The sequence below is a fragment of the Bacillus sp. RAR_M1_44 genome, from assembly GCF_020165935.1.
GTDB lineage: Bacteria > Bacillota > Bacilli > Bacillales > Bacillaceae > Bacillus > Bacillus altitudinis.
In genome coordinates, this window is record NZ_JAIUKX010000001.1 from 1,603,658 (window position 1) to 1,660,992 (window position 57,335).

Below are 57,335 nucleotides of genomic sequence, written 5' to 3' on the forward strand. Positions count from 1 at the left end.
TACATGCATCCCTGTTGCTTTTTCTGTGTAATGAAAAAAAGCACGCTGATTATCGGTTAAACGCGTCTCATCCGGCTTACTCTCAAGCTCTGATATTCTGCGTAATTTTTCTCGGTTATACATTCTCTTTGATTTAAACAAATGTCCTTTGACATAAAGCTGCCCCGAGAACAAATAAAACATATAGCCGATGATCGGGAAAAAAATCAGTACATACATCCATAACAGCGTGTGCTGTGATGTCCGGTTCTCTAGCATAAGCGAAATAATACTAAATAAAATGATGGCGATATAACTAGCTGCGTAAAGCTGAAAACCCCACGCTGGAACCGGCCACCAAAACACCACATATGCCCCAAATATCATGAAATATAAAAATAGAAATTCCAGTCTCCTCTTTTTCACATTCTCCGCCCTCATTCTGTCTTTTTCTTTTCCATACCCTTTGCACAGCTCGTCTGAAACGCACGGTTTGTTGCTTTCTTTTAGCTTTTACAGACTGGAGCGTTTTGATCCGATATAATGGAAAATATGTGAAGGAAGGGACGAATGATTGATGCGTACACCATCTGCTTTAAAAAAGGGAAGCCACATTCGGGTAATTGCTCCAAGCCGAAGTGCCAGCATTTTATCAGAAGAAGGAATGGCTCAGGCGAAAAAACGTTTAGAGGCATTAGGGTTCACTGTTTCTTTTGGACAACACGTGTTTGAATGTGATCTGCATTCCTCTTCTTCTATTGAACACCGTTTATCTGATCTACATGAGGCATTCTCAAATGATGAAGTCGACGGTATTTTGACAGCAATCGGCGGCTTTAACTGCAATGAGCTTTTGCCTTATATAGATTATGATTTGATCCGTCAGCACCCAAAAGTTCTTTGCGGCTACAGTGATATTACCGCACTTGCAAACGCCATTACCGCCAAATGTGACATGGTGACGTACTCAGGTCCTCATTTCTCCAGTTTCCAAATGGAACAAGGACAAGAGGAGCAGACAGCCATGTTTCAAGCGTGCGTGATGAGCAGCGAGCCATTTGATTTTACCCCTTCTACAAAGTGGAGTGATGATGCGTGGTACCTTGATCAAGCAAATAGGCAGTTTCATCCGACAACATGGGGAATTTATCAGGAAGGAACAGCTAAAGGCACCTTGTATGGCGGAAATCTTTGTACACTGAACCTATTGCAAGGGACATCCTTTATGCCTCACATCAAGGATGCCATCTTATTTGTGGAGGATGATGACTTGGTCTTTCCTGAAATGTTCGCCAGAGACCTTGCCTCGCTCTTGCAGCATGCCGACTCCATTAAAGGGTTAATCATCGGACGTTTTCAAAAGAAATCCAAGATGACAGAGGAACATTTGAGGTTCATTCTAGATAAGCACCCAATGCTTCAACACATTCCAGTGATTTACGATGTCGATATCGGACATACACAGCCAGTCTTCACCTTGCCGATTGGCGAGAGTGCCGAACTATCCTGCTACGGCGGACAAATCCAATGGCGTGTTCATCCATAAATAAAACCTAAAAAGCACCCTCATTTGTTGGTGCTTTTTCTATGCCATCATTTCTTTTTAAAATTTTTTTAGAAAAAGTGATCCAACCCTTCATCCCCTTCGTTAAGTAGATGTAAAAAGAAAAGAGAGGAGGCAAAAACATGTTCTCTGATGTACTTAGTCAATTATTCGATTCTATTTCTAACATTATCAATACACTTGGATAATCCCATTAACGCACACATACTACATGCTTGCCGAAGGGAGGATACAAACTATGTTCTCTGATGTACTTAGCCAATTATTCGATTCTATTTCTAACATCATTAACACACTTGGGTAATTCCTATGACACGCACATACTACATGCTTTCTGAAAGGAGGATACGCTCATGTTCTCTGATGTACTTAGTCAATTATTTGATTCTATTTCTAACATCATTAACACACTTGGGTAATTCCAATGACACGCACATACTACATGCTTTCTGAAAGGAGGATACGCTCATGTTCTCTGATGTACTTAGTCAATTATTCGATTCTATTTCTAACATTATTAATACGCTTGGTTAATTTTCAAAACCCGCTATCTCTCGAGAATAGCGGGTTTTTTATATAAAGAAGCCCCGCTCATAAAATAGAGCGGGGCTTTTTGCATTACATTTTTTCCGGAGCCGATACGCCAATGAGTTTTAATGCATTCGCAAGCGTAATTTGTGTCGCCTTCATCAGCGATAGACGTGCTGTTGTTTTTGTTTCATTTTCAACATCAATGACCTTTTCGGCGTTGTAGAAGCTGTGAAGGGCTGATGCTAGATCATAGATATAGTTTGTGACGCGGTGCGGAATACGTTTTTCTGCTGCTTCTGCTACAACCTCTGGGAAGCTGCCGATGATTTTCAGAAGATCGTATTCTTTATCGGACTGAATGTGAGAGAAATCTGCTTTTTCAAGGTTTGGCTCGTAGCCTTTTTCTTCCCCTTGACGGAGCATGCTGCAAATTCTCGCATGTGCATATTGCGCGTAGTACACAGGGTTTTCGTTAGACGTAGAAATCGCTAAGTCTAGGTCAAAGTCCATATGAGTTGCCGCACTTCTCATCGCAAAGAAATAACGAGTAGCATCTAAGCCCACTTCTTCAATCAAGTCACGCATTGTGACGGCTTTACCTGTACGTTTACTCATCTTCATTTTTTCACCGTTTTTGTAAAGGTGAACGAGCTGAATGATTTCGACTTCCAGTTTGTCCGCTGGATATCCGAGTGCTTGGATCGCCGCTTTCATTCGAGGAATGTAGCCGTGATGGTCCGCTCCCCAAATGTTAATGAGCTGGTCAAAGCCTCTGTCCAATTTGTCCTTGTGATATGCGATATCTGGAAGCAAGTACGTGAAGCTGCCGTCTTTTTTAATCAGGACACGGTCCTTGTCATCACCAAAATCAGTTGAACGTAACCATGTTGCGCCATCTTCTTCAAAGACATAGCCTTTAGCGCGAAGTGTTTCTAGCGCCGGTTCGATTTTTCCGTTTTCATATAAAGACGTTTCAGAATACCACACATCAAATGGAACACGGAAATTCTCTAGGTCGACACGTAGTTTTTCTAGTTCATATTTTAAACCGTACTCACGGAAGAATTTCATACGCTCTTCTTCTGATTCGTGCACGAAACGGTCACCAAATTCATCCGCAAGTTTCTGTCCGATGCCTTTGATGTCTTCTCCTCTGTACCCGTCCTCTGGCATTTCTTTTTCAAGACCGAGCGCCTCAAAGTAACGTACTTCTACAGATAGAGCAAGGTTATTGATCTGATTGCCTGCATCGTTGATATAGTATTCACGGCTCACGTCGAAGCCTGCTTTATCAAGGATGTTGCAAAGAGAATCTCCTACAGCTGCGCCGCGGGCATGTCCAAGGTGAAGGTCACCTGTTGGGTTGGCTGAGACGAATTCGACTTGCACTTTTTGACCGCCGCCTGTATTCGTTTCGCCATAAGCCTCTTTTGCTTCAAGAACTGCCGGAATCAGTTTCGTTAAATATTGATTGTTCATATAAAAGTTGATGAATCCTGGACCTGCAATATCCAGTTTTTCAATTGAAGCTTTGCCTTTGTCAAAAGCTTTCACAATGTCCTCGGCGATTTGACGAGGTGCTTTTTTCGCAATGCGAGCAAGCTGCATCGCCATATTGGTGGAATAATCACCGTAAGTTTTGTCTTTTGGCACTTCCAAAAGAACATCCGGCACCTGGCTTTCATCAGCAAGTCCTGCTTTGACGACTGCCGCAATGATTTCTTCTTTTAACGCATCTTTGACCTGTTCTGCGATATTCATGAACGTAAATCCTCCTTATATGAAATCGATAATGTATGTAAATGCTTTTGATCTTCACCTGTCAGCATATCGTACGTAATGTGCAGAAGCCCATTGTCTACATCAAGATCAATGCCATGTGTGTGCACATCGAGCTGAAGTGTGCCAAATGGCATCGTGTAATGTGTCACGGTCGTTTCTCCAGTGAGAAAGCGCTGCTTCATTTGAATCGCACCTGATCTCATGACAAAAATTTCTTTTTCACTTATTTTGACAACAGTTTTTACTTGACCCATTTCATGTTCTTCATGGTAAGTGAGATACGTTTTGTCATTCTTCTCTTGATACGTTCCAGTTGTTCGGAATTCGATCGTTTCAGCCGGTTCCGTCTCTGGTTTCATCACTGACTTTACATGAATTGAAATTTGGTTTTGTGTCATTTTGCACTTCCTTTGCTAAGACCCGTTTAACTAAAATAGTATACCATAATCCCGATTGCCTATCATCCCATCATTTCTCATCTTCGTGTGGATGAAACCCCATTTTTGATCTTCACCTGTCTCTTTAGAAAAAAAGAAAAATGAAGCTCACACCTATCACGAGCCCAGTCTTGAGCCCTGCGCTTTTTCGATTGATGAGATAAAACAGTGCTTGGATACCTGAACTTGCCAAAAATGCCTGAAAGAAATCAAATGGGAGAAGATGCCCTTGCTTATAAACAAACTGCATCAACAGCGCGATGCCAGTGAGATAGAAAAAGCCTCGATCCTGAAACAGATGAACCATCTCATCCTTTGCCTCTTTTTTCGAGGTGAACGTGGGCGGACTCGCTGCAAGCTCTCTTTTCAGCGTAAGAAAGCCTGCCGCTAACACACATAAAGCGAGTAATACCATCAATACAGAAGAAAACACGACCTGCCTCCTTTATCATGTCACCAATGTAAAAAAAAGAGCTTGTCCATATGAGATGACAAGCTCCTCTATCAAGATGTTATTTCACAAAACCAAGCAGCATTTCTCGTAAAAGTTTGCTTGCTGTATTCGCTGTTTGATCGGAATGATCGTATACAGGCGCTACTTCCACAAGGTCTGCACCGACGACATGCACATCAGAACCAGCAATAGCATGAATAGATGCCAGCAGTTCTTTTGACGTAATACCGCCAGCATCCACCGTTCCAGTACCAGGCGCATGTGCCGGGTCAAGTACATCAATGTCAATTGTCACATAAACTGGGCGGCCTTTCAGCTTTGGCAATACTTGCTTCAATGGCTCCAGCACTTCAAATTTAGAAATGTGCATACCTGCTTCTTTTGCCCATTCAAATTCTTCTTTCATCCCTGAACGGATGCCGAAAGAGTATACATTTTCAGGTCCAATAAGTCCTGCAACTTTACGAATCGGTGTCGAATGTGAAAGCGGCTCACCCTCATATTCCTCACGAAGATCGGTATGTGCGTCCATATGGATGATGGCCAAATCAGGGTATTTCTTATACATCGCACGGAAAACCGGCCAAGACACAAGATGCTCGCCGCCCATTCCTAATGGAAACTTCCCTTTTTCTAAAATGCTGTCAATATACTCTTCAATTAAATCTAAGCTTTTCTGTGCATTACCAAATGGAAGCGGGATGTCGCCAGCATCAAAGAATGGTACCTCGTGAAGTTCACGATCTAAATAAGGACTGTATTCCTCTAATCCAATGGATACTTCACGAATACGGTTCGGGCCAAAACGTGAGCCTGGACGGTAACTGACGGTCCAATCCATCGGCATCCCGTATAAAATGACTTTCGCATCTTCCCATGTCGGATGACTTCCAATAAACACTTTTCCTGAGTAAGCCTCGTCGAATCTCATGCAAGATTCCTCCTTTTACGCTTCAAAAAATGCGCAAACTGACATTTGCACATTTCCATTTCGCTTGATTTATTTGATTAAATCGCTCACAAATTTCGGCAGAACGAATGCCGCTTTGTGCAATTCTTTTGTGTAATATTTCGTATCAATATCAAAGAAACGGCTGTCTTCTACAGCAAGTGGATCATACTTCTTAGAACCAATGGTAAATGTCCAAAGACCACTTGGATATGTTGGGATATTCGCTGTATAAAGCTTCGTAATCGGGAAAATTTCTTTTACATCACGCTGTACATTTGTAATTAACTCAGGTGTGAACCAAGGGTTGTCCGTCTGTGCAACGAAAATACCGTCTTCTTTTAGTGCTTTTGAGATTCCTGCATAGAAACCTTTAGAGAACAAGTTCACAGCTGGTCCAACTGGCTCAGTTGAGTCAACCATGATCACGTCATATTCGTTGTCGGCTTCCGCAATGTGCATAAAGCCGTCTCCGACTTTTACATCTACACGAGGATCGTCTAGTTTCCCAGCAATTGAAGGAAGGAACTTCTTCGAGTATTCAATGACCTTGCCATCAATATCAACAAGTGTCGCTTTTTTCACACTTGGGTGCTTGAGGATCTCACGAATAACACCGCCGTCTCCTCCGCCTACGACAAGGACATTTTCCGGGTTTGGATGAGTGAAAAGAGGAACATGCGCCACCATTTCGTGGTATACAAACTCATCTTTCTCTGATGTCATCACCATACCGTCTAAAAACAGCATATTGCCAAACTCTTCTGTTTCCACCATTTCTAAATGCTGAAAATCTGTTTGTTCTGTGTGAAGGGTTTTGTTCACCTTCAATGTAATGCCAAAATTCTTCGTTTGCTTCTCTGTATACCAAAGTTCGCTCATCGTTCATCTTCCTCTCATCCAATAATAAACAAACATCTATTGTTAGCGCCTTTTATCGGCTATGACTATATCGATTGTCCAAGAAAAAAGTATAGTGGATTCATATCAAATTGTAAAGAACCGCATGAGATAACTTCATTTTTAAAGCGCACCCTTGCAGTCGCCTGTTTAAAACGGTTTTCTTTGTCCCATACTGATAAAAAACCGTCAAAATGGGGGCTTTGCATGGACACAATCATGAGTAATAAAAAAATCCGCATGACCGTGAAAACGATTCGGGCCTGTTTTTTTATCGGCTTGCTCGCTTTTCTATTTGCAGGCACAGTCTTTTTGACGATTCTTTTACTTGCTAAGTGGCAAGGCGCTCCCTCTGTTCAAGTTCCCCAATCCACGACCATTTATGCAGCCGATGGGTCTAAACTTGGCGAATCAAGCTTTGGAGAAAAGAGATACTGGGTTCCGTTAAAGGACATGTCCCCTCATATACAGCAGGCAGTGGTCGCGGTTGAGGATAAAACCTTTTATCAGCATCACGGCTTTGATGTGAAACGCATGGCGGGTGCTGCGGTGGCAGACATTCGTGCAATGGCAAAGGTACAAGGCGCCAGCACGATCACCCAGCAATACGCACGAAATTTATATTTAGATCATGATAAAACATGGAAGCGAAAGTGGAATGAAGCCTTTTACACGATCCGCTTAGAACAAAACTATACAAAAGATGAGATATTAGAAGGATACTTGAACACCATTTATTATGGCCACGGCGCATACGGCGTGGAAGCGGCATCTCGCCTTTACTTTGGGAAAAAAGCGAAGAACTTAACTTTAGCTGAGTCTGCCTTGCTTGCCGGTATTCCAAAGGGGCCTTCTCTCTACTCCCCTTATGTGAACGAAGAAAGAGCCGAAGCAAGAAAAAAGATGATCCTAAAGCAAATGCAAGAGGATGGCATGATCACAAAAAAAGCGGCTGCTGATGCCAGCAAGGAAAAGCTGTCCTATCGCCCGCTCAAGCAAAAGCAGCTGCAAGCAAAGTTGGCCCCGTATTTTTATGATGATGTCATTCGCGAACTGAAACAAACGCTGGGTTTAACCGAGGAACAAATTGAAACGTATGGTCTTCATATCGAAACGACCTTACAACCTGAATTACAAAAAATCGCTGAAAAGACTTTAACCAACATCATGGATTCTGAATCAGATATCCAAATCGGCTTTGCTGCCATCCATCCCCAAACAGGGCATGTACTCGCCCTCATAGGCGGGAGAGATTACGAGAAAAGCCCATTCAATCGTGTCACACAAGCAAAAAGACAGCCGGGTTCAACAATGAAACCACTTCTCTATTACATGGCTTTGCAAAATGGGTTCACTCCAGCAACGGTGATGCGCAGTGAAGAAACTGTTTTTGAACTCGATGAGCAAGGAAGCGGCGCCGCTTATTCACCAAGCAACTATCATGGCTATTACGCCAATGACGGTATTACGATGCTTCAAGCTTTGGCTCTATCTGATAACATTTATGCGGTCAAAACCCATCTATTTTTAGGAATGGAACAGCTTGTACGTGCAGGCAAAACGTTCGGGATTCACGAAAAACTAGATCAAGTGCCTTCACTTGCGCTAGGTACTTCACCTGTCAAACCAATCGAAATGACCAATGCTTACGCGATGCTGGTCAATGGAGGAAAACGCGTCAAACCAACCTTTATTACGAAAGTAACGGACGCAAAGGGCAACGTACTCTTTGAGGAGAAACAAAAACGAGAGCAAGTACTAGATGAAAAAGCAGCATTTGTCACCACTGACATGATGTCAGGGATGTTCAATGATCAATTAAATGGCTATACAAGTGTCACAGGTCGTACCATTTCAAAAGATCTTACCAGAAATTATGGAGGAAAATCAGGGACGACAGGCGCTGACAGCTGGATGATCGGCTTCTCTCCCCAGCTCGTCACAGGTGTGTGGACCGGCTACGATAAAGGACGCACCATTGACTCGGTCAAAGAAACCGCCTATGCGAAAAAGATATGGGCTTCCTTTATGGAATCAGCCCTCTCAAACCAGCCAGCCTCCTCCTTCATGCCGCCAGACGGTGTAAAAGGCGTATATATCAATCCAAAAACGGGTGATCTCGCAGGCCCAGGATGCGAATCAAAGGTATTTACCTATTTTATAGAAGGAACGGAGCCGACCGGTGTCTGCTACGGTGCCGAGAACAAAGCATCTGAGCAAGACACGGCTCAGGATCAACAGCCTAAGAAATGGTGGGAAAAGTGGCTGAAGCGTTAAAAATGGACATGAAAAACCCCGAGATCTGCATCTCGGGATTCTCCATGTCCTAGCTTTAACACCAGTTTACTGAAAAAACGACTGGAATTGGTATCCATTCATCATTCTTCACAAAAATTTCACAATTACTCAGGAACAGCCAATCCTTCTTTTAATTCATCTGTGGATGCTTCCCATAACGCCTCATTGTGACTCTTCAAGAAATCAGCGAGCACCTTTTTCGAACCATCATCCATATGACTGACAACGATTTTACGCTTCATGGATTTATCCATTAAATTCACATGCTCAGGAAGCGACTTATATCCTCTGCGAATCGAGCGGTCAACGGTCATTTCACAAGCTGTGACACCAGCATAATATGGCCCCTCTTCTCTACGGTCAATCGTCACCCATACGAGCCAGTAAGGTTTTCCGTTAGGTACCTCTTCTTTGGTTTTTAAAAATTTAATTCCTTTTTCGACGGCACTTCTTGCATGCATCGCACCAATATCAATGACGGCTTCCTTTTCCTCCACATCAATGATCACCGGCGAGATATTATCAAGGCTGAGGGCACCTGCTCCAAAACCTCCATGTCCATCCGTTGCATCTGTTTTTTTAATGATATTAAAACCAATTGGTTTCTTCTTTTTACCTTCCATTCATTAAACCTCCTAAAGCAGCGGCTTCAAAATAAGATTAAACCAGTATATGATTTGATCCCGCATTCCGATCAACGGAACAAAAACAAACTGACCTAGCGGTGTGATGACAAAGATGAGGAAAATGATGATTCCATACTGTTCAAACTGCGTCATCTTTGCACGGATGCCGGGACTGACAACATCCTCAATAATACGATATCCATCCAGCGGCGGGATCGGTAATAAGTTAAATAGGAACAAAATCACGTTCAAGTTAATAAAGATTTGGAAGAAATAATCGACCCCCGGCTCAAAGCGAATGAGCGACTCCCCACCAAATTTCTGAAGAAGCGCATACACACAAAAGCCCAAAAATGCCAAAACCAAATTGCTTAATGGTCCAGCGATCGACACACATATCCCTGCGAGACGTGGGTTTTTGAAATGGTACCGATTCACAGGTACAGGCCTCGCCCAGCCAAACCCAGCCACAAAGATCAAGATCGTCCCGAAAACATCAAGGTGCTTCAATGGATTGAGCGTCAGTCTGCCTTGATTTTTAGCTGTCGGATCTCCAAAACGATACGCAACATATGCATGCGCCAGCTCGTGCATCGTAAAAGCCACAACAAGCGTAATGGCGACATATGGAATCAGTTCTAATGGATAAACAAGAAATTGGTCCAAAGGCATGAATCCCTCTTTCTTTCTATACAATGATTTACTTCATTCAGTATACTATAAGAAGTCCCTTAAACTAAAGGGAAGCGTAGCACTACAGGAAAAAGGAGGTTGCCATCATGCCGATTATCACCGTTCAAATGCTTGAAGGAAGAACAGATGAGCAGAAAAGAGCTCTTGTGGAGAAAGTCACAGATGCCGTTGTTGAAACAACAGGCGCAGGTGCAGAAAAAGTCTCTGTCATTATTGAAGAAATGAAAAAAGAACATTATGCTGTAGCAGGAAAGCGAATGAGCGACCTGTAAGCATATAAAAAGGACAAACACTTTTTCGGTGTTTGTCCTTTTGTCTCTTACCTTATCTGTACCAAGCTTTATTACGGTTCACTTGATTTTTATGAGCCGCATCGAAGTAATCGACAGTGTAAGAATAATCATAATTCATTAAGCAGACAATTCCGCTGCCTTGAGGGTCATGCGGCAAACCAAAGTTATGGCCGTATTCATGTGTAGCCGCTTTTGCTGTATTCGCTGTTCCTTGATCAAGGTTGACACTGAATGCACTTCCGCTCGGTGCACTATTGTAAACATAAGCGATTCCGCCAGCATCAAAGTTTGGATTTGCTGTAAATCCTGTGACAAAATCGTATCCTCTGCCATCAAAGCTGCGCTGAAGGTTAGACAAAATTTGTGATGAATTTGATCCTGAGGACGTCCAAGACCCTACGGCTTGTACAACAAAGTCCACATCATGATCACGGTTAAATGTCACATCCGCTTGCTCAATGATGCTGACAATGCGTGTCTGCCAATCACTATATTTCGCACGATACTGCGCATCAGCTACTGCATAGACGGTCACTTTCTGACTGCCTGTACTAGCTTTTGTTGAAATCGAATCTCCTGTATTTGCTTTAAAGGTTCTAGACCCTACCTGTTTACCAGACTCATCTAAAATCTTGGTTGTCACATCTCTTTCAATAGGAGGTGCCTTCGTCAAATCTTTAAAATCGTTTGCCTTTGGCAACCCTTCACTAATATGTGTTTCAAACGGCGCATGACCATGATCATGCCCATGACCTGCACTTGTAACTGGTGCAGAAGCTGAACTTACCCCCGGTAACAAACTACCTACCAATAAAAATGACAAAAAGACTGAACGCTTTTTCATTCCTATCCCTCCTTTGTTTTTCACAAGGTTATATATTCACTGAAAATTCACCATTTTCCTTCTATTCAGTCAAAAACAGGGAATTGGATATACAGGAAGAAAGTCGAAACATGTCATTTTCACTAATTTTTCGGATATTTTGACACACATTTCATTCAAAAATAGCGCTTTCGGTCCGGGTCTTACAAAACAAAAAAAGCCCAAAAATTGGGCTTTTGAAAAGTTAGTTCAATTCCTTCAACTGATCAATATAAGCAAGAGCTGCCTCAAATTCTTCGTCCGTATAGCGCTGCTTGCTTTTAATGGTGAAGACCTTTTCCTTTACCTCATCTTTTGGCAGATCATCAAAGTATAAAATCGTTGAGACAAGCTCTAGAAAACGAGACGATTGCTCATTCATCTGCTGCGTCAGCACTTTGAGGTCAGGCATGTCCACTTCACACTGATCGAGAAACTCTTTCCCATTGTCCGTCAGCGAATAGCGATATTGATAGTATCCGCCCTTTTTTTCCTTCATTTCGTCCAAGAATCCAAGGTTGCACAGCTCTTCAATTCTGAGCGTCAACTCCTCTGAATAGGGGCCATAAAAATGAAAATCGTATTTCTCGTAAAAAGGCAAATCTAGCTTTTTTGCTATGTAAATCATTTTTTGCAGCTTCTTCCGTCCAACGATTTCCCCAGATTCAGAGAACACCTTCATCAACTTTGCATGCTCTTTCAACAAATTCCCGACATCTCCTTTTTCAGTACTTCCTTATCCCAATCCAAGCAGCTTCATGATCGCCTTCTTTTCTTCAGCTTTTTCCGACATATCTACAATTAAGTCCATCGGGAAATAAAGTTTATGATCGGTTCTTCGTTTACCGGAAATGGCGTCAACAATATCTGACTGTCTCGACAGTTCTTTAATATGACCACTTTGCGTCAAGAGGTGGATCGGCAGCCGTTCTTCTTCTTCACCCGGTCTATAGAAGTCATAAGGCAAATCAGAGGAAGAGTCGACCACTAAATAATAGTCAGGATCAATTCCCGCTTCTTTGAACAAAGCAGTGAGCTTGAAATATTTCGTCATTTCTTCGTTTGGATTAAACTCTGTATATTGGAATAAACGGCGGTTCATAAAACGGCGGCACAAATCAGCCAGCACGTGATCTTCTTCATCTTCCCACGCCTGAAAATAAAATAAGACAATGGATTCATCCAGCTTAATATAGTCCTCTGTGGTGACATTTCCTTCAAAAATTGAATAAAAATGCACAGGAGCATGTGTGAAAATATATCCCGTTTCATGCAGCTCTTTTGCACGATGGAGAATTTTTGTTAAAATGACTTCCGCACTGCGTGTCACTGGGTGGAAATACACTTGCCAGTACATTTGATAGCGGCTCATAATATAATCCTCTACGGCATGCATCCCACTCTGTTTCATCACAATCTGATCTTCTCTTGGACGCATCACGCGTAAAATACGTTCCATATCAAAGTGACCATAGCTGACGCCTGTATAGTAAGCATCACGCTGCAAGTAATCCATTCGGTCGGCATCAATTTGACTTGAAATCAAACTGACCACCTGTTTGTTTTGATACGTTTTGGCAATGACTTCTGCTACATGCTTTGGAAAATCGGCACTGACCCGGCGCAGCACTTCATTTACTTCCGTCTGCCCTAAAATGATATCTCTTGTAAACGATTCATGATCTAAATGAAAGACCTTTTCAAAGGAATGAGAAAACGGACCATGTCCAAGGTCATGAAGCAGGGCGGCACTCAGTACAAGCTCACGCTCCCCTTCATCCCATTCGGGTCTTCCTTTAAACACATCATCCACAATTCGTCTGACAATCTCGTATACACCGAGTGAATGATTAAATCGGCTGTGTTCTGCCCCATGAAACGTTAAATAAGTGGTGCCTAGCTGTTTAATTCGTCTAAGGCGCTGGAACTCTCTCGTTCCGATTAAATCCCATATCAATGCATCCCGTACGTGAACATAGCGGTGCACAGGATCTTTAAATACCTTTTCTTCGGATAATTTCCCTTTTGGATACGCCATCGTTTCGTCCCTCTTTTTTTAAGACGTGTTTCTATTATATCGGGTAACTTTTCCCGAAAACATCCTTGAATTTGCTGGCGAATGTGTTCTCATAGATTGAACGGACGTAAAAAGCCCGACCTGACAGGGACGGACCTCTTTTTAGGTCGACTGAACACATTCAGTGACATTTATTTGACTTTTTTTTGAACCTTTTCGAGTAACTCATCTTCTGTTGGTGCGGATAATGGGCGATTGTTCACAAACGCAAAAGCCTTTTTTCGTCCTGGACCGCAATACGATTGACAGCCAATCTCAATTTTTGCATCAGGGTCAACCGATTTAAGTCGAGGCAATAACGTTTTTAGGTTCGTCGCATCACAATCGTCACATACGCGAAACTCATTAGCCATGTTCTTACGCTTCCTTTCAATGATGAAACTTCATTCTATATGAAACAGTTGGACAACTAAGAGTGAATAATATACCACCCAACATTGTACATCGAAGCGACTGGAGTTGCAAGAAGCATTGTCAGCACAGAGACGTATTCACATAAAAGCTAGTATTTCCCACTATCCTTTTAGCAAACTTGTATAAACCTTCTTCAACTTGGCTAATCTAATACCATCAAATCTTATGGGGGTTTAAACACATGTCAAAACAAAGACAAGATGCTTGGTCAGAGGAAAATGATCTCCTTCTGGCAGAAACCGTCTTACGTCACGTCAGAGAGGGCAGTACACAACTGAACGCATTTGAAGAAGTTGGAGACAAGCTAAACCGTACCTCAGCGGCATGCGGATTTAGATGGAATGCTGTCGTGAGGCATCAATATGAAAAAGCATTGGCACTTGCCAAAAAACAGCGTAAACAACGCATGCGTGCACTCGGCAATGGACAGCCTGCGAAAAAACGTTTGCTCTATCAGCCGCAAGTTGAAGAAACGATCACACAGGAAGAGTTCTCTCAAGAACTGGAACCTGCGCAAGAAGAAACATTTGCACCTGCAGCCGAAACAGCCGAACAGCTTCAGTTTGTGGATCAAAGCTACAATGAAGAGTTAGCTAGTTTATCACATTTATTGTCACAGGCTTCTCAAGTGACAGAGAAAAAGCCAGAAGCCAATCCATTTGGGCAGCGCCAAGAGTTAACCATTGAGGATATCATTGATTTCTTACGCCGCTATGAAGGCGATGGACAGCAATCATCTGCCTTACGGATGGAAAACAGCCGGTTAAAACGAGAAAACAACGAACTTTCACATAAAGTGTCTCAACTAGAAGCTGAAGTGAAAAAGCTTGAAAAGGATCAGCTCACCATTCAAGAAGATTATGAAACACTCGTCAAAATCATGAACCGTGCAAGAAAACTAGTTTTGTTTGAAGAGGACGACAGTGCCGCACCAACCTTTAAAATGGACCGGAACGGCAACCTTGAAAAAATGGCTGAATAACCAAAAAGTGCTCCCCATCTGCGGGAAGCACTTTTTTAAATATCCAAAAATAGCATCACGCTAAAAAGGACATTGATCAAGAAGACGAACATAAAAATATACCTAACTTGCCTCACCTGAAAATCACCAAAGATAAAAATATAAAGCCCTGCGATACCAAGCGTCAGTACAGGCTGAAGAAACGGCACGAAAAGCGAAATGCCGTAACCGGCTCCTATGATGACAGGAAGCCATAGTAAATAGAGGTAACCGCCATTTTTAGATTTCAAGAAACCACTCCCTCTCTTTCTTCTATCTGCTTGATTTCAGGCTGAACAAACTTGAGTCCGGCCATTGTACGACCTCGCTTTTGTGATGTCCAAATCGCAATCGCCGGCTGATCCGTTAGAGATTCTGTGTCAATGGTGATCAGCACTTGCCCATTTAATTCAATTGAATCTTCAAACTCAATTTTGCACCCAGATAAACTGATATCATGTATGATCACCGGCACCTTCTCTTCTAGTCGGTCCTCATAGGCGATCGTGCCTGTCACACCTTGCAATGGCCTTCTCATCCATTTGCGCCGCAGAGCCTTTGGTACCTTCTCCGTTTCTCTTAAAAAGCGGAGAAACGTCCGAACGGCATATGATTTTTTCTCACGATCCGTCATCGCTACATGCTCTCGTGTGAATAAGAAACGGATCAGTGATAAATACTCTGATTTTTGTGTGTCAGTAAAAGCAACACCAACCATCAGCTTGTCTCCCTCTGGATAGCTCCAAACCACGTCACACGCCACACTTTCATTCTCTGAAAAAAATAATTGGGTTTGTCCTTGATATAGAGAAGACGCTTGGTCCAATGGAATGGATAGACGCGCACCTGAATCACTCATATCTAGTAGAAAACAAGCAATAGACTGATCTTGATGATCAGAACGAAGATGCCCCTCTTTTTCAATGATAAATCGCTCTGATTTCCGATAACGCGGTCGATCAAACGCCACAAGCAGTGCCATGAATAAACCTGCACCGTTATAAAGCACCCAAAAAATATTAATCAACATGAGATCAGCGTTCATCGTCCCATTTACCTTCACATCGTACCCTATTTTCACAAGGGCAAGCAATGAGAGCAGCAAGAAGAGCAGATGGGGAATCATCGTTTTCAAATGAAAATGCCTTTTGTCCGTCTGAATTCCCTTCGGTGTCACCAGAAATTCAACCCGTTTCTTCAAGAACAGTTCACTGAGTGCCACACCAGCTAAGTGGAATGCCATTGAACTTTCATAAATATGACTCCAAAACATACTTTTTTGATTCGACACAAGTTTAAATGCTAAATACGAGCTAAAGAACGCCGGCAGCCAAAACATGAAAACGGACTGGAAATCTGCCCAGAAACTTTGAATACCAAACAATAAAAACAAAATCGGTGTGAGAATATAAATCATTTTAAACAAACCGTTAAACCAATACACAATGCCATCTAAATAAAGAACTCTCTGCATCAGCGTTAAGCCGCGCACCTTCAAAGGATTAAACTTACGGGCACACTGAATGTTCCCTCTCGACCAGCGATCTCTTTGCTTTAACAGATCAAGCCAGCTTTCAGGTGCCAGACCGACGGCTAATACTTCTCCGACAGACACAGATTTGAATTTCCCCTGGAGAAGCATTCCTGTTGCCATGTCTTCTGTAATCACTCCAGTCGCAAATCCGCCAATTTCATCTAATGCCGTTCTTCTAAAAACCGTATTACTCCCAACATACATGACGGCATTAAACCGATCCTTACCAGCTTGGAGAGTTTGCATGAAGAAGTCCTGCTCATTTGGAATTCGATCTTTCGAGAACATATTATATTGGAAAGGATCTTCGTTATAAAACGCCTGTGGAACTTGAACAAACGCAGTTGCTCCATCATGAAAATAGGGCACTGTTTTTTCTAAAAATGAAGGAAGAGGGACCATATCTGCATCAAGCGTCAGAATCAGCTCCCCATCCGTTTGAGACATCGCATGATTTAAATTACCTGCCTTAGCAAATCTGTTATCTGTTCTTGTCAGATAATGAACACCAAACTCAGAAGCAAGCTGCTCTACAACTTCCCTATTGCCATCATCACATAAATAAATTTGAACGCTTTCCTTCGGATAAGAGAGATTCAAACAACCTGCAACAGTGCGTTTCAGCACCTCAATCGGTTCATTATATGTAGCTATGAAAATATCAACTGTTGGCAGCCTGTCAAGATCACTGATCATGACTTGTTTCCGATTTGAAGGCTTCCAAACCAGTGTATAAAACACAAGCAGCTGGATAAACCCAATGCATTCACAGGCAACAAGCAAAATGCCCATGACAATATTAAAAGTACCTTCATGCGGCAATGTAAAGAAGAGGCGCCAGCAAATATAGGCAGCATTTGTTAACACACATAGCACAATGATGACTTTTTTCACAGTAGAGGCCATTGGCTGGATACGATATATCATATACAACAGAGACAAAATACAAAGCATAAACAGCGGGTAATACGTGGTGATGAGTGACAAAACATTTTCCTTCTTTCTTATGTCATAAAGGACTATCACATATAAAATGTCATAGCAAAGGAGGGGATTCTTCCATTACATTGCCCCTCCATTTCTATATAAATCATTTCCACAATCGATCTAACTGATTTGAATAAAAATCAATGGCCTTTCGATAACTCAAAATAGCAGGATCGTTTGTCGTCTCAGTTAAACAGTTCAATAGTATTTCCATGGCTTTGCTATATTCATTTAAATTATACAAAGTCATGGCATAAAACGTTTGAATGGCTTTATTATGCGGAAAAGCTTCCATCGCATGGAGGAATATTTGTTTTGACTTTTCATATTCCCCTAAGGTTCTGTATGTACTTCCTAATCCTAAGAAAGCATCTTCTCTTTCTTCTGAAGACAAACCTAGCTCAAGGGCCCTCTCATAAAAAAAGACAGCTTGTTTTTCCTTCCCTAACACATCATAGCTCCAAGCACATTGATAGTGAATGGAGGCATGATCTGGATACTCTTCTACAAGACGGATGAGCATGTCATTGGATTCTTGAAGATGTCCATTTTCTCGAAGTTCAATCGCTTTCAGAAGTTTCATTTCCATTACATCACCCCTATTTTTAAGATGGCTGGAAAGATATGTTTACGAGAACACTTTCTCATTCCGCTCAATCATCCGCGTCATGTTTTTCTCAAACTCCAGTTGTTCCTCGGTGGTCAACCCTGAAGCGGTCAGTTGCTCGCTCAGCTTTTGAAGTTCTTCTAGTAAAAGACGCATGAGAAGCGCACAGTCAATGGGTTCTCCAGTTAATTCTGATAGGGATGCCATCGTATCAGGCTGTATATCAGGGAATACCGCTTTCACCTCATGCCGTTTATCCTTTAAGGCCGCCTCATAAAAACGGCGAATCAAATCAGCTCGTTCCCGGCCGCTTCCATCTGCACACAAATAGATCTGCACAGCGACCCCTCCGCGTAATCTACGCTGAGAAATGCCGGCAAATTTCTTTCCATTGATGCTCAAATCGTAGCTACCTGGACAGTAAGAGCCGACAATTTCATAGGCTTCAATGTCCACCTCATACATCGACAGCATCCGGCGGATCAATTCCACCATCGCATCATATCCTCGGTCAATATCAATGCCCTTCTTTTGTTCCGCAAAGATTAAAGACACATTCAGTACGCCTTCATCCAGCACAACAGCAAGACCGCCTGAATTGCGCACAATCACGCGATATCCCTCTTTCGCAAGAAGCTTTACACCATCTTGGAGAAATGGAAGTCTTGTATCCTGAATCCCAAGAACGATCGTATTGTGGTGCACCCAAGAACGCGCTGTCGCTGGTGAGAGTCCTTTCCCGACCGACGCACAAAGCGTATCATCCATCGCAAAAGATTGCTTTGGGTCTACATAGAGACCAAGGCTCGATTGATCTATGATTCGCCATGTCGGCTGCGTCAATAACTCAATAGGTTCATTTTTCATGTCCTGCATATCCTCTCGTTCATAAACTGTGTTTATTATAACATGGAGGGAGAATGAGAGAGAAAAAAGCTCTATGACAAGGAACGTCACAGAGCTTTTCAACTGGATTTGGTTTTCTTGTTCTTCCTTTTCGAAATGAAATAAACAGCTGCAATCAAAACGACAGGAACCCCAACCACGAGGCATGCAGCGATCAATGTGTTCCACGGCAAATCGATCATCTCCTTAATAGACTAAACTTCTATGAAACAGCCGTGACTTACCCAGCTTAACAAGTCTTCAGCCACCAATTCCGCATGCTGAGGGTCCATCACACCAGCATCGACGATCCACACTTTTTTCTCTTCTTCTGCCTGCCGCATAAGAAATACTCGCCCGCCGCCATCGTCACCAATGGCTACATAGCCGCTGGCATAATGATGGACTTCCCATGTTTTATTGCGTTCTACTATGTCTTCAGTTCCGTATAAAAGCAGGTCGCCTCCAATGGAACATCCATTTGATTGTTTCAGTAAGACTTGATGGGCATAAGGAAACATCATATTTAGTTCAGCTTCTGCCTCTTTGATATGTATATCACTTGCTGGTTTGTTTATGACCAGGTTGGGAATCTGAGAAAAATGAATCATTTTGAAAGCCTCCTAAAAGGTTGAACTAGCGTTTATTCAGCTGATTTTGTCATAATCATTTTATACACCCGCAGGAGCACCTTTAATAGAAAATAGAAAATGATGACATCGAGTATAAAACCAAAAAATAGAAATTCAACACCATAATTTGAATGCAGGACTAGCCAATCAATGGGAAAACCCCGATAAACCGAACCGGCATGTGGGACATAAACCCCTCTCATAAAAGCTGTCCCAATGACGAGAAGAACACTGATGCTTAATAGCCAATTGACTGTTTTTTTGTTGATGTGTTTTTTCTGATTCATACGAATTCCTTTCTGTGTTTTTGCATCGCTTTCTAATACAAAGACTTCTACCTATCACTATATAATCAATACAACAATTCTTTTAGTAGACTTTCCGCTTTATGTAATTCATCTAAGAATGGATTTAGATAGTCATTATGACTATCCAAGTAAGCCCTAACTCCGCCAATGATAAAGATCTTTTGGAGATCATCATTGGCTTGCATGATTCTTTGGGCATTCTTGTATCTTCTATATATTAATTCAAGTACACCTTGATGGATCTCTTGCGAATATTCTTTTTCTAGGATGTTGATGACCGTTTGGATTTGTTTCGTTAGTTCTTGTTTTTTGTTCATTTTGTTCTCCTATTTACAGCTTTTTGGAACAAAATCAAAGCCGATGCTCGAATCGTTATATTTCGAATATACAAAAGACCCTCTTACAGAGGGCTCTTATTACACCTATTGTTTTTATTCTTCAAGGGATAATTCCCATAACTTTTGACCGTTTGCTAAATACACTGCATTAGGTGGATCATCATAAAGGGATATTTCTACTAAAGACCTTTCTTCTCCTATCAACCAATCATACACTCTGCTTTCTTTATTTGGAGACGATATGATGTTCTCTACTCTAAAAGCAACGGCATAATATTCAACGTAATTGATATCATCATCCTCTAACCCATTATCAGTTTCGTAAAGTGTGTCTGGTTTCCCTATGATCTTTAATCCGTTACCCCACTCTAATATCAGCTCTTCCCCGCCGTAATCATCTAATGTTTTTATTAAAGGGTTATATTCCATAAGTATCCACCTTTTTAATTTAATTCTAATGGTTTTGAAGGTACGATATGAGCACCATCTTTTGAATAATGTATTGTGCCTCTAGTAGTCTCTATATATTGTTGAGTTTTCATATCATAAGTCTTTCCTATCTTTTGACCAAAATCTATAACTTCTCTCCCGTTTTTTAGGAATTCCCCTCTACCAGCGTATTTATCAAGCAATTCTTGTGCCTTTTTATTATCTCCGTAAAAAATGCTTTTCTTTTTTCCGTTTGCTACTTCTTGCTTGTAATTTGGTGTTTCCGGAATATGTTTTTCTTGAGCTCCTGATTTTACTTTTGCAGGGAAACCATTTACTTCACGGTAAGGTCCTTTAGGTACGGATTGTTTACCGTAAGCAGGTGTTTTAACCCTCTTCACATTCTTCCCTTGCTCCAACCTAAAAACATATTTCCCAACCTTCACTATTTTCGTGATTGAGATAATAGAAGCTGCGGACAGAGCTTGTTCTGTGCTACTAATATTTTTGCTGGTTTCTGGGTCTTTGCCGGTGACGGCTCGATAACCGTCATAGATTCCGCTGTATTCTAGGATGATGTTTTCGGTTGTTGAGACAACTTCACCGTCTAATATGCGTTTCGCATTGCCTCGGCTCCGGCTTTCTGGGATTTTGTCTACTTCTTCTATTCTAACTTCACCGTTTGCGATATACGTTCGGATGATTTGTTTATTGGCGTAAACGGTGTATCGGCCGCCAATAAAATCAATATCGGATGAGTCGGTGACGACTTCATCTGCTATATCGAATTCTTTTAATTTTTTAATGCCTTTGACGTTGTATAGTTTACCATTTATGACCCTGATGTCTCTATGAATCTTGTTTTTCCCGTTCACAGCTTCCCTTTGCAATGTCGTAAGTGATGGATCGTTTGCTGTGACTTGTTGATTAATGTTTTTATGAGATTCGTCCCGAACAACCGTCTCCACATTCGCCTGTTGTTTCTCTCTCAGCTTCTTCAGCATGATCATCATCGGGTTTTCTTTCGTGTTGTCTATTTTGTCATTCAATCCACTGATGGTGCTGCTTATTTTTTCTTCTTTTCCATTTTTGAAAATAGATCCTTTTTGATAGCTCGTGATGTCGATTTTTGGACCAGTGAACATGGTGCTTAAAGTATTGATGTATTGCTTCATTGTTTGCAATGCACTTGTTGTTTCGTTCATAGCACTTGTTTGTTCTCTGTCAAAGGCATGGAGCAGTCCAATGGTTCTGGATGCCTCAAGCCACGCTTTTTGATAGCTCTGTTGAAAAGCAGACTCGTCTACATGAGGCAAGTGAACGATATGACTGACCCTGCCGATCGCCTGGCTCACATCTGAAACAATGTCAGAAATCGCTCGCTCCGCTTTTTTTAAACCTGAATCAAGTTCGTGTTCGATGAATGTTTGTGAAATAAAACCGTGTTGATTTGATTCAAGGGCATGAAGTGCCTGCTTTGTTTGTTTGAGCGCAGAACTGTATTCCTCAATGACAACCTGAAAGAATTGCAAGAAAGGAATATGGCATTCTGTATAAAATGCTCGGATGGCTTGTCCTGCCTCTCCCTTTAGTGCGTCATCAAGTGAGATGATCTGTTGGATTTGTTTTTCTATGGAGCTAATCTGTTGTGATTGCTGCTTTAATGTATTCAGCGTTTGGTCAATTCCGTTTATTAGCGCAAAAGCATCAAGGGTTTTCATTGCGTTCTCCTTTATTTTCTTTTACTGCTGGAAGCAAGCGCCTTGTCCGTTTCGATCATGGTGTTCACCGCTTGTTCTGTTTGTACAAGTTGTTTCTGAAGAATGTCTATATAGGATGTACTTAATTCGTTCAACTGCTGATTGATTTTTTCTAATGTGTCTGCCGTCAGGAGCTGATTTCTTCCTTTGATGGTTGTTGGAAGTGTTGCATTCATTTGAGCGCCTGATTGTTTTGCATGCTGCAATACTCGTTTGACCTGACTGGCATCTATTTTAATTTCTCTGCTCATGTGACTACCCTCTTTTTTCTTCCAGTTGTTTCTGCTTTTCTTTCTCTATTTTTCTTTCAACCGAATGAATTTCATGTTCTAATGAATGGATCTCTGATTTTAAGTCGCTAATTTTCTCATCAATTCGGTTCACTAGATTGGTCAGCTGTACACTTTTTATCTCTTGACTGGCGGATGCCATCTCGTCTCGAATGTCATCAAACGTATCTGCGAGATGGCCAAACCATGTATGTGATGTCAGATCTGGATGAGTCATTTTCTTGTTAGCATCTGCCAGAGCAGACTTTGCCTCTTTCACTTCTTTTCGGCATATGCTCAGTTCTATGATTTGTTCTTTTTTTATGGATATGTCTGCCTTTAACGAATACAAGGCCGTTTTATATCCGATGATGGTTCCAGATATCGTCAACACCCCTATTCCTCAAATAGTCCTTCGTTATGTTACCATTTACTAGCACAAGAGGCATATGATTGAAAACGAATTCACTTAAAAATGAATCGTATGTATTGGGTTTTTACACCTAATTCACATAAAAAAAGCTGAATCCTTCGATAGGATCCAGCTTTTGATACTTATTTTAAAGTTTCAGTGACTGATGCTGAGCCATGATCGTTACATGCAGCGTCTTTTTTCTCAGGTATATAATGGAGTGAAAACCCGACAAGGCTAAAAAAGGCACTTAACACCAGTGTTGGGTTTTTAAATAGGTTCGTACTAGCAATGATCATATCTCCCTTTTGCAAGAGAATTCCTAGTATTTGACCGAATACCAACAACGTTCCTGACGTTAGAAATAGGACAAGCAGCACTTTAAATAACAATTCCATCAATACTCTCATCTGTTTCTCCTTTCTATACGGGAAGTATCTCCATTCCAATGAGCCAGCCAATACCAACGATCGGAAGCATATAATAGAGGATCAGTGGGATAAAGGTTTTTTCTGGTCTGGCCCCTGCAAGACCAGAAGCGATAAATATGGACCCTGATGCAGGCGGGGAAGCGCCTTCAGTTGATGAAAAAGCAAGAATGGCAACTACAGCCACAACTGGGTCCACTCCAACTGAGATTAAAGCTGAAAATGAGACAAGCCCAACTGCTGTTAATGTCGCTGTTGAAGATAGAGGGCCTGCCACCAGTGTGACAAGAACACCCACAATGAGCACCATGAGCCATTTCGGAATGGCAAGTACTGATGTGATTTGCGTCAAATCATCTGCGAGCCCTAATTCAGCAAGCACTTGACTAGCAGCCACTGCAAACAGCATCAAAGCGCCAATCGTTGTGAATTTAGGAATGGCTGATTTGAAAAATTGAGACCAATCTAAAGCAGACGCCTTGCTTCTTCCAATTGTTAGACTAATTAATATCATGAGAATCGGAATCCACGTAATTAAAGAAATTTGATCCATTGCCTCCGGTCCGATGTTTGGATTACTTTTTAAGTAGTTTGCCAACGGACCAATGGTGATCATGATAGGAATCAAGGCACCGAAAAAAATAAAGATCGACTTCCACCCTTGTTTTACCGCTTCCCAGAAAGGAAGAATATCATCTGGCGGCATGGCCTGAATTTTATTCTTTTTCACCAGAAGATACACCAAAATAAATCGGTATACGACTTGATACAGTCCTCCTATTAGAAGGGCAATATATAAATCTCCCTCAGATACAAGGGCGGCAACTGGTGCAAACCCAAGCATGATAAACATGGAAGAGTTCGGAGGCAGTGCCGCTCCAAGTCCGCCATTCCCTGCTAGAATCGTGGCCGTGTGGGTCCGGCTCCACCCGGATTTAATCATCCAAGAGGCGGTGATAGAGCCAGTCGCAGCTGTGTTTGCAGAATTTGAACCTGAAAGAGCGCCTAACACTGCTGAACCTAACGTACTCATATAAGCCGCTCCGCCAGGAAGTTTACCTACAACCGAATTTAGGATTCGTAAGAGTGCATGAATTAATTCCAACTTTTCGATTAAATAGGCCATGAATACAAATGCGACAGCTGCATAAAGCACCTCATATGTGGATGCAAATATTAAACCATCCCAGAAAAGTCTTAACGCATCCAATCCGCCAAATAATGTGGTCGCAATAAAGCCTAGTAGCATGGCTTCTCCCATATTCCGTTTCACCATAACATTCCATATAATGATGACAGCTATGAACACAATCAACGCAATAAAACCCATATCGTTTCTTCGCCTCCCCTTTATTAAATAAAACGCTTACAATTTATTCCCCTTGCTGCATCACGTCAATGACTTCTTCCCAGCTAGCAGGTTTTACCCCGTCAAATCGTTCAGCAAAGTGAAAGCCTGCTAATCTCTCAAGCTTCTGTTGTGCCGCCCGAGACATACTAGCATCAATCTCTGCTTCATCTAGCATTTCAATAGAGCCAAGCAGCTCAACCGCCCGTCTTTTTGCATGCAATGCACTCCCTGTCACAAGACGGTTCATGGTCTCTTCAAAACTTTTGCTATCGATTGTATCGCTTAGTGAAGAAATTACTTGATGTTCCACATTATATTTTTTGGAAATTTCCAAAAATTCAATCAAGAGACCGACAATCCCCTTCATATAAATGCTTCTGATTAGCTTTAGTGCCGAAGCATCTCCTGGCTGGTCACTAATTTTTGTGATATTCATACCATAAGCATTCATTACTTTCATGAATTGGTCAACTCCACTGCCGCTTGCCGTGATCGGAACCTTGTGTTTGTTGATTGGAAGAGGCCCTAGCATGGCGGCATCTACAAATAGCGCTTCTTGCTTTTCAATTTCGTTTGCTACTTGTTTTTTGATGTCTGGTGTTGATGCCGATACATCTACATATAATTGATTCTTTTTCAAACTTCCCGATACGGATTGTGCTACTTCTAAGGTTTTATTCGCTGGTACAGCTGCAATCACAAGATCAGATTTCTCAATGACTTCGCTAATACTGCTCGTTAATTGAACGCCTGTTTTCGATGCTTTTTCTTTCAACGAGCCAGCTAATTTCTCACTTTGTAATAGGACATCATACGCATAAAATTGATTTAATCCTTCTGTTTTCAATCCCGTTGACAGCTCATATGCTGCTTCACCATATCCGATAAAGCCTATTTTCATCACCGATTCCCCTATCCTTGAAATTTTCTCATTCTGCCTTCCAGCCATGCCGGTGCTAAGAGACTGATGTCTTGCTTTCCTTCGTCCACATACTGTTGAATCGTTTTTAATCTCTGATGTTCATACGCTTGTTTCTCTTCCGCTAGTGTCAGCAGGTGTTCCGCCTTTTCCTTTGGAACGATGACGACTCCATCATCGTCAGCAATCACTAGATCACCTGGGGCTACTTTGACACCGCCGCACGAGATGGTTTGATTCAATTCCCCAGGACCATCTTTATAAGGTCCGTTTGGCATAAATCCCTTACTGTAGATTGGAAAAGCCAGCTCCTCTAAAGAGAGTTTGTCGCGAACAAGCCCGTCAATCACGATTCCTTCTATTCCTACAGCCTTTGCTGAATGTGCCATCAATTCCCCCAAATAGGCATGACCCTTATGGTCTTTTCCATCAACAATCAGTACATCTCCTTCTTTAGCAGAGTAGATCGCTTGATGAAGAAATAAATTATCCCCTGGCCGTAAGCTAACAGTAAAAGCTGTGCCGACTACATTCATGCCTTTCGCAACTGGTTTGATCTGATGATCCATCGCGCCGGTGCATCCCATTACGTCTGACAGCAAGGTCGAGTTAAGCTTTTTTGCCCTAGCGATAAGATCATTTGACACGAAATGAACAGTACTCATTGTTTCCATCATCCCCTTTGAGTTATATTCATTACACTTATTTTTATTAAAGTAATATTTATTACTTTTGTGATATGATCATACCACCTCATTTTCAATTAGTAAAGCGCTTTCAAAAAATAAAAAAATGAGTTCCACACGACTAATGTGTTGTGTGGTAACTCATTTTCGTTAACATATGATTGATTTGATCTAAACGTGGTTTTGTTCTTTCAGGATCATTCATCGCTAAGGCACTTAAAATGTAATCGACGATAAAGATAGCAGATACGACAGAGTTATGAGAGCCTACACTTGCTGAGGAACATGGTAATACATATTGTGCATATTTGGTTAATGGAGAGCTGTAGCTGTCTGTGACTAAAAGCACTTCCACCCCATAAGACTTCGCTGCTTCCAATAAATCCTTCATGCGTTTTGCATAACGCGGGTAGCTGACCGCTATAATGAAATCACTAGAGTTGAAATGAACCAAATCATCCACCCAATCACTTTGGTCTGCATCAATGTATTGGCAATTCCCCAATAACCGATTGATTCCGAGTGACAGATACTCACCAACAGGTCTTCCACTTCGAACACTTGTACACAAAACGTGGCGTGCGCTGGCTATTTTCCCAACAATCTGCTGAAAAGTTTCTTCCGTGATATTGTCTAGTGCATACTGGATATTTTGAAATTGCAGTTCTACATGGTCATGCAGGAGCTTATTCTTATTTGAATGCTTGAGATTCGCTTCAAGTCTCGTTTGAGGGTCGGCTTTATGCTTCATAGCTGACTGAAGCTCTTTTTGGAATTCAGAAAAACCGGAATACCCCACAGCAGCAGAGAAGCGCATGATCGTTGCTGTACTCGTCCCGACTTTTGACGCCAATTTATCGACAGTTAAAAAAGCGACTTCCATTGGATTTTGTACGATATAATCTGCAATTCTCCTCTGCGCATCGGTTAAAAATGCGACCTTATGCTGAAGTTTATATATTAAATCCTCCATTATAGCACCTGCCTATCCTATCGACTTTATCTACGATTCGTGTTTTCTTTTCACCCTTTATTGTACACATTTGGACAAAATAAAAAAACAGCCAGCACGAATCTATCGTACTGACTGCTCTAGTCGAGATGCTATTTTATAGTGCTTGAGCTGCTGTAATCAGCGCAAGATTGTAAACGTCTTCGGCATTACAGCCTCTTGAAAGATCGTTTACTGGCTGATTTAGACCTTGTAGGATTGGACCTACAGCTTCAAAGTTACCTAAGCGCTGGGCAATTTTGTAGCCAATGTTTCCTGCTTCAAGGCTAGGGAAAACAAATACGCTAGCATCGCCTTTGATGACGGAATCTGGTGCTTTTTTCGCTGCCACTGAAGGAACGAAAGCTGCATCGAATTGGAACTCTCCATCAAGAACAAGCTCAGGTGCTTTTTCTTTTGCAATGCGAACCGCTTCAGATACTTTGTCTGTTTCGTCTGATTTTGCTGAACCTTTTGTAGAGAAGCTAAGCATTGCTACACGTGGTTCGATGTCAAACATTTTTGCTGTGTTTGCACTTTCGATCGCAATTTCAGCAAGATCTTGGCTGTCTGGTGCAATGTTGATCGCACAATCAGCAAACACATATTGCTCTTCGCCGCGAGCCATAATGAAGACGCCAGAAGTTTTCTTTACGCCTTCTTTTGTTTTAATGATTTGAAGTGCTGGGCGCACTGTGTCAGCAGTTGAGTGTGCTGCTCCGCTTACAAGGCCGTCTGCTAGACCTTTATACACAAGCATTGTACCGAAGTAGTTTTCATCCAGTAATGCTTTTCTCGCTTGCTCTTCTGTCGCTTTGCCTTTACGTCTTTCAACGAAAGCTTGCACAAGATCTTCAAAACCTTCATATGTATGAGGATCATACACGTCAACACCATCAAGTGTAAGACCTAATTCTTTTGCTTTTGCTTCTACTTCTTCTTTCTTACCTACAACAATTGGCTGCAATACTTTGCCATCTGCTAGTTTTTGAACGGCTGTTAGAATGCGTTCGTCCATTCCCTCAGGAAAAACGATCTTAACTCCTTTACCTGCAACCTTTTCCTGAACTGTTGAAAAAATATCTGCCACTTCAATACCCTCCTTGATTTTACAAAAAAAGCGTTCTCTTTTAAGCATACTCTTCTTCTACATAAATTCAAACTACCAACTTACATTATAGCGCTTACAATTTAAATTCTTATTTTTCAAACTAATTAAATCAATTTCTAGAAAAGCGTTTTCGTCGTTCAAGTTTTGATCACATCTTCATTTGGACAAACTGTGTTATAGTTGGAACAGATGGAAAACTGTAAATAGGAGTGAAATAAATGAGCGAACAACATACAACAAATGAAGCAGCTCAAACACTAGATGGTTGGTATGCGCTGCATGATTTTAGAACGATCGACTGGACGGCTTGGAAGCTGCTGACAAGCGATGAGCGTCAAGCCATCATTCATGAGTTCACAGGTCTATTAGAAAAATGGAAAACAGCCGAGCACAATCAGGCTGGAAGCCAAACAATCTATAGTATTGTCGGCCAAAAAGCAGATATTATGCTCATGATTTTACGTCCGACCATGGAAGAACTAGGTGAAATTGAACTTGAATTCAACAAGACACGACTAGCTGAGTTTACGATTCCAGCTTATTCTTACGTGTCAGTTGTTGAACTCAGCAACTACTTAGCAGGAGGCGGAGATGGCGGAGACCCTTACGAGAACCCGCATGTACGTGCGCGCCTCTATCCAGAGCTTCCTACTTCTCAATATGTCTGTTTCTATCCAATGGATAAAAGACGTTCTGGCAATGACAACTGGTACATGCTTTCAATGGATGAGCGCAAATCCCTTATGAGAAGTCACGGCTTAATTGGCAGAAGCTATGCTGGGAAAGTAAAACAGATCATTACAGGTTCTGTTGGCTTTGATGATTATGAGTGGGGCGTCACTCTTTTCGCTGACGATGTGCTTCAATTTAAAAAATTGGTTTACGAAATGCGATTTGATGAAGTGAGTGCACGTTACGGCGAGTTTGGTTCCTTCTTTGTTGGAAACCGATTAGCAAACGAGCAGCTAGCGTCTTATTTCCATGTATGATAAACTCTTAAGGCTTCGGATCTCTCCGAAGCCTTTTTATGTATTTGTTTAGAAAGGTGATCTCATCATGAAAAACTTCCCCATCGCTATTTTTGCGTTAACGCTCGGTGCGTTTTCGATTGGCATGACTGAATTTGTGATCATGGGTCTTTTGCCAAATGTCGCAAATGATCTCCATGTATCTATTTCTGCTTCAGGTCAACTGATTACCGGATATGCACTCGGTGTCGCAGTTGGCGGCCCTATTTTAACGTTATCAACTGGAAAAATGTCGAGAAAACGTCTCCTCATCCTATTAATGATTCTTTTCGTGGCGGGAAATGCTGTCGCCGCTGTATCGACTTCTTATGGTCTGTTGATGGCTGCACGTATTTTAACGTCATTTGCTCATGGTACCTTCTTTGGTGTCGGCGCCATTATGGCTGCACGGCTTGTTCCTAAGGAGCGAAGCGCAAGTGCGATCAGCTTCATGTTTACAGGACTGACAGTAGCCAATGTACTGGGTGTGCCATTTGGTACCTTTATAGGAAATCAATTCGGCTGGCGCATGTCATTTCTCGTCATTGCCGTCATTGGTCTCATTTCCTTAATCGGTATTATCAGTTTAGTACCAAATCAATCGAAAGAAGAAGTATTAGATATTCGAAATGAAATATCGGTGTTGAAAAAGCCGCAGGTCCTCGTCTCCTTTGCGATGACGATTTTTGGTTTTGCGGGTGTGTTTACCGCCTTTACGTATATCAGCCCGATCCTGCTGCAAGTGACTGGCTTTCAGGAAAACGGGGTCACCCTCATTCTTGTCCTCTTTGGGCTTGGGGTCACCATTGGGAATTTAGTCGGCGGAAAGCTTGCCGACTGGAAGCTGATGCCGAGTATTATCATCACATTGATCTTGCTGATGGCTGTTCTGTTGTTATTCACATATACATCTGCCTTTAAAGTGCCTGCCGTGCTGACGATTTTTGTGTGGGGAATTATTTCATTTATTCTCGTTCCTACCTTGCAATTCCGCACGATGAACATGGCACATGAAGCCCCGACACTCGCATCAACGCTCAGTCATTCTGCCTTTAATATTGGAAATGCCGGCGGTGCAGCGCTTGGCGGTCTTGCTATTGAAATCACACATTTACAGCTTGTCCCGCTCTTTGCGGCAGGTGTGACATTCATTGGATTGATCATTACGATCATGAGCTATCAGTCAGATAAACGAATCAAAAGGACCTGAGGGCAGGTCCTTTTTCTATTTCACCACGGTCATTTCTGGCTCTTCTATTTGTTTCACACGTTCCTGAATGGGATGGGTAAAGGAATGCTCTGATAAGACAATATGGGAGACCGTTTTTGTGAAGCCAGACACATCTTGAATAAACGCTTCAATTTCTTCAAGTGAGGCGACAGACAGCTTAATGAAAAAACAGGACTGTCCTGCCACTCGATAAGCAAAGAACGCACGTGGATGCTGGTTCATAAATGTCACAAAACGCTGATACTCCCCATTTAATACGGTGACTTCCAGTAAACAGTCTATCATCAGACCCAGCTTTTTATAATTGACTTGAACAGAATACCCTTCGATAATCCCTGCATCCTCTAGTTTTCGGACTCTTTCTGCTACCGCAGGCGCCGATAAATTCACTCGTTTGGACAATTCCCTCATTGATAAGCGGGCATCTTCTCTCAATTCGTTTAAAATATGCACATCCACATCGGTGATTTTCATTCGTTACGCTCCTATCCCAAAATCGTTCCATTTGAAAAGTATTTTATGATGATACTTATGATACGAAATGTAAAATAAAACTAAATAATGGTAGAATTTATTTTAACGGAATTGAATGAAAAAGCAAGTATGGAGGGATCACTTGATGAAAGAATCTTTAGACAGCCAGGCTTCTAAAACATTTCCCATCACACTTGCCATTGCACTCACACTTGGCGTTTTTGCGGCGGGATCGGAGGAACTGGTGATTTCACCACTGCTGCCTGATTTATCAAACTCCTTTCAGCACTCTCTTGATGTTCTCGCTCTTTCCATCAGCATTTATGGGTTAGCTGTGCTGGTTGGAGCTCCGCTACTCGTTCCTTTAGGGGACCGATATTCAAGAGAGCTTTGTTTGATAATTGGGCTGTCTTTCTTTTTAATTGGAACAGTGATGTGTGCTGCTGCCCCAAATTTGGCCGTGTTTTTTGCAGGCCGTGCTATTTCTGGGCTGGCAACTGGTGTATTTGTGCCAACAGCCTATGCTCTTGTGGGCGACCGGGTTCCATACGAATATCGCGGCAAAGTGATGGGACTCATTGTATCGAGCTGGTCTCTTTCTCTTGTCCTTGGTGTGCCCATTGGCGCCTTTATCGGCCAGAGTTTAAACTGGCGCTGGACGTTTTGGATCTTCGCTATGATGAGTCTCATTGTCCTGCTACTCGTCATCCTTGAATCAAGAAAACAAGTCAGAGCAGCTGATCCGAAGGCACCTCAAGCTAGAGAGAAAACAGGCGCTTTATGGGGAGCTTTGAAAATTGATCGTGTGCCTGCCTATTTGACTGTGACGTTTTGCAATATGCTTGGATTTTACGGCATGTACTCGTTTTTAGGTGCTTATCTGCAAAGTCTGTTTGATGGCGGACAATCAACTGCTGGACTTCTTATTATGGCTTATGGCGTCGGCTTTTCTATGAGTATGTTTACTGGAAAATTAGCAGACTGGTTCGGTAAAACCCGTTCCCTTGTCTTTGTGCTGGGTGGAATTGCGCTTGTTCTAGCCTTGCTTCCTTATGCGCCATTCTCGTGGATGTTGCTGATTTTCGCCCTATTTATTTGGGGGGCTATGCAAAGCTTATCTGTCACGCTTCTAAGCACCGTTCTAAGCGACTGCTCTCAAACCCATCGCGGCAAAGTGATGGCTTTTTACAGCCTGGCCTCCAACCTTGCTGTTATGCTCGGTTCCGCACTGATGGGACCCGTTTATGTCCATTTCGGATATCATACGGTAGGTCTTGTCTGTGCATTGATCACACTTGTTGGTTTTATCATCAGCATCGGCAGCTATAAACGAGAACGCGCCTTACAGAAAAAACAGCCAACTACACTTGAAACGTAAGCACATTTCACTGCACATCTCGATATGTGCAGTTTTTTAGATCAATTTTTAATATCATCGTATATTACATTTTTTATGAAATTTGTTGACAATTGCCAATTTAAAATTTTATAATCTAGTAAAAATTTGAAAAAGATTGGATGGTAAACATGATCCTAAAGAATGATGTGTTTCATTTCAAAGAAGAGCCTAGCCCTTCACCCAAGATGTTTACAGTCAACACACTAGGCCCTAAGGGGACAAGCAGTGAATACGCAGCAAAACATTTCATCTCTCAATCCACCACTACACTCGGCACTCATACGAAACTATCCCTTTATGACACATTCGAAACTTGCATTGAACATACTCTCTCTCAACCACTTCAATTTACTCTCGTTCCACACGCATATGAAGGCATCAAACACTTCTACATGAGACCAGATCTACAGCTTTTACAAATTTTCAGATGTGACACACCCATGTATGGGTTGGCTGTCAGACCTGATTTCCCATTCAATGAACAAATGCTCCACCATTTAAAAATTGTCTCACATCCTGCACCTGTCAATTTAATTCAATATTTCATTCACCAAAATGCTGAATTTGAACTTGTTAATTCTACAAGTACTGCCGCGCAGAAAGTAAGGGACGGCGAATTTGATTTTGCTTTAACGAATGAGGTGGCAAGAGCCACATATGGCCTCATCTTCATTCGAACGTTTAAAAGTATACCCATGAGCTGGTCCATATTCGGAAAAGGAGAGATATAAGATGCAAACTGAACAAAAGACGCAAGAACGATATTTTCCTCAAGCGAAAAAATTAGAATGGGATAATGGCGTCATCCAATATTCCACTGTAAGAGGCGGTACGGAAGTGTTAATTTCATACGTCCCTCCCCGCACGATCATTGAACCTCACGAACATCCCGAAGCACAAATCGGTATTGTGTTAAAGGGCGAGCTTCAAATGACTGTCGGCCAATCGACTCAACTGCTCACCCCATTAGAATCAGCCTATATCGCACCACCGTTTGTCCCTCACGGCGCTTCAAATCTGACAGATGAAGAAGTGATCGCCATTGATATTAAGAGATTAAAGGATGACGAAGAATATACAGCTCCCCCCACTTATTTCTTAGACATTTTCAAAACACGGGATTTACTCCCTGGCATGGAAGTGACTTTTTTTGTGGAGGATTGGATGGAGCTGATGATTGCCAATATCCCTGGAAACGGTGGAGAAATGCCTTTTCATAAACATAGAAATGAACAAATCGGCATTTGCATCAGCGGAGGGTATGATATGACAATCGAAGGCTTTACAGAAAAGATGGAATTTGGCACCACCTATTTCTGTGACCCACGGGAAGATCACGGGGCCATCAATCCAAAGCCAGAAGCTTCAAAGTCTATTAATCTCTTCTTCCCTCCCCGCTATAATCGCTTAAAACCAAAAGCATCTAAGGTGAAGAAATGAAGTTAGACGGAAAAGTTGTCCTCATTACAGGAGGTGCGTCGGGGATTGGGCTTGCTGCTGTCAAGCTCTTCCTCGAGCATGGAGCAAAAGTAGCTGTCGCTGACATCAATGAAAGCAGCGGCAACCAACTCATTGAGTCATTACCGCATGAGCACCTTGCATTTTTTATAACAGATATTACGAAGGAGTCTGACTGTCACCAAACCGTTCAGAGCGTGCTGAGCCGATTCGGTGCCATTGATGTCCTCATTAACAATGCAGGCATCGAAATTGTCTCACCCATTCATGAGATGGCACTGGAGGATTGGCATCGTATTCTTCAGGTCAACCTGACCGGCGTCTTTCTCATGAGTAAGCATACATTGCCGCATATGCTTGAAAAGAAGAGTGGAAGTATTATCAATACCGGATCTGTCGGAGGTCTTGTGGGTTGGCCTGACATTCCTGCATACAACGCAACAAAAGGCGGTGTCATTCAGCTCACCAAATCAATGGCCATCGACTATGCCGCTCATCAAATCAGGGTGAATTGTATTGCCCCTGGCATCATTGATACACCATTAAACGAGAAGTCCTTTTTAGACAATCACACAGAAAGTCTCGAGATCGTCAAAAAGGAAAAAGCAAAGGTGAATCCTATGCTACGGCTTGGAAAACCTGAAGAAATTGCTGGCGTGATGCTGTTTCTCGCCTCTGACCTATCCAGCTATATGACTGGAAGTGTCGTCACTGCAGATGGCGGTTACACCGCTAGATAAAAGGAGTGCTTTCATTGAGTAAAAAAACTGTACTTGTCATTGCTGACTTAGGAGGGTGCCCGCCCCATATGTTTTATGAAAGCGTGGCGGCATCATACCATATCGTTTCTTATATCCCAAGACCCTTTGCGATTACAAAGGGACATGCCGAGCTAATCGAAAAATACTCCATTGCGGTCATCAAAGACCGTGATTATTTTGAGACACACCCTTCTTTTGAACACCCTGATTCTATTTACTGGGCACATGATGATTATCCAAAATCAGAAGAAGAGGTTGTGGAAGACTTCATTCAAGTGGCTTCCTTTTTCAAAGCAGATGCAATCACGACCAATAATGAATTATTCATTGCACCGATGGCAAAGGCCGCTGAACGTCTTGGGCTACGAGGTGCCGGTGTCAAGGCAGCCGAAATGGCGCGTGATAAAAGCCAAATGAGGGCTGCATTCAATGCCTCTGGCGTCAAAGCGGTGAAAACTCAGCCTGTCACGACTTTATCTGATTTCCAACAAGCCATTGAGTCTATCGGAACACCGCTCATTTTAAAGCCTACATATTTAGCCAGTTCTATTGGCGTCACCTTGTTTCATGACAAAGCCGGAAGTGATGACTTGTTTTTACAAGTACAATCGTATTTGGAAACCATACCAGTCCCAGACGCTGTCACGTATGAAGCACCGTTTGTCGCTGAAACATATTTAGAGGGTGCTTACGAAGATTGGTATGAAGATGAAGGATATGCTGATTATGTCAGTGTAGAAGGGCTGGTCGTAGAGGGCGAATATCTCCCTTTTGTCATACATGATAAAACCCCTCAAATCGGCTTTACAGAAACGGCTCATATCACTCCGACGATCTTAGACAATGAAGCCAAGCAAATCATCATTGAAGCAGCAAGGAAGGCAAATGAAGGACTAGGTCTTGAACATTGTGCAACCCATACAGAAATCAAACTCATGAAAAATCGAGAAACTGGACTGATCGAGTCAGCGGCTCGATTCGCTGGCTGGAATATGATCCCAAATATTAAAAAAGTCTTTGGCGTCGATATGGCCAAGCTATTGATTGATGTATTAGTTGATGGTAAAAAGGCTGTACTGCCAAAACAGCTGCTTTCTGGACATACATTTTATGTAGCGGACTGCCACCTGTACCCTCAGCATTTTAAAGAGAGTGGGCACATACCACCTGAATCCACACATATTACCATTGATCATGTGTCTATTCCGCAGGAAGCATTCGTTGGAGATACTGCGATTGTCAGTCAATCATTCCCTGCCAAAGGGACTATTGTGGATCTTGAATTATTTGAAGCTTTTAATGGAATCGTATCTCTTGAATTAAAAGGATCATCCTCACAAGATGTTGCCGCGTCCATCCGCAACATTCAGAAACAGGCAACGATTCAGTTAATGGATGAATTAGTGAAGGGATAGAAAGAGAGGCTGCTGTGGTGAAAATGTTAGCATCTAAAATGATTGAACGGCTGCCTGAACAGAAATTCGGCACCGTTTTTGAAAAAATAGCTCAAAAGACAAAAAACGGAGCAAACATCATGAATCTAGGTCAGGGGAACCCTGATCTACCAACTCCTCCCCATATCGTGAGTGCCCTACAGGAGTCAGCGGATGTTTTGCCATTTCAACAATATGCCCCTTTTAGAGGCTTTGACTTTTTCAAACAAGCCATTGCAGATTTTTATAGATCGGAATTCGGTGCTGAGATTGATCCGCAGAAGGAAATTGCTCTTTTCACTGGCGGAAAAACGGGGCTGTATGTCATGAGTCAGTGTCTGCTTGATCCAGGAGATATCGCACTCGTTCCCGATCCAGGATACCCTGAATATCATTCAGGCATTTTGATGGCGGACGCCAAGCCATACAGTATCAAACTTGAAGAGAAAAATGGCTATTTACCAGATCTCTCCTCAATTGATCCTGACATAGTCAAAAAAGCAAAAGTACTGTTCTTGAATTATCCGAATAACCCCACGGGTGCTGTCGCAAATGAGGCATTTTTCGAAGAGGTTGCTGCCTTTGCGGCCGCTCACGAGCTGTATGTTATTCATGATTTCGCCTATGGTTCATTTCATTATGAACAAACACCCGTGAGCTTCATGAATACTCCTCTCGGGAAAAGTGTAGGAGTGGAATTATATTCTCTATCAAAGACATTTAATATGGCAGGATGGAGAGTCGCTTTTGCTGTTGGAAATGAGGAGATCATCCAAGCCATCAATACCTTTCAAGACCACGTGTTTGTCAGTATGTATGGCGGATTTCAACACGCTGCGACTGCTGCCTTGCAAAGTGATGACTGCCATATTCAATCATTAAAGGCGATATACCTTGAACGAATCAATTTCTTCATCCGGCAAGCGGCGAAAAAGCTTGGCTGGACAATCGAACGTCCACCCGGCGCCTTTTATTTATGGGCTCCGATTCCTGATGACTTTGAACATTCTCATGCCTTTGCTGACTATTTACTCGAACATGCCGATGTTGTCGTCACGCCTGGAGGAGTATTTGGAGCCAATGGAAGCCGTCATGTACGCATTTCAATGGTTGCCCCGATTGAGGAGCTTGCTCTCTTTATCGATCGCCTGTCCATCCTCCCCATTCGATTTCATCAAAAAACCCGCCAATAGCGGGTTTTTTTCAGTTTATATACTTTTCATCGTTCCACCGTCTACTGAGATTTGTTGACCTGTGATATAAGAAGCTTCCTCTGATGCCATAAAAGCTGCCAATGACGCCATCTCACTCGCTGAACCCACTCTTTGCATTGGGATACCTGATGCGACAGCTTGTACAGCCTGCTCTCGTGACAATGCCTGCTTCGTCATCATATTGCCGATAAATTGTTCATACCGATCGGTTGCAATAAAACCTGGATTTAAACAATTTACCGTAATACTAGACGACGCAAGCTGTGTGGCTGCATTTTTACTGGCATTAATAATCGCTGCATTCATCATACTATTCGTAAACATTTGTTCACCAGGTTCCTTCCACAGGTTCCCGACAATTTGAATGATCCGTCCATATTCATGTCTTTTCATCAATGCGGCTGCACGCTTCATTGTATCGACGTAGGCGATGGCTTTTTGGGAGAAAGCATCCAGCATCTGGTCAGTTTCACATGAATCAAATGTATCTGGCTTTCCTCCTGGAATGTTATTGATCAGCACATCGAGTCTGCCAAACTCCTTTTCTATTTTCTCAAAGGCTTCCGACCTCACCGCTTCAACCGACATATCTCCACAGAATAGAGACAGCGGTTCCTTTGTTTCTGTCATATCTTGAATGTGCTGTTTCGTCTGTTCAAGTGAGGCCATATTTCTAGAGTTGATGATCACCTTCATATCGCTCTGAGCGGCAAGTTTTATTGCGATTGCCTTTCCAATGCCTGTACTTGCCCCTGTTACAAATGCAATTCTTTTAGACAAACTCATCCACATCCCTTTTCATCAATATACATAAAATGACACATACAGAATGTATTTCAACAAAAAAAGACCTTTCTCCTGCGAAAGGCCTCTCTTCTCTATTTAAATGTCGTTTCCCAATTAAATCCGATCGCCTCATCATTCCACGCAATTCTCTTCTCATCTGGGTTTTTTGGGTCGTACGATTCTGTTGTAAAATACACAATCTGCAGCGGCGTCTCCCCTAATACGCGGTAGCCATGGGCAACTCCCTTTGGGATGAGGAGCAGCATCGGATTATCTTCCCCCATATAATACACATCGGTTTGACCCTTTGTCGGAGAATCCTCTCTCAAATCGTATAAAACGACCTGTGCATGACCTGCTGGGAAAAACCAAACATCGTCTTGTTTTTCATGATAATGAAAGGCTTTGATGACTCCTGGGAAACTTTTCGACCACGACGCCTGCCCAAAGCGCTTCAGCATCGGTTCGTCATCTCGAATAAGCTCTGCGAAAAAGCCGCGATCATCACAATGTTTCATGAGTTTTTTCGTTTGTACACCATCAATCATGCTGCTCGAATCTCCCTTCTTTCTGCAAGTATTCATGAAGTGAATCTTTCCAATGTCTTGGCTTCCAGCCTGTCGCTTCAATCGCTTGCAGATCTAAAACAGAGTAGGCGGGCCGAGGTGTTTGGAAACCATACTCTTCAGTGGAAATGGGTTCAATTGTCGTAGACAGACCGCTTGCTGCCACAATTTCTGTCGCAAAGTCAAACCATGAACAGCTAGCTCGGTTACTGACATGATAAATACCTGCTTTCTGGTCAAACAAGTGAATCAAAGCTTCTGCGGCATCCTTTGTATAAGTAGGAGACCCTAACTGATCATTGACGATGCGCAAATGATCCTTCGTTTCAGCCAGTCGAAGAATGGTATTCACAAAATTATGTCCCTCATGTCCATAGAGCCACGATGTCCGAATGATCTTCACTTCATCTGACACAAGATGAATCAATTCTTCTCCAAGTTTTTTACTCTTTCCATAAATGGTTTGCGGATCTGCTTGTGCATCAACTTGGTAAGGGGTATCCGCTTGCCCATCAAATACATAATCTGTGCTGACATGTAACACATCTGCCCCTACGTTCTTAGCCTCCAGCGCTGTATAGTAGGCGCCAATCCCATTCACAAGATAGGCTTTTTCCGTTTCTGTTTCGCATTGATCCACAGACGTATAAGCAGCCGCACTGACAACAATATCCGGACGGAAATGTCTCATTGCATGTCTGACTGCCTGTTGATCTGCGATATTCAGCATACTCCTTGTTAAAGCAATGACGGTGATGTCTTTTTCTTTCAGCTGTTTCGTCAATTCTTTCCCTAATTGGCCGCCTGCACCGGTGATTAAAACTTTCATCGGTCACCCTTCTTCACTTTGATCATATTTGGCACGATACCAATCAATCGTTTTTTCGATACCTTTTTCAAATGAAGTTGCCTGCACCCAGCCGAGCTCTTCTTTTAGCTTACTGGCATCAATGGCATACCGCCTGTCATGCCCTTTCCGGTCTTGAATAAACGCGATTTGGTCATGAGAGATGCCTAGATGTGTGAGAATGGTTTTGGTTAAATCAAGATTTGTTTTCTCGTTGCCTCCGCCAATATTGTACACCTGACCGACTGTTCCGTTTTCTACTACTTGTTTTACGGCTCTCGCATGATCCTCTACATAGAGCCAATCGCGGATCTGCTGGCCGTCTCCGTAAATCGGAATCTTTTCACCATTGACCGCTTTTCTAATAATGGTTGGGATTAATTTTTCTTCATGCTGATAAGGTCCGTAGTTGTTGCTACATCTTGTGATCATTGCGGGTAATTGGTGGGTGTGGATATAAGATTTCACAAGCAGGTCTGAACTTGCCTTGCTTGCTGAATAAGGATTATTCGGTGAGAGTGGTGTTTGTTCTGTGAAAGCAGGATCATCCGGCTCCAAATCTCCATATACTTCATCTGTAGAAATATGAATGAGTTTATTCGCCTTTCCCTTTAAGACAGCTTCGAGCATACGATAGGTACCAAGGACATTTGTTTGGATAAAGGGTTCTGCTGACTCAATACTGCGATCGACATGTGATTCTGCTGCGAAATGAATGATGGCATCATAGGCTTCATCAAATACTTGATCTAGTTCGTCTTGCAGCGTGATATCTCCTTGGACAAAACGGAAATGAGGCAGCTTTGATAAATATTCCATCTCCTCTGGATGACTGGCATATGTTAATTTATCAAATACGGTCAGCCGGACATCGGATTCTTGAAGCAGCAGCTTCACAAAATTCAGTCCAATAAACCCTGCTCCACCTGTAATTAAATAAGACTTCGTCATTCGTATCCCTCTTTTTCCTTCATCGTTTCAAACATTTTTGTTGATGCTTCGTGGAGAGATTCATGTGTTCCTGCATCAATCCACCACCCTTTTAACATATCATAGGTCAGCTGGCTATTTGAGATGTAGAGATTGTTCACATCAGTAATCTCTAGTTCACCTCGATCTGACGGCGAGATTTCCTCGATATATTGAAAGACGTCTTGATCATAAAAATAGATGCCCGTGACGCAGTAAGATGACGTCGGATGCTCTGGCTTTTCTTCTATTGATAAAATTCGATGATGAGCAGGATCAATTTCTGCAATGCCAAACCGTTTTGGATCTGCCACCTCTTTCAATAGAACCTTGGCTCCGCTTTCTTGCTGCCGAAAGACGTCAACAAAAGGGCGTAATGAATCTTCAAATACATTATCACCAAGCATCAGCACAAATTTTTCCCCTTGAGCAAAGGGCTTTGCATAGGATAAACCATCGGAAATACCAGACGCTTCTGGCTGTACTTGATACACAATGTTCATCCCAAGTTCACGATCATCTTCCAATAACTTTTGAAACAACGGAATTTGTTCTTCCTGTGAAATCAGCATCACATCTACAATTCCTGCTTCTTTCAGTTTGAATAATGACCAATAAATCATCGGATATGGACCAACCGGCAGCAAATGTTTGTTGAAAATCTTCGTTAATGGTGCCAGCCGTGATCCCTTTCCTCCTGCTAAAATAACTCCCTTCACATCTACACATCCTTATGTTCTTTTTGGTGTGAATTCATGAGGTGTATAAGAATGTTTTTCACTCGTTCGATTCCTTTTCCATCAATGAGTGAACGTCCATTAAGATGAATGCTTCTGCGGAGAAAATAGCTGTCAGACAGTTTTTGAACAGCTTGCAACAGGTCTTTTTCTTCCACAAGGGCACCTAATCCAAGGTGAAAACAAGCTCCCTTTTGCGCAAACATGCTCGCTGTCACTGCTTGGTGGTCTACTTGCGATAGGACAATGCTGGGCACCCCAATACAAATTACCTCATATAACGTCATACCGCCTGCTACGATAGCCACATCAGCTTCTGATAAAAGAACCGGTAGTTGATCTGTATGTTGAATGAATTGGATATGTTCCGCCTCTACTTGCTCTTTGATGTGAGAGGCTTTTCCTGCGACCGCTAAAATGTCTAGGTGATTTGTTTGAAGAAGCGCCGATACAGCCTTTGATAACAGGCCGCACGGATCACTACCGCCAAGACTGATGACCACCTTTTTACATTCTTTTCGAACCTCATATGTGTCTTTGAATCGTTTAAACTCGTGATCTAACAATAAATAGGGCGTTCCATGATAATAAGCCGTGCCATTAAGCAGCTCGTGCTTCCCGTCCAGACCGCCATAAATGCTGTTTATGACCGTGTCTGCAAGCTGACAGGCTTCCTCTCTTTTTTCCTCAAATAAGACAAGCCTCGCACTGCCACAGGAGTCTTTGATCGTTTGAAGAAACTGAAGATCACAATCAAGCACATCTATGACTAAAAGGTCAGGCTTTAGCTTTTTGATGTCTTGTTGGACCTGGAGAAGCGCATTCGACTCATGCACCATGTGAACGTACCACTCTGGGTGCGAAAGCATTTCTACACAAATCTGATCATTTGTATAGAAATATAGGTCGTTCCCTTCCTGAAGCAGTTCTTTTGCCAAACGTTTCATTCTGACGACATGCCCCATTCCTCTTAAAAAACCCCCATAAACAACAATCATGATTTTTTTGTTCATTCAGCATCCTTCTGTCTCACAGATTGATTCAAACGAACAATGTCTGGATGTTGTTCACAGATGGAAATGAGCTCAGCTGTCGGCACAGCAATAGAACCACCAGCTTTCTCTAGTAAACGGGTAGCAAACACATAATCTTCTTCTGTATCAATCGTGAATCGATAAGCAGGATATGCAAGTTCTTTGGGCGGTGTGAATAATTGAAGGTGAAATTGCTCGGGATGCTTTCTGATATACAGCGTGACATGCTCACGTTCTGAATAAGTGAGGGGAAATTTGTCGATTTCACATAAAATAGATGCCTCAATCATTTCCCCGGAAATACCGAGTGGTGTTCCGTTCGTATATGTGTAATCAGCCTTTTCCTGTCTATGTTTTTCAAGCATTTTCGACAAAAGCGAAGGATCTATAAATGGATTGTCTCCCGTTAAACGTACAACCGTTTTAGGTTCAAATTGGCGGACAATCTGCGCAAACCGCTCAAGCACATCTGCCTCACTGCCTCGAAACACCTTATAACCCTTTGACATACAGTATTGAGCCAAATAGTCATCCTCTGGCTCGACCGTTGTGGCAATCATAAGGTTTTGCATGTTGTGATGGTAATCATCTGATTGCTTCACCCGCTCCACAATCAAATCAATCAGCGCCATGCCGCCGATCGGTTTCATCACTTTTTTTGGCAGTCTTGTTGACCCCATCCTAGCCTGAATAACAAAAAGTACATCATGCATCATCATGAGACTCCTGCGTGAGTACGTCTTTCCACGAAATGCCTGTATGGGCTGGGATGCCTCTCACAGCCTTTGTGCCAAGTAAAATCGGCATATATCGCGGATGCAACCCCTGATTTTTTTGTCCAGGGCGCAGCACAGCTACATTTTCTGACGTGAGGGTCTCTCCCCTTGCAATGCCTTTTGTCGTAAAAATTCCTCGATACGCAAACTCTCGAATTTGCCCTTCAATGGCTGTTGTCGTTTTATAAGAACTGCCAAGAAGCTCCTCTGGTATTGAATGAACGTCTATTTCCGCTTGATTCCGCTGCTTTTCTGCCGCTCGAATGTGCTGAACCATTTCCTTTAATTCTTCAGGATCAAGAGCAAAGGAATGATCCGCTCCGGGTAATGTTTTATCTATTGTAAAATGTTTTTCAATCATTGCTGCCCCGAGCTTCACAGCGGCTACTGGCGCTTCCGTCGGGTGTTCACTATGATCTGAAAAGCCAATGACTGCTTCAGGAAAAGCGGATCTTAAGGTTTGAATCACCCGCAGGTTCGTATATGCTCTAGGCGCTGGATACTTTGCCACACAATGCATGATAGCGACTTGCTTATTTTGCTGGCTCGTAATCGTTTCGTATGCTTCATGAACATCAGCAATGGTGGCCCCAGCTGTTGAAAAAATGATCGGCTTGTGAAAAGAAGCCGTATGACGCAAAAGAGGCAAATGGTTGATTTCATAGGATGCCAGTTTAAAAGCAGGCGGATTCGTTTGATTCAATAAATCAGCCGATTCTTCGTCACACACGGTGCTTAAAAACATCAGTCCTTTTTCCTTACAACGTGTCAATAAGACAGGCAGCCATTCTGGCGGCAGCTCCATTTGTTCCACTAAAGAAAAAATAGACACTTCTTCTCCTTTGGCCGTTTCGTATAACCCCGGTTCCTTTTGATACATCCGATCCGCTTGAAACATTTGAAACTTCACCGCATCAGCCCCTGCTTCTTTTGCCACATCAATTAAAGCAAGTGCCTGATCCAGCTTGCCATCATGGTTAATGCCTGCCTCTGCAATGATAAAGACAGGCGCACCATCTCCCACTTTGCGATCTCCGATATAGAAATGCGCCATCTTACCTCTCTCCTTTTTTCGGCCACACATGGTAATACAAAAAGGCATTTGTTGTCCTAAATCCCATCTTTTCGTACAGCTGGATGGCTGTCGTATTATGAAGCTGTGTCCCCGCAGAAATGAAGTGATGCCCTCTGTCATGAGACACTTTCATCATCTCAATAAACAGCTTTTTTCCGATCCCTTTTCCTTGAACATCCGGTCTAATCGCAAAAAGCTCAAGCCCCATCTCATGCCCCTTTGTCATACCTTGAATCAAGCCAACCACTTCATCATTCACCTTGGCAACGAGGTTGATATCTGCGCGTCCGAGTAGGTTGTTTCTCATCCACTCCTGATAAAAATGCTGAACAACACGCTGGTCTAAATATGGGTCAAGGGCATAACGGCTTTTCACAAAAGCCTGATCACCTAGTAAGACCGCCTCATCGTAATCCTTCTTATCTGGCACACCCATCACCACATCTTGATCTGATAATGGCATCTCCATGAGGGCAGGCGGTGCCTCAAGCCTAGTCAGACCACCGACATAATACACATGGGATAGTTTTTGAACAATGCGGTTTTTTTCAAGATCAGCCGCCTCAAGCCGTAAAAAGAAAAAATCACATTTTTCTGTTCTCATCCAATTGATGAATCTCTCCATCAATTCTTTAAAGAGCAGCGCTGATTCAGCTTCCACAAACTTCACATGAAAAATATGCTTGTCAAAAATGCCGCTCTCCCATTTGGACCATTCGTATAACAGCACTGCTTTGAGCTTAGCGCCGCTGACAAGAGCAAACTGCTTGAATCCTGCCATGCGTTCCGTTTCATGACCATATGTTTTCAGCCAAGCTGCCAGCACCTGATCGTCTATTGCATGAACGACTTTCATGAAGAGGCCTTCTTGTCTTTTAAAATTGACACGACTGCGGTGATGACATCCTGCACATCTTCATCTGTCATACTTGGATAGAGCGGGAGCGAAAGCGTTCGTTTGTAATAAGTGAGTGCCTCAGGGAAATCCTCTGGTGAATAGTTGTAGGTCTTCTCATAATATGGATGCAAGTGAACGGGAATAAAATGAACACTCGTGCCGATTTTATATTCCTTTTGCAGCTGATCAATCATGTCATCGCGTGTGATCAGTGCTTCTTTTGGATCAACTTGTAGCACATATAAATGCCACGCATGTCTTCCCTCATCATGTACAGGCGGCAAGATGAGACCAGCTTCATGTTGAAATGCCTGATTGTATGTCTTCGCAATCTGTTCTCTGCGTGTCTGCATCTCCTTCAACCGGCTTAGCTGAACGAGCCCTAACGATGCTTGCACGTCAAACATGTTCATTTTATAGCCCGGTTCCTCGACCTCGTAATACCATGTTCCCTTTTCTCCATAACGATTCCACGCTCCCTTACTCATCCCGTGAAGCGCCAGCCTTCTGATTCTAGCTGCAAGGGCATCATCATTTGTCGTCAGCATGCCGCCTTCACCAGTCGCTATGTTTTTCGTTGCATAGAAGCTAAAGGCGGTCGCATCACCAATTGATCCAATCGGTTGATCGTGATAGGTCGTATAAAGGGCATGAGCGGCATCCTCCAGCACGAACAAATCATACTTTTTGGCAATCGCTAAAATTTGGTCCATATCACACGATTGACCAGCAAAATGTACAGGGACAACCGCTTTCGTATGTGGTGTAATGGCCGCTTCTAATTTTTTCGCATCTAGATTGAGTGTCGCCGGATCAATATCGACGAAAATAGGGGCTGCCCCCGTATGGATGATCGTATTGGCTGTTGCGCAGAACGTCAGAGGCGTTGTGATGACCTCATCACCAGCTCCAATGCCTCTCGCCTTTAACGCTAAAAATAGAGCAGCTGTACATGAATTAACTGCTATCGCGTGCTTCGCTCCAGTCAGCTGCCTAAACTCTTCTTCAAACTGTCTCACTTTTGGTCCGGTGGACAACCAGCCGGACTTTAATGTTCCAATGACTTCATCAATTTCTTCCTGTTCAATAAAAGGCAGTGCATAAGGAAGAAATTGTGCTCTCTTTTGTCCCATATCGCTTGCACACCCCTATCTTCATCTCTGAAAATCCACGCCTGTTTTTGTTTTGAGCAGAGAAAGCAGAACATCGGTCGATTGTGCATGCGGATAATGTTCTTGAATGAAACGAGCCCCTTGCTGTTTCGCCAGCTTCATTTCTTGTTCATCCGATAAAATACGGATCGCTTTCTCGGCCAGCTCAATAGGGTTTTCCATGTGGCAGCTGCCAAGCGACTCGTAATAAGGGTATCTTCTGCCTTCTGTCATTTTTCCAATCAGTACACTCTTTTTAAAGAGCATTGCTTCCAAACCAACTGTTGATGTGAGCGTAATGACCATATCCATATACGGCAGGAGGTCATACAAGTCGATCTCTTTTTTAATTAATCTCACATGGTTCCCCGCGCGCTCAATCGCTGTATAGTCATTTAAACGATTTCGAGCAATTTCCCACGGATGCGGCTTCATAATCAGCTGAATGTCTTTCCGTTTTGCAATCGTTTTAAGAACATCACCGTAAAAGGCTTCTGAAAACGGCTGTGTTGCCACGAGCACAGTCTTTTTGGCAGGGTTGAAGTTTAATTTACGAAAGACCATTTCCTCTTGAAGCGGTGTTCGCTCCTGCACCAAATCAAATCTCGGGTGACCTGTGATCTCCACCTGCTCAGGCTGACAGCCTTTATCTACATACCAGTCCTTTTCATATTTTCCAAACACCCCGTGGCAGGTGGTGAAAATCGGCAAAAAGGCTTCGTCTCCCATGAGCGCACCGTGCTGAAGACAAATACTTGTTAGATGGCGCTTCACAGTTTGTAAGGCGAGCACACGGCTATAAGCATCCTCCGTCGTACCAACAACAACAGCTGTGATTGGCTGCATCTCAAATAGCGTTTCTATTTGGTCAATCACATCAATAAAGTGCACAAGGTCCTTCCGAAGCTTTTCTCTAAAAAAGACATTGCCAAAGACAGGATGGTGGGCGTAAGGTTTCAATAGAGCATTTGCTTTTTCAATATATTCAACATGGGCTTCTTTATTAACCTCTCCGGCTAATTCCGGCTTGCTGATCACTGGTAATCCGAAATAATCAGCCTTCTTCCAGCGCGCGAGCACCACTGTTTGGTTCGGATGGAACCGCGTGTAATTTTGTTCAGTAAAACGCAAGTGTTCAAAGTGAAGCAGCACCTTTCCATGACTCGGACGATAAGGGGTACGCTTGATCTGCTGTTTATGCTGATCAAAAAAGGGCTGAATGTCTTGCGGCTTTGGACAAGTTGTTGACAGCTCTTCACCAAACGCCTTATCTTCCATACGTTCTCTTACTTCAGGGCTGATGTATTGATAAAAATTACTGATTAACCCAAGGGGTATGTGGCGATAAGATAAGTCTTTCATCAGATTCACATACTCAAAGTACACTTGCCAATAATGATGAATATAATGCGACACTTAAGGTCACCTCCCATGTCTTTGTTTTAATATATGGCGGAGCTCCCTGCAGGTAGACTGCGGAGGAAGTGCTTGAATAAAATCGCTTTTCTCTTCTTCTGCCAACTGATAATGAATAGACTGTTCTGTGATGTAGTTTGTATCCAATACCTCATCAAAAGGGTAGAACGGATAAAAGTGATTTAATCTAAAAAAGAACCGGGCATCCCCTATTCGATAAAAATGCGGACTCTCGTCCCAGTAGGATCCAAACTCAGCACGAATCTTTGTTAAAATGGATGCACGATGTACAACCGAGCAGTGATCAATGGCACAAGGTGCATTCCACTGCACCGTTTGCGCAGGTCGAATCGTTTCCTTTACTGGCTCTTTTTCGCTATTTAAATAGATAACTTTTGAACTAGAATAGACAATTTCTTCATTCGGACGAGCATCTAAATATTTCGTGAGCTTCTCTAAACGGTCTGGTGCATAGACATTGTCATCTGTGGCATAGGAAATATACTCGCCCTTTGCCTGTTCTAATGCTTGATTAATGAGGACGGCATAGCGTGTTTTCGCCGTTCTTTCCTCCAGCGTTTTCACCCCGCTTTGGATAAAATGGACGCGTGGATCTTTACGGAAAGGCTCAATAGCAGCAAGAGTTTGTTCGTTTGATCCATCATCCATGATAAAAAGTTCAAGGTCTGACAAGGTCTGCTGCAGCACCGCTTCAATTGATCTGCCAACGTAGGCTGCTTTGTTGTAACTCGTCATAATGACCGTTACTTTCGTCAATGTTTTCACCTCGGTCTCTTTTAAACTATGGTTATCATATGTGTCTCCTCTTAAAGAGACTGTAGAGTGACCTATTTTTTATAAAATTGGATTTTTTTCATGATCTATCTTTGAAAAACGTAAAAATTTTGGTAATATAAGTAATCATTTATGTGTAATAAAGGAGTAAAGAACATTGGAGTATATGAAGAGTGATCTCTCCCAAGAAGAGGAAGCAAAAGGTTTTTTTCGATTCTTTAAAATTTTTGTCGCGACAAAAACGATTATTCGCTCATATGAACATACCTCTATTCCCATGTGGCTGATGATACTCCTTGCAAGTATCGCTGGTACTAGCTGGATGTACGAAGGGTATTTTAGTGAGTATATGGGCAATCATATTCCATATCCTTTTATTCTGTTACACGGAGCAGGTTTTGGTATTTTAGTAGGCAATTTTCTTCTATTTTTCGGTTCATTCATTTTACAGTGGTTAGGACGACTGTTTTTTTGCAGTAAAGCGCCGTATCGAGATGTGCTCAAAGCTTGCACACTGACGGTCATTTTTCCTTCCACCTTATTTGCTCTTACTTGGATTATTACTGTGGGGTTGCTTGGTCCGTATACATTTGTGAAAATCTCACCCTATTTAGACCAGCACTATGAAGTATGGTATTATCTCAGCGTTTTACCACTGGTTGATGCGTATACCAAGGCATGGATATTTGGGATGGCTGTTTTAGGCCTTGTTGCTGTGATGAAGCTGAGAATATGGCAGGCCTTTATCATTGCCATCGCACCGATCGCCTTATTTTTTCTCACGATGACCCTTCTCTATGACGTCCAGCGGGCTATGAATTGGTTGATGTAAACAGGCATTCCTTAAATTGTTGGAAACCTTTGCAATCTAGGCAGTACGAATAAGGGGTTTGTCTGAATACTGAGGAACTGCACAAAGCAGTTCCTTTTTTTCGTTCAATGTACATATTCTCTCTTCCTGTCTCATAGTGTGAAAGAGAAAAAGAATGCTATGGAAACAACAGGCGCTTTTCTGCCTTCTGTTTAGAACACCATGAGGAAAGAGGAGGAACGTTATGAAATTGAAAAATCAATTTGGGCAAGGTTCGGGTTTCGAAGGTCAAGATTTTCGCCAGCAACAATATGGAGCAAATCCGTATCCTGCGCAGCAGATGGGTTATTCAGTCCCTCCCCAAACGCAGGGTCAAATGCAAGGTCAAATGCAGCAGGGGTATTCGCCAATGCCGTCTACTGGTACTTCACAAGGAGGCCAAGGTGGGCAAAGTGGCGGGCAGCCCTATCAAATTCCTTCGGGACCGATTTATCAGCAGAACGTCACCGGTCAGCTGCCGCTTGAGCAGTCCTATATTGAAAATATTTTACGATTAAACCGCGGCAAAGTAGCCACGATCTATATGACGTTTGAGGCAAGTAAAGAATGGAACTCAAAGATTTTTAGAGGGGTCATTGAGGCTGCAGGACGTGATCACATTATCATTAGTGATAACAAAACGGGGACACGATACTTATTGTTAACAATCTACCTTGATTACATTACGTTTGATGGGGAAATTCAATATGACTATCCATACTCGATGTCTACGTATTCTCCGAGATAACCTCAAGGTCATATCAGCAGCAAGGTGCAGACGCCCTTGCTTTTTTCTTTTGTCTAGGTTTTTGACACACCTTCGGGGGAAGGCTCATAAGATGCCTAGTAGTTTTTATTAAACGCCTAGAGGTGACATCAATGACTGTTGAGCTGGATTATACATCGCCGAATGTTAAATATTCATTTGATTTGAATCAAAGCCCCCTTGTGAAATATGATCAACACAATCTGATTAATGTTTTAGGAAAAAAACAATTAAATTCGCTCGATCAAGTATCTCTGCTGGATATATATTTGAGTAAAAGCAAAGTAGTAGAGCCTCATTATCATCAAAATGCTGCCGAGCTTGTTTATTGTATCGCCGGCTCTGCTGCTGTATCCATGTTGAACCCTTTTACAAAAAAGCTGTCCACCTACACTATTACCCCTGGGCAGGTAGCCAATGTGCCACAAGGCTGGTGGCATTATGAAGTCGCCTTGCAGGACAAAACCCATTTGTTAGCCATTTTTAACGCATCGACGCCAGAAGTCATCTTAGGTTCAGACCTTCTAACCCTCACGCCTCCTCACATCATGGCACATACTTATTGCATGAACGAAACGCAGTGGAAGCAGGCGACGCAGCCTGTGAAGCCTGGTGTGTTTATCGGGCCTTTCTGCCACCGGGAGGAAGAGACACAAACGCACCCTGTCCCGCCTTCTCACTATGTACCTTATTATCAAGCACCTCCGAACTATTCTCCTTATTGGAGTTAAGAAAAAAACCGATGCCCCTATGAGAGCATCGGTTTTTCTGGCTTATAAATTTTTTGCTGCTGCAATCACTAGCATGATCCAAGAAGCGATAAACGCCACTCCGCCAATTGGCGTAATAGCACCTAAAATCTTCACCTGAGTCAAGGCAAGCACATAAAGGCTTCCTGAGAAGAAAAGAATGCCTGCCAGCATCACCCAGCCAGCGGTCGGCACTAGAGAAACACCTGACAGCTTATCTGCCAGAAAGGCGACAATAAATAGGCCAATGGCATGGAACATCTGATATTGAACCCCTTTATTCCATATCTCAATATACTTTTCAGGAATTTTCCCTTCCAGTCCATGTGCACCGAAGGCTCCAAGACCAACCGCAAGCATGGCGTTAATGGCACCTAATATGAAAAATAGTTTCATTCGTCATTCTCCTTATCTCATCAATTATGTTTATCATAGCTCGGGTCATATCCAACATTCAACTTTCCTATGATGCTGACACGAGATTGTCGGATTTCTTCTTCTTTCGCAGTAGCACTTGATCGACCACAATCGCAATCAGCGTGCCAAGCACAAGACCATTGCTCAATAAAGAAATCAGCACAGGATGCATGCCTTTCAATGCACCTTGTGGCACAAACATTGCGCCCACGCCTGCTAAAACAGCGATGCCAAGCACAAATCGAATGCGCGGGATGTCTTCTTTTTCATACTGATCGAATTCAGACATAGCAATCCCAATCATAGAAGAGAACACCACAAAGTTCACAGCCAGCCCCACAGGTGAAGGCAATGCAGAGAAAAAGCTCATCAATAATGGAAATAAACTAATGAGGACAATGAGCAGACTGCCAAGGAAAAATGGCTTTCTCGATGGAATTTTGGTTGTTTGTATAAAACCCGCTGCCCCTGAAATAGGGACAGGCGCAATCGCACCAATCAGTCCGCTCAGCAAATGACCAAATGCGGCGACAAAACCAGCCGGTCTGGCTCGTTTCCGCTCACGCAGTTCACCAAATGCCTTGACGGAACTTTCCACAATTCGAATACTTGCCAGCATATTCACTATGAGTAAGATCGTAATAAAAAAGGACGTAACAAGCAGTCCACTGTCAAAGACCGGCATGCCAAATGGAAACAGCTTTGGAAACTCAATGATCTGCTCAGGAATGCGAACAGGCTTCGCTAGTCCGAGTAAAGCAAATAACAGCCAGCCGCCTGCAAGTGCAAATAACACAGAAAACTGTCTTAAATAATGCCATTTTGAGCGGCTGATCATGAAGGTGATGACAATAATCAAGATCGATAGACAAAAGACAAGTCCATCTACCTGATTTCCCCGATAACCGATCCCCATCAGCCCTTTCATGATTGGCTGACTTAACTGCACAACAAGCAGCAGCAAATAAATACCTGTGACAACCGGCGTAAATAAAGACGCGAGCCAATTAATGATTTTAAAGAGACTAAAAATAAAAAAGAACGCTGCACTAAAAATTAACGCCCCTTGTAACGCTTGCAAGGTTTCAGGATATGTAGCAAAAATCGTCCCTGTCATGCCTGCATAAAGGGTATATACCCCCCACCACAGCCCTGCTGGACTTTCATTGATCGGCAGCATATGACCGCATAAACACTGCACCATCGCCACAAGTCCAAGTGAAAAGAATGTACTCTGAATCAGTTCCGCCGACTGCACTTGATTTAATTCAAATGCTTGTGCAATCGCAATCGGCACAGCAATAGAAGCTGCGATAAAAAATGCCATCCACTGAATGGCGCCCAAAAATAGTTTCAACCCGATCACCTTCCCTTTGTCGTGACAAGACCATTAAAAATCAAAAATAGAGTCACCGTTGCCATCTTTCTCTTGTTGACCCTCTTCTTTATGCTGAAATTTCTTTGCACCGCTAGTGCCCATCAATTTCTCTAGCATGGCTTGATCCGTAGACACAGCCGGTGCAGATGGTGTCTGTATAGATGGAGGTGGTGAAATGACCGAAGACTCCGGCATTTGCACCTGTGATGACGTGTCGAGAATGACATCACATAGTGAAGAGATGACCGCCGCTTGACGTTTCACCTCTTCATCATTTCCACTTTGTTTTGCTTTTTGAATGGCTTCCTCCATTTTTTGAAGCAGACTTGATATATGAATATTCAAGGGTAGACCCTCCAATCTAAAAAATTCGTTTTCCAACATTATTTTACCAAATGAACAAACCGAATGGGCTCATTTTTTCAAAGCTGTGTGCTTCTGTTCCTCTTATTTGACCCTTACCCAAGATTCACACATAATAAAAAAGAAACAATATCGTCTTTGAAAGGACTGAAAGATGAGCAAACTCACTGAACTCATTCACAAACAAAAAAACGTGCAAACACCAGCGGTTCAAGATCGAATCCGTCTTCTTAACGATTTAAAAAAAGCCATTAAACATCATGAAAAGGACATATTACAAGCCTTAGCCCATGATTTACATAAATCCGAACAGGAAGCCTATACAACAGAAATTGGCATGGTATATGAAGAGATCAATCATACCGTCAAACATCTTCACAAATGGGCCAAACCATCTCGCGCGAAAACACCTCTGACCCATATCGGATCAAAAAGTATGATCATTAAGGAACCGTACGGAAGTGTTCTAATTATTGCCCCTTGGAACTATCCTTTCCAATTGGCCCTTTCGCCATTAGTTGGAGCCATTTCTGCGGGAAATGCCGTTACTTTAAAACCGTCAGAATTAACGCCGCACGTCTCAAACGTGATTGGCACGATTGTGGAAAGCGTGTTTCAAGAAGATCTTGCAGCGGTCGTTGAAGGCGGTGTGGATGTCAGCACAGAGCTTCTGAAACTGCCTTTTGATTATATTTTCTTTACTGGGAGTGTAGCCGTCGGCAAAGTCGTCATGGAAGCGGCCGCAAAACATCTCACACCTGTCACACTTGAGCTCGGCGGAAAAAGTCCATGCATTGTCATGCCTGATGCAGACATCAAGCTCGCTGCGAAACGAATCACCTTTGGTAAATTCACGAATGCTGGTCAAACATGTATTGCACCAGACTATTTACTAGTTCATGAATCGATCAAAGAGGACCTATTGCGTGAAATGACGACCTGTATCCGTGACTTTTACGGGGACCAACCTGAAACAAATCCGCATTTCGGAAAAAATGTCAGCCAGCGTCATTTTGATCGACTTTCACAATTTCTCTCAAATGGCACGATTGTGACAGGCGGACAGCGCAATGAACAAGAGCACAAAATCGAACCGACCATTCTAGATCATATTACATGGGAAGATCCTGTGATGCAGGAGGAAATTTTCGGACCTATTTTGCCTGTCATCACATTTGACTCTCTTCAAGAGGCAGCTGACATGATTAAGGCAAGACCGAAGCCCCTCGCTCTTTACTTATTTACAACAAATAATGAAACAGAAGCTTATATTCTAGACAACCTCTCATTTGGCGGGGGCTGCATTAATGATACGCTGATGCATGTCGCCACTCCATACTTACCATTTGGTGGCGTTGGCGAAAGCGGTATCGGACGATATCATGGAAAAGAAAGCTTTTTCACCTTTACCCATGAAAAAAGCGTCCTACGCCAGACCAATCGCTTTGATTTTTCTTTCCGCTATCCAAATGCGAAAAACGGACTCGACATTGTCCGCAAATTTTTAAAATAAACAGGACGAAGGGATTTTCCCTCGTCCTATTTTGATTCAATATCCTTAATACACCAGTTGATTTCTTCAATCCCCATTTGCTTTAAATAGGCGTTTACTTTTGAGAACGGACGACTGCCAAAAAAGCCGTTTCTTGCGGAAAAAGGACTTGGATGAGGTGACTCAATGATGTAATGCTTGCTTTGATCAATGCGTTCTTTTTTATTTTGCGCATGTCTGCCCCAAAGCACAAAAATGACTGGCTGATCTCGGTCATTCAGGACGTCGATGACGCGGTCTGTCACACGTTCCCAGCCTTTGCCTTTATGCGAGTTCGCTTCCCCTTTTCTTACAGTGAGCACGGTGTTTAACAGCAAGACACCCTGCTCTGCCCAGCTGACAAGCGAGCCATGGTTAGGGACCGGACAACCGAGGTCATCCTTTAGCTCCTGAAAAATATTTCTCAAAGAGGGCGGATGTTTGACACCAGGCTGAACAGAAAAGCTTAATCCGTGTGCCTGTCCTGGACCATGATAAGGGTCTTGTCCCAAAATCACGACCTTCACATCTTCATACGACGTCAAATGGAGGGCACGATAAATGTCATCTGGCTTTGGAAACACGATCTGCGTACGATATTCTTCCTTTACCCACTCACGTAATTCCTGATAATATGGCTGTTCAAATTCACTTTTCATCACAGCCCACCAGCTATCATTTAAAAATGGCTTCATTGCGGTTGTCCTCCTTCTGTCTGCTGTGCCAATCTTGAGATCATCGGTTTTCCATCCCATACAATCTCACTCTCTGATTCTCGTTTTTTCATCGCTGGTTCTTCTAATAGGACAGCAAAATTCGCTGTCGGCAAATCACCTAGCCCATGCTTTTCACTCAGATCATCTAAATAGTTCTTCCTTGTTTCACCAAGATCACTCGACTGATTGCCCCCACCATCAAAGAACGCATAGATCACACTGGCAGCTGGCACTCGTTTGGCTCGTGCATGCTGCGTAACACGCAGGAAAAAGTCCCAGTCCCAGTAGTGATGCATCGCTGGATCAAAATAGCCGATCTCATCATGTATGCGGCGTTTGTACATACTGCCAGAAGGAACGTATGTAGAAAAAACACGCATGTCCTCAATGTCCGCTGTATAAGCAAACAAACGTCTTGATACTGGAAAACGAGTCGCACCTCGTTCTTCAAACGAAACAATTTCCGCATCCGAAAAGACAAAATCAGCGTCTTCTAGCGCCTTGCTCATACGTTCAATATGACAAGGTGTAAAATAATCATCATCATCACTCAGCATAATGACGTCACCTGTCAGCTCCCGCACCCCAACATTTCTTGCGTTCACATGCTGGACATTCTCATCTAAATGAATCAAGCGGATTGGCAGCTCGGGATAGAGTTCCTGAATCACGTCCACTCGCTCTCCTGCATCATTTACGACCACAATTTCAAAAGGCTGTACGCTTTGTCTCGAGATGGATTCAAGCAGTTCACACAATGCGCTCAGCCGGTTATGTGTCACAATTAATAAAGAAATCTTCATATCGGCCTAACTCCTTTAATAGATTCGTCTTTTTCATTAAAACATAAATCGGCTTTCTTCTCATGATATAAAAGACGGTTTGATCGATCGAGAAAATGGGAATTTTTGATGAAAAGGAGTGATGATGATGGAATTTTTCACAGTTGAGAATAGTAAAGAAGCCAAACAGACGATCGAACAGATACAATCAGCAAAGGACGATGTGTTTGTGTTTGCGTATGACCCCGAACGCTCTGATACCGTTACTGAGGACACGGAAGCAAAGAGCATGACAGCTGTCGATCAAGGGATTTTAGATCAAATCGCCAATATCATTCGCACCAGGGATGATGAACTGATGGCCAAAATCATGTCGACCGGCGCCGATCAAGAATTAGCCTTAACGCTTTTAGAGGAGCTGAAAAAAGGGAAATTGGTGATTTGTAAAAGATAAAGAATGAGGCGTTCCATGAAGAGTGGAACGCTTTTTTATGCCGTTTCATTGTGATAAATGGAAAAGCTGATTATAATAAGGGGTAGAACAGTAACTGTTACACATCACATTGGAGGTTCAGCAACTATGTCTATGAATAAAGCACTCACCATCGCAGGTTCGGATTCAAGCGGCGGTGCAGGTATCCAAGCAGATTTAAAAACGTTTCAAGAAAAAAACGTCTACGGGATGACAGCTTTAACCGTTGTCGTTGCAATGGATCCTCATAACAACTGGGATCATCAAGTGTTTCCAATCGATACATCAACCATCCGCGCACAGCTCTCAACGATCGTGGAAGGCATCGGTGTAGATGCGTTAAAAACAGGTATGCTACCAACAGTTGACGTCATTGAACTCGCAGCTGAAACGATCAAAACATATGAGCTGAAAAATGTCGTCATTGATCCCGTTATGGTATGTAAAGGTGCGAACGAAGTCCTTTACCCAGAGCACGCTGAAGCATTGCGCGAAAAGCTCACACCACTAGCAACAGTTATCACACCTAACCTTTTCGAAGCAGGTCAATTAAGTGGCATTGGCGAGATCAAAACGATGGAACAAATGGAAGAAGCCGCAAAACGCATCCATGAACTTGGTGCAAAGTATGTGGTCATCACTGGCGGCGGTAAGCTAAGCCCTGATAAAGCGATTGATTTGCTTTATGATGGACAAACCTTCGAACGCCTTGAAACAGATAAGATCGACACAGAATACACACACGGTGCAGGCTGCACATTCTCAGCCGCAGTCACAG

65 protein-coding genes (2 of these 65 running past the window's edge) are annotated in these 57,335 nt (G+C 42.7%); 18 read left to right on the forward strand and 47 right to left on the reverse strand.

The features are described from left to right. On the reverse strand, positions 1–405 hold the 5' portion of the coding sequence (cls, locus tag LCD34_RS08575) for a cardiolipin synthase (RefSeq protein WP_025208143.1). It extends 1,098 nt beyond the left edge of the window; 405 of the gene's 1,503 nt are visible here — the first part of the coding sequence; it begins with the start codon at positions 403–405; its stop codon lies off the left edge, out of view. Between the two features lie 151 nt (positions 406–556). On the opposite strand from cls, the gene LCD34_RS08580 reads away from it, so the two are divergent. Continuing rightward, positions 557–1,525 (forward strand): S66 peptidase family protein, encoded by a 969-nt coding sequence (locus LCD34_RS08580; protein ID WP_224559428.1) that lies wholly within the window; start codon positions 557–559, stop codon positions 1,523–1,525. Between the two features lie 636 nt (positions 1,526–2,161). Here LCD34_RS08580 and argS read toward each other — a convergent pair. The 5 genes from argS to speE all read right to left on the reverse strand — a co-directional run bounded on the left by argS (position 2,162) and on the right by speE (position 6,578). Further along, on the reverse strand, positions 2,162–3,835 hold the full coding sequence (gene argS / locus LCD34_RS08585; RefSeq protein ID WP_224558793.1) for an arginine--tRNA ligase: 1,674 nt from the start codon (positions 3,833–3,835) through the stop codon (positions 2,162–2,164). Next, positions 3,832–4,254 carry a DUF1934 domain-containing protein gene (locus LCD34_RS08590; protein WP_008343509.1) on the reverse strand — a complete coding sequence of 141 codons (423 nt, stop codon included), beginning with the start codon at positions 4,252–4,254 and terminating at the stop codon, positions 3,832–3,834. The genes argS and LCD34_RS08590 overlap by 4 nt, the downstream gene beginning before the upstream one ends. Before the next feature lie 124 nt (positions 4,255–4,378). Next, positions 4,379–4,726 carry a hypothetical protein gene (locus LCD34_RS08595; RefSeq protein WP_050826695.1) on the reverse strand — a complete coding sequence of 116 codons (348 nt, stop codon included), beginning with the start codon at positions 4,724–4,726 and terminating at the stop codon, positions 4,379–4,381. A gap of 79 nt (positions 4,727–4,805) precedes the next feature. Then, positions 4,806–5,678, reverse strand: coding sequence for an agmatinase (gene speB, locus LCD34_RS08600; protein WP_224558794.1), 873 nt, complete (start codon positions 5,676–5,678; stop codon positions 4,806–4,808). A gap of 69 nt (positions 5,679–5,747) precedes the next feature. Beyond that, positions 5,748–6,578 carry a spermidine synthase gene (gene speE / locus LCD34_RS08605; RefSeq protein ID WP_003214614.1) on the reverse strand — a complete coding sequence of 277 codons (831 nt, stop codon included), beginning with the start codon at positions 6,576–6,578 and terminating at the stop codon, positions 5,748–5,750. A gap of 225 nt (positions 6,579–6,803) precedes the next feature. Here speE and LCD34_RS08610 point away from each other — a divergent pair, with 225 nt between their 5' ends. After that, positions 6,804–8,873: a transglycosylase domain-containing protein gene (locus tag LCD34_RS08610; protein ID WP_224558795.1), complete on the forward strand. Its 2,070-nt coding sequence runs from the start codon at positions 6,804–6,806 to the stop codon at positions 8,871–8,873. 125 nt (positions 8,874–8,998) lie between these two features. Here LCD34_RS08610 and LCD34_RS08615 read toward each other — a convergent pair whose 3' ends face one another. After that, entirely contained in the window at positions 8,999–9,517 is a 519-nt protein-coding gene (locus tag LCD34_RS08615; protein ID WP_007497712.1) for a YwhD family protein, read from the reverse strand. 12 nt (positions 9,518–9,529) lie between these two features. Beyond that, a complete protein-coding gene (locus tag LCD34_RS08620; RefSeq protein WP_050826697.1) occupies positions 9,530–10,192 on the reverse strand; it encodes a site-2 protease family protein in 663 nt (220 codons plus the stop codon). Between the two features lie 107 nt (positions 10,193–10,299). Here LCD34_RS08620 and LCD34_RS08625 point away from each other — a divergent pair, with 107 nt between their 5' ends. Next, a complete protein-coding gene (locus LCD34_RS08625; protein ID WP_008343530.1) occupies positions 10,300–10,485 on the forward strand; it encodes a 2-hydroxymuconate tautomerase in 186 nt (61 codons plus the stop codon). 52 nt (positions 10,486–10,537) lie between these two features. Here the strand turns inward: LCD34_RS08625 and LCD34_RS08630 are convergent, their stop codons facing one another. From LCD34_RS08630 to LCD34_RS08645, 4 genes are all read right to left on the reverse strand, one after another. Continuing rightward, a complete protein-coding gene (locus tag LCD34_RS08630) occupies positions 10,538–11,350 on the reverse strand; it encodes a zinc-dependent metalloprotease (RefSeq protein WP_182488963.1) in 813 nt (270 codons plus the stop codon). A gap of 223 nt (positions 11,351–11,573) precedes the next feature. After that, a complete protein-coding gene (locus LCD34_RS08635) occupies positions 11,574–12,074 on the reverse strand; it encodes a YwgA family protein (RefSeq protein ID WP_007497715.1) in 501 nt (166 codons plus the stop codon). Positions 12,075–12,104: 30 nt separating this feature from the next. Next, positions 12,105–13,406, reverse strand: coding sequence for an HD domain-containing protein (locus LCD34_RS08640; RefSeq protein ID WP_144683419.1), 1,302 nt, complete (start codon positions 13,404–13,406; stop codon positions 12,105–12,107). 170 nt (positions 13,407–13,576) lie between these two features. Then, entirely contained in the window at positions 13,577–13,798 is a 222-nt protein-coding gene (locus LCD34_RS08645; RefSeq protein ID WP_003215259.1) for a DUF1450 domain-containing protein, read from the reverse strand. Positions 13,799–14,040: 242 nt separating this feature from the next. Here LCD34_RS08645 and LCD34_RS08650 point away from each other — a divergent pair, with 242 nt between their 5' ends. Next, positions 14,041–14,841, forward strand: coding sequence for an RsfA family transcriptional regulator (locus LCD34_RS08650; protein WP_007497717.1), 801 nt, complete (start codon positions 14,041–14,043; stop codon positions 14,839–14,841). Between the two features lie 35 nt (positions 14,842–14,876). Here LCD34_RS08650 and LCD34_RS08655 read toward each other — a convergent pair whose 3' ends face one another. The 17 genes from LCD34_RS08655 to pta all read right to left on the reverse strand — a co-directional run bounded on the left by LCD34_RS08655 (position 14,877) and on the right by pta (position 28,485). After that, entirely contained in the window at positions 14,877–15,110 is a 234-nt protein-coding gene (locus tag LCD34_RS08655; RefSeq protein WP_008343557.1) for a DUF5970 family protein, read from the reverse strand. Then, the gene (locus tag LCD34_RS08660) at positions 15,107–17,380 is read right to left on the reverse strand and encodes a glycosyltransferase (RefSeq protein ID WP_224558796.1); all 2,274 of its coding nucleotides are present in this window, start codon (positions 17,378–17,380) and stop codon (positions 15,107–15,109) included. Before LCD34_RS08660 ends, LCD34_RS08655 begins: the two co-directional genes overlap by 4 nt. A gap of 103 nt (positions 17,381–17,483) precedes the next feature. Continuing rightward, the gene (locus LCD34_RS08665) at positions 17,484–17,969 is read right to left on the reverse strand and encodes a tetratricopeptide repeat protein (RefSeq protein WP_224558797.1); all 486 of its coding nucleotides are present in this window, start codon (positions 17,967–17,969) and stop codon (positions 17,484–17,486) included. A gap of 39 nt (positions 17,970–18,008) precedes the next feature. Further along, complete coding sequence (locus LCD34_RS08670; protein WP_029575407.1) at positions 18,009–18,854, reverse strand: biotin/lipoate A/B protein ligase family protein; 846 nt, start codon at positions 18,852–18,854, stop codon at positions 18,009–18,011. A gap of 233 nt (positions 18,855–19,087) precedes the next feature. Further along, positions 19,088–19,483 (reverse strand): SMI1/KNR4 family protein, encoded by a 396-nt coding sequence (locus LCD34_RS08675; RefSeq protein WP_182488968.1) that lies wholly within the window; start codon positions 19,481–19,483, stop codon positions 19,088–19,090. A 32-nt stretch (positions 19,484–19,515) separates the two neighbouring features. After that, on the reverse strand, positions 19,516–19,791 hold the full coding sequence (locus LCD34_RS08680; protein WP_048002983.1) for a hypothetical protein: 276 nt from the start codon (positions 19,789–19,791) through the stop codon (positions 19,516–19,518). Positions 19,792–19,856: 65 nt separating this feature from the next. Continuing rightward, positions 19,857–20,129: a hypothetical protein gene (locus LCD34_RS08685; RefSeq protein ID WP_073413031.1), complete on the reverse strand. Its 273-nt coding sequence runs from the start codon at positions 20,127–20,129 to the stop codon at positions 19,857–19,859. A 114-nt stretch (positions 20,130–20,243) separates the two neighbouring features. Then, positions 20,244–20,579 carry a hypothetical protein gene (locus tag LCD34_RS08690; RefSeq protein WP_073413033.1) on the reverse strand — a complete coding sequence of 112 codons (336 nt, stop codon included), beginning with the start codon at positions 20,577–20,579 and terminating at the stop codon, positions 20,244–20,246. 14 nt (positions 20,580–20,593) lie between these two features. Further along, the gene (locus LCD34_RS08695) at positions 20,594–22,300 is read right to left on the reverse strand and encodes a T7SS effector LXG polymorphic toxin (RefSeq protein WP_224558798.1); all 1,707 of its coding nucleotides are present in this window, start codon (positions 22,298–22,300) and stop codon (positions 20,594–20,596) included. A gap of 11 nt (positions 22,301–22,311) precedes the next feature. Beyond that, complete coding sequence (locus LCD34_RS08700) at positions 22,312–22,590, reverse strand: YwqI/YxiC family protein (protein WP_008343583.1); 279 nt, start codon at positions 22,588–22,590, stop codon at positions 22,312–22,314. Positions 22,591–22,594: 4 nt separating this feature from the next. Next, the gene (locus LCD34_RS08705) at positions 22,595–22,993 is read right to left on the reverse strand and encodes a DUF5082 family protein (RefSeq protein ID WP_318010727.1); all 399 of its coding nucleotides are present in this window, start codon (positions 22,991–22,993) and stop codon (positions 22,595–22,597) included. 170 nt (positions 22,994–23,163) lie between these two features. Beyond that, the gene (locus tag LCD34_RS08710) at positions 23,164–23,430 is read right to left on the reverse strand and encodes a hypothetical protein (protein ID WP_224558800.1); all 267 of its coding nucleotides are present in this window, start codon (positions 23,428–23,430) and stop codon (positions 23,164–23,166) included. A gap of 13 nt (positions 23,431–23,443) precedes the next feature. After that, the gene (locus LCD34_RS08715) at positions 23,444–24,778 is read right to left on the reverse strand and encodes a TRAP transporter large permease subunit (protein WP_046344702.1); all 1,335 of its coding nucleotides are present in this window, start codon (positions 24,776–24,778) and stop codon (positions 23,444–23,446) included. Between the two features lie 43 nt (positions 24,779–24,821). Then, the gene (locus LCD34_RS08720) at positions 24,822–25,700 is read right to left on the reverse strand and encodes a prephenate dehydrogenase/arogenate dehydrogenase family protein (RefSeq protein ID WP_098680521.1); all 879 of its coding nucleotides are present in this window, start codon (positions 25,698–25,700) and stop codon (positions 24,822–24,824) included. Between the two features lie 11 nt (positions 25,701–25,711). Then, on the reverse strand, positions 25,712–26,383 hold the full coding sequence (locus tag LCD34_RS08725; RefSeq protein ID WP_025208162.1) for an RraA family protein: 672 nt from the start codon (positions 26,381–26,383) through the stop codon (positions 25,712–25,714). A 142-nt stretch (positions 26,384–26,525) separates the two neighbouring features. Further along, positions 26,526–27,377, reverse strand: a complete 852-nt coding sequence (locus LCD34_RS08730; protein ID WP_045033879.1) for a MurR/RpiR family transcriptional regulator — start codon at positions 27,375–27,377, stop codon at positions 26,526–26,528. A 136-nt stretch (positions 27,378–27,513) separates the two neighbouring features. Then, the gene (gene pta / locus LCD34_RS08735; RefSeq protein ID WP_008343597.1) at positions 27,514–28,485 is read right to left on the reverse strand and encodes a phosphate acetyltransferase; all 972 of its coding nucleotides are present in this window, start codon (positions 28,483–28,485) and stop codon (positions 27,514–27,516) included. Between the two features lie 239 nt (positions 28,486–28,724). Between pta and hemQ the strand changes: the two genes are divergently transcribed. Both hemQ and LCD34_RS08745 read left to right on the forward strand, forming a co-directional pair. Continuing rightward, on the forward strand, positions 28,725–29,495 hold the full coding sequence (gene hemQ / locus LCD34_RS08740) for a hydrogen peroxide-dependent heme synthase (RefSeq protein ID WP_224558801.1): 771 nt from the start codon (positions 28,725–28,727) through the stop codon (positions 29,493–29,495). Between the two features lie 67 nt (positions 29,496–29,562). Next, entirely contained in the window at positions 29,563–30,723 is a 1,161-nt protein-coding gene (locus LCD34_RS08745) for an MFS transporter (RefSeq protein WP_017360103.1), read from the forward strand. Between the two features lie 15 nt (positions 30,724–30,738). Here the strand turns inward: LCD34_RS08745 and LCD34_RS08750 are convergent, their stop codons facing one another. Continuing rightward, positions 30,739–31,218 carry an Lrp/AsnC family transcriptional regulator gene (locus tag LCD34_RS08750; protein ID WP_046344710.1) on the reverse strand — a complete coding sequence of 160 codons (480 nt, stop codon included), beginning with the start codon at positions 31,216–31,218 and terminating at the stop codon, positions 30,739–30,741. Positions 31,219–31,363: 145 nt separating this feature from the next. Between LCD34_RS08750 and LCD34_RS08755 the strand changes: the two genes are divergently transcribed. The 6 genes from LCD34_RS08755 to LCD34_RS08780 all read left to right on the forward strand — a co-directional run bounded on the left by LCD34_RS08755 (position 31,364) and on the right by LCD34_RS08780 (position 37,462). Further along, positions 31,364–32,596 (forward strand): MFS transporter, encoded by a 1,233-nt coding sequence (locus tag LCD34_RS08755; RefSeq protein ID WP_224558802.1) that lies wholly within the window; start codon positions 31,364–31,366, stop codon positions 32,594–32,596. Positions 32,597–32,745: 149 nt separating this feature from the next. Beyond that, positions 32,746–33,348: a bacilysin biosynthesis protein BacA gene (locus tag LCD34_RS08760; protein ID WP_065461268.1), complete on the forward strand. Its 603-nt coding sequence runs from the start codon at positions 32,746–32,748 to the stop codon at positions 33,346–33,348. A 1-nt stretch (position 33,349) separates the two neighbouring features. Next, positions 33,350–34,057 (forward strand): cupin domain-containing protein, encoded by a 708-nt coding sequence (locus LCD34_RS08765; RefSeq protein ID WP_017368257.1) that lies wholly within the window; start codon positions 33,350–33,352, stop codon positions 34,055–34,057. Beyond that, positions 34,054–34,815, forward strand: coding sequence for an SDR family NAD(P)-dependent oxidoreductase (locus LCD34_RS08770; RefSeq protein WP_007497757.1), 762 nt, complete (start codon positions 34,054–34,056; stop codon positions 34,813–34,815). The genes LCD34_RS08765 and LCD34_RS08770 overlap by 4 nt, the downstream gene beginning before the upstream one ends. A gap of 14 nt (positions 34,816–34,829) precedes the next feature. Continuing rightward, positions 34,830–36,251, forward strand: coding sequence for an acetyl-CoA carboxylase biotin carboxylase subunit family protein (locus LCD34_RS08775; protein ID WP_224558803.1), 1,422 nt, complete (start codon positions 34,830–34,832; stop codon positions 36,249–36,251). Between the two features lie 17 nt (positions 36,252–36,268). Beyond that, positions 36,269–37,462, forward strand: coding sequence for an aminotransferase class I/II-fold pyridoxal phosphate-dependent enzyme (locus tag LCD34_RS08780; RefSeq protein WP_224558804.1), 1,194 nt, complete (start codon positions 36,269–36,271; stop codon positions 37,460–37,462). Between the two features lie 15 nt (positions 37,463–37,477). Here LCD34_RS08780 and LCD34_RS08785 read toward each other — a convergent pair whose 3' ends face one another. From LCD34_RS08785 to LCD34_RS08840, 12 genes are all read right to left on the reverse strand, one after another. Beyond that, positions 37,478–38,269: an SDR family oxidoreductase gene (locus LCD34_RS08785; RefSeq protein ID WP_272870249.1), complete on the reverse strand. Its 792-nt coding sequence runs from the start codon at positions 38,267–38,269 to the stop codon at positions 37,478–37,480. 92 nt (positions 38,270–38,361) lie between these two features. After that, on the reverse strand, positions 38,362–38,817 hold the full coding sequence (locus tag LCD34_RS08790; protein ID WP_008343612.1) for a dTDP-4-dehydrorhamnose 3,5-epimerase family protein: 456 nt from the start codon (positions 38,815–38,817) through the stop codon (positions 38,362–38,364). Next, positions 38,810–39,664, reverse strand: a complete 855-nt coding sequence (gene rfbD, locus LCD34_RS08795; protein WP_008343613.1) for a dTDP-4-dehydrorhamnose reductase — start codon at positions 39,662–39,664, stop codon at positions 38,810–38,812. The genes LCD34_RS08790 and rfbD overlap by 8 nt, the downstream gene beginning before the upstream one ends. Before the next feature lie 3 nt (positions 39,665–39,667). Beyond that, positions 39,668–40,633, reverse strand: a complete 966-nt coding sequence (gene rfbB, locus LCD34_RS08800; RefSeq protein ID WP_224558806.1) for a dTDP-glucose 4,6-dehydratase — start codon at positions 40,631–40,633, stop codon at positions 39,668–39,670. Continuing rightward, complete coding sequence (locus tag LCD34_RS08805; RefSeq protein ID WP_058213476.1) at positions 40,630–41,370, reverse strand: sugar phosphate nucleotidyltransferase; 741 nt, start codon at positions 41,368–41,370, stop codon at positions 40,630–40,632. The genes rfbB and LCD34_RS08805 overlap by 4 nt, the downstream gene beginning before the upstream one ends. Positions 41,371–41,372: 2 nt before the next feature. Beyond that, on the reverse strand, positions 41,373–42,401 hold the full coding sequence (locus LCD34_RS08810) for a glycosyltransferase (protein ID WP_224558807.1): 1,029 nt from the start codon (positions 42,399–42,401) through the stop codon (positions 41,373–41,375). Continuing rightward, positions 42,398–43,138, reverse strand: a complete 741-nt coding sequence (locus LCD34_RS08815; protein ID WP_202734149.1) for a cytidylyltransferase domain-containing protein — start codon at positions 43,136–43,138, stop codon at positions 42,398–42,400. Before LCD34_RS08815 ends, LCD34_RS08810 begins: the two co-directional genes overlap by 4 nt. Further along, positions 43,128–44,252 (reverse strand): N-acetylneuraminate synthase family protein, encoded by a 1,125-nt coding sequence (locus LCD34_RS08820; RefSeq protein WP_224558808.1) that lies wholly within the window; start codon positions 44,250–44,252, stop codon positions 43,128–43,130. Before LCD34_RS08820 ends, LCD34_RS08815 begins: the two co-directional genes overlap by 11 nt. Position 44,253: 1 nt before the next feature. Next, positions 44,254–45,129 carry a GNAT family N-acetyltransferase gene (locus tag LCD34_RS08825; RefSeq protein WP_224558809.1) on the reverse strand — a complete coding sequence of 292 codons (876 nt, stop codon included), beginning with the start codon at positions 45,127–45,129 and terminating at the stop codon, positions 44,254–44,256. Beyond that, on the reverse strand, positions 45,126–46,304 hold the full coding sequence (locus tag LCD34_RS08830) for a DegT/DnrJ/EryC1/StrS family aminotransferase (RefSeq protein ID WP_224558810.1): 1,179 nt from the start codon (positions 46,302–46,304) through the stop codon (positions 45,126–45,128). Before LCD34_RS08830 ends, LCD34_RS08825 begins: the two co-directional genes overlap by 4 nt. A gap of 21 nt (positions 46,305–46,325) precedes the next feature. After that, on the reverse strand, positions 46,326–47,738 hold the full coding sequence (locus LCD34_RS08835) for a CDP-glycerol glycerophosphotransferase family protein (RefSeq protein ID WP_224558811.1): 1,413 nt from the start codon (positions 47,736–47,738) through the stop codon (positions 46,326–46,328). Between the two features lie 6 nt (positions 47,739–47,744). Continuing rightward, positions 47,745–48,515, reverse strand: coding sequence for a glycosyltransferase family 2 protein (locus LCD34_RS08840; RefSeq protein ID WP_017360119.1), 771 nt, complete (start codon positions 48,513–48,515; stop codon positions 47,745–47,747). Positions 48,516–48,690: 175 nt separating this feature from the next. Between LCD34_RS08840 and LCD34_RS08845 the strand changes: the two genes are divergently transcribed. The 3 genes from LCD34_RS08845 (at position 48,691) to LCD34_RS08855 (ending at position 50,880) form a co-directional block, all read left to right on the forward strand. Continuing rightward, positions 48,691–49,365: a YIP1 family protein gene (locus LCD34_RS08845; RefSeq protein WP_318010719.1), complete on the forward strand. Its 675-nt coding sequence runs from the start codon at positions 48,691–48,693 to the stop codon at positions 49,363–49,365. A gap of 223 nt (positions 49,366–49,588) precedes the next feature. After that, positions 49,589–50,131, forward strand: coding sequence for a spore coat protein GerQ (gerQ, locus tag LCD34_RS08850; protein WP_007497781.1), 543 nt, complete (start codon positions 49,589–49,591; stop codon positions 50,129–50,131). Between the two features lie 131 nt (positions 50,132–50,262). Then, complete coding sequence (locus LCD34_RS08855; protein ID WP_224558812.1) at positions 50,263–50,880, forward strand: cupin domain-containing protein; 618 nt, start codon at positions 50,263–50,265, stop codon at positions 50,878–50,880. Positions 50,881–50,922: 42 nt separating this feature from the next. Here the strand turns inward: LCD34_RS08855 and LCD34_RS08860 are convergent, their stop codons facing one another. The 3 genes from LCD34_RS08860 to LCD34_RS08870 form a co-directional block, all read right to left on the reverse strand. Then, positions 50,923–51,294, reverse strand: a complete 372-nt coding sequence (locus LCD34_RS08860; RefSeq protein ID WP_003215282.1) for a DUF423 domain-containing protein — start codon at positions 51,292–51,294, stop codon at positions 50,923–50,925. Between the two features lie 67 nt (positions 51,295–51,361). After that, positions 51,362–52,672 (reverse strand): purine/pyrimidine permease, encoded by a 1,311-nt coding sequence (locus tag LCD34_RS08865; protein ID WP_007497786.1) that lies wholly within the window; start codon positions 52,670–52,672, stop codon positions 51,362–51,364. A gap of 33 nt (positions 52,673–52,705) precedes the next feature. Then, a complete protein-coding gene (locus tag LCD34_RS08870) occupies positions 52,706–53,038 on the reverse strand; it encodes a YwdI family protein (RefSeq protein ID WP_212357108.1) in 333 nt (110 codons plus the stop codon). Between the two features lie 172 nt (positions 53,039–53,210). Between LCD34_RS08870 and LCD34_RS08875 the strand changes: the two genes are divergently transcribed. Continuing rightward, positions 53,211–54,569 (forward strand): aldehyde dehydrogenase, encoded by a 1,359-nt coding sequence (locus LCD34_RS08875; RefSeq protein WP_017360123.1) that lies wholly within the window; start codon positions 53,211–53,213, stop codon positions 54,567–54,569. Between the two features lie 26 nt (positions 54,570–54,595). On the opposite strand, the gene LCD34_RS08880 is transcribed toward LCD34_RS08875, so the two are convergent. Both LCD34_RS08880 and LCD34_RS08885 read right to left on the reverse strand, forming a co-directional pair. Beyond that, a complete protein-coding gene (locus LCD34_RS08880) occupies positions 54,596–55,282 on the reverse strand; it encodes a uracil-DNA glycosylase (RefSeq protein ID WP_224558813.1) in 687 nt (228 codons plus the stop codon). Beyond that, positions 55,279–56,106 (reverse strand): glycosyltransferase family 2 protein, encoded by an 828-nt coding sequence (locus LCD34_RS08885; RefSeq protein ID WP_007497795.1) that lies wholly within the window; start codon positions 56,104–56,106, stop codon positions 55,279–55,281. The genes LCD34_RS08880 and LCD34_RS08885 overlap by 4 nt, the downstream gene beginning before the upstream one ends. Before the next feature lie 127 nt (positions 56,107–56,233). Here LCD34_RS08885 and LCD34_RS08890 point away from each other — a divergent pair, with 127 nt between their 5' ends. Together LCD34_RS08890 and LCD34_RS08895 are read left to right on the forward strand one after the other, a co-directional pair. After that, a complete protein-coding gene (locus LCD34_RS08890) occupies positions 56,234–56,539 on the forward strand; it encodes a general stress protein (RefSeq protein WP_074041779.1) in 306 nt (101 codons plus the stop codon). Between the two features lie 126 nt (positions 56,540–56,665). Next, a protein-coding gene (locus LCD34_RS08895) for a bifunctional hydroxymethylpyrimidine kinase/phosphomethylpyrimidine kinase (protein WP_008343648.1) crosses the window boundary here: on the forward strand, positions 56,666–57,335 show its 5' portion. 140 nt of this gene lie beyond the right edge of the window; only the first 670 of its 810 coding nucleotides appear in the window; the start codon lies at positions 56,666–56,668; its stop codon lies off the right edge, out of view.

Coding starts and splice junctions, on each gene's coding strand:
- LCD34_RS08580 (WP_224559428.1), top strand. CDS start 557: ATGCGTACACCATCTGCTTTAAAAAAGGGAAGCCACATTCGGGTAATT.
- argS (WP_224558793.1), bottom strand. CDS start 3,835: ATGAATATCGCAGAACAGGTCAAAGATGCGTTAAAAGAAGAAATCATT.
- LCD34_RS08590 (WP_008343509.1), bottom strand. CDS start 4,254: ATGACACAAAACCAAATTTCAATTCATGTAAAGTCAGTGATGAAACCA.
- speB (WP_224558794.1), bottom strand. CDS start 5,678: ATGAGATTCGACGAGGCTTACTCAGGAAAAGTGTTTATTGGAAGTCAT.
- speE (WP_003214614.1), bottom strand. CDS start 6,578: ATGAGCGAACTTTGGTATACAGAGAAGCAAACGAAGAATTTTGGCATT.
- LCD34_RS08610 (WP_224558795.1), top strand. CDS start 6,804: ATGGACACAATCATGAGTAATAAAAAAATCCGCATGACCGTGAAAACG.
- LCD34_RS08615 (WP_007497712.1), bottom strand. CDS start 9,517: ATGGAAGGTAAAAAGAAGAAACCAATTGGTTTTAATATCATTAAAAAA.
- LCD34_RS08620 (WP_050826697.1), bottom strand. CDS start 10,192: ATGCCTTTGGACCAATTTCTTGTTTATCCATTAGAACTGATTCCATAT.
- LCD34_RS08625 (WP_008343530.1), top strand. CDS start 10,300: ATGCCGATTATCACCGTTCAAATGCTTGAAGGAAGAACAGATGAGCAG.
- LCD34_RS08630 (WP_182488963.1), bottom strand. CDS start 11,350: ATGAAAAAGCGTTCAGTCTTTTTGTCATTTTTATTGGTAGGTAGTTTG.
- LCD34_RS08640 (WP_144683419.1), bottom strand. CDS start 13,406: ATGGCGTATCCAAAAGGGAAATTATCCGAAGAAAAGGTATTTAAAGAT.
- LCD34_RS08645 (WP_003215259.1), bottom strand. CDS start 13,798: ATGGCTAATGAGTTTCGCGTATGTGACGATTGTGATGCGACGAACCTA.
- LCD34_RS08650 (WP_007497717.1), top strand. CDS start 14,041: ATGTCAAAACAAAGACAAGATGCTTGGTCAGAGGAAAATGATCTCCTT.
- LCD34_RS08665 (WP_224558797.1), bottom strand. CDS start 17,969: ATGGAAATGAAACTTCTGAAAGCGATTGAACTTCGAGAAAATGGACAT.
- LCD34_RS08670 (WP_029575407.1), bottom strand. CDS start 18,854: ATGAAAAATGAACCTATTGAGTTATTGACGCAGCCGACATGGCGAATC.
- LCD34_RS08675 (WP_182488968.1), bottom strand. CDS start 19,483: ATGATTCATTTTTCTCAGATTCCCAACCTGGTCATAAACAAACCAGCA.
- LCD34_RS08680 (WP_048002983.1), bottom strand. CDS start 19,791: ATGAATCAGAAAAAACACATCAACAAAAAAACAGTCAATTGGCTATTA.
- LCD34_RS08685 (WP_073413031.1), bottom strand. CDS start 20,129: ATGAACAAAAAACAAGAACTAACGAAACAAATCCAAACGGTCATCAAC.
- LCD34_RS08690 (WP_073413033.1), bottom strand. CDS start 20,579: ATGGAATATAACCCTTTAATAAAAACATTAGATGATTACGGCGGGGAA.
- LCD34_RS08695 (WP_224558798.1), bottom strand. CDS start 22,300: ATGAAAACCCTTGATGCTTTTGCGCTAATAAACGGAATTGACCAAACG.
- LCD34_RS08700 (WP_008343583.1), bottom strand. CDS start 22,590: ATGAGCAGAGAAATTAAAATAGATGCCAGTCAGGTCAAACGAGTATTG.
- LCD34_RS08710 (WP_224558800.1), bottom strand. CDS start 23,430: ATGAGAGTATTGATGGAATTGTTATTTAAAGTGCTGCTTGTCCTATTT.
- LCD34_RS08715 (WP_046344702.1), bottom strand. CDS start 24,778: ATGGGTTTTATTGCGTTGATTGTGTTCATAGCTGTCATCATTATATGG.
- LCD34_RS08720 (WP_098680521.1), bottom strand. CDS start 25,700: ATGAAAATAGGCTTTATCGGATATGGTGAAGCAGCATATGAGCTGTCA.
- LCD34_RS08725 (WP_025208162.1), bottom strand. CDS start 26,383: ATGAGTACTGTTCATTTCGTGTCAAATGATCTTATCGCTAGGGCAAAA.
- LCD34_RS08730 (WP_045033879.1), bottom strand. CDS start 27,377: ATGGAGGATTTAATATATAAACTTCAGCATAAGGTCGCATTTTTAACC.
- hemQ (WP_224558801.1), top strand. CDS start 28,725: ATGAGCGAACAACATACAACAAATGAAGCAGCTCAAACACTAGATGGT.
- LCD34_RS08745 (WP_017360103.1), top strand. CDS start 29,563: ATGAAAAACTTCCCCATCGCTATTTTTGCGTTAACGCTCGGTGCGTTT.
- LCD34_RS08750 (WP_046344710.1), bottom strand. CDS start 31,218: ATGAAAATCACCGATGTGGATGTGCATATTTTAAACGAATTGAGAGAA.
- LCD34_RS08755 (WP_224558802.1), top strand. CDS start 31,364: ATGAAAGAATCTTTAGACAGCCAGGCTTCTAAAACATTTCCCATCACA.
- LCD34_RS08760 (WP_065461268.1), top strand. CDS start 32,746: ATGATCCTAAAGAATGATGTGTTTCATTTCAAAGAAGAGCCTAGCCCT.
- LCD34_RS08765 (WP_017368257.1), top strand. CDS start 33,350: ATGCAAACTGAACAAAAGACGCAAGAACGATATTTTCCTCAAGCGAAA.
- LCD34_RS08770 (WP_007497757.1), top strand. CDS start 34,054: ATGAAGTTAGACGGAAAAGTTGTCCTCATTACAGGAGGTGCGTCGGGG.
- LCD34_RS08785 (WP_272870249.1), bottom strand. CDS start 38,269: ATGAGTTTGTCTAAAAGAATTGCATTTGTAACAGGGGCAAGTACAGGC.
- LCD34_RS08790 (WP_008343612.1), bottom strand. CDS start 38,817: ATGATTGATGGTGTACAAACGAAAAAACTCATGAAACATTGTGATGAT.
- rfbD (WP_008343613.1), bottom strand. CDS start 39,664: ATGAAAGTTTTAATCACCGGTGCAGGCGGCCAATTAGGGAAAGAATTG.
- rfbB (WP_224558806.1), bottom strand. CDS start 40,633: ATGACGAAGTCTTATTTAATTACAGGTGGAGCAGGGTTTATTGGACTG.
- LCD34_RS08810 (WP_224558807.1), bottom strand. CDS start 42,401: ATGAACAAAAAAATCATGATTGTTGTTTATGGGGGTTTTTTAAGAGGA.
- LCD34_RS08815 (WP_202734149.1), bottom strand. CDS start 43,138: ATGATGCATGATGTACTTTTTGTTATTCAGGCTAGGATGGGGTCAACA.
- LCD34_RS08820 (WP_224558808.1), bottom strand. CDS start 44,252: ATGGCGCATTTCTATATCGGAGATCGCAAAGTGGGAGATGGTGCGCCT.
- LCD34_RS08825 (WP_224558809.1), bottom strand. CDS start 45,129: ATGAAAGTCGTTCATGCAATAGACGATCAGGTGCTGGCAGCTTGGCTG.
- LCD34_RS08830 (WP_224558810.1), bottom strand. CDS start 46,304: ATGGGACAAAAGAGAGCACAATTTCTTCCTTATGCACTGCCTTTTATT.
- gerQ (WP_007497781.1), top strand. CDS start 49,589: ATGAAATTGAAAAATCAATTTGGGCAAGGTTCGGGTTTCGAAGGTCAA.
- LCD34_RS08855 (WP_224558812.1), top strand. CDS start 50,263: ATGACTGTTGAGCTGGATTATACATCGCCGAATGTTAAATATTCATTT.
- LCD34_RS08860 (WP_003215282.1), bottom strand. CDS start 51,294: ATGAAACTATTTTTCATATTAGGTGCCATTAACGCCATGCTTGCGGTT.
- LCD34_RS08875 (WP_017360123.1), top strand. CDS start 53,211: ATGAGCAAACTCACTGAACTCATTCACAAACAAAAAAACGTGCAAACA.
- LCD34_RS08880 (WP_224558813.1), bottom strand. CDS start 55,282: ATGAAGCCATTTTTAAATGATAGCTGGTGGGCTGTGATGAAAAGTGAA.
- LCD34_RS08885 (WP_007497795.1), bottom strand. CDS start 56,106: ATGAAGATTTCTTTATTAATTGTGACACATAACCGGCTGAGCGCATTG.
- LCD34_RS08890 (WP_074041779.1), top strand. CDS start 56,234: ATGGAATTTTTCACAGTTGAGAATAGTAAAGAAGCCAAACAGACGATC.